Annotated in this window: 61 protein-coding genes and 3 pseudogenes (1 of these 64 only partly in view); 54 read left to right on the top strand and 10 right to left on the bottom strand. The window is 55.0% G+C overall.

All coding sequences use genetic code 11. The annotated features are described in order from the left end of the window. The 19 genes and pseudogenes from modA to HGBM_RS05420 form a co-directional block, all read left to right on the top strand. Positions 1–500 carry the 3' portion of a molybdate ABC transporter substrate-binding protein gene (gene modA, locus HGBM_RS05500; RefSeq protein ID WP_019120088.1) on the top strand. Its footprint begins 358 nt before the window's first position, so 500 of the gene's 858 nt are visible here — the last part of the coding sequence; the start codon falls outside the window, past its left edge; the stop codon is at positions 498–500. Positions 501–527: 27 nt separating this feature from the next. Then, positions 528–1,223: a molybdate ABC transporter permease subunit gene (gene modB, locus HGBM_RS05495; protein ID WP_019120087.1), complete on the top strand. Its 696-nt coding sequence runs from the start codon at positions 528–530 to the stop codon at positions 1,221–1,223. A gap of 6 nt (positions 1,224–1,229) precedes the next feature. Further along, complete coding sequence (locus tag HGBM_RS05490) at positions 1,230–1,886, top strand: ATP-binding cassette domain-containing protein (protein ID WP_019120086.1); 657 nt, start codon at positions 1,230–1,232, stop codon at positions 1,884–1,886. A gap of 147 nt (positions 1,887–2,033) precedes the next feature. After that, positions 2,034–2,927: a phosphoenolpyruvate mutase gene (gene aepX / locus HGBM_RS05485; protein WP_019120085.1), complete on the top strand. Its 894-nt coding sequence runs from the start codon at positions 2,034–2,036 to the stop codon at positions 2,925–2,927. A 3-nt stretch (positions 2,928–2,930) separates the two neighbouring features. Continuing rightward, complete coding sequence (gene aepY / locus HGBM_RS05480; protein WP_019120084.1) at positions 2,931–4,067, top strand: phosphonopyruvate decarboxylase; 1,137 nt, start codon at positions 2,931–2,933, stop codon at positions 4,065–4,067. A gap of 20 nt (positions 4,068–4,087) precedes the next feature. Then, entirely contained in the window at positions 4,088–5,218 is a 1,131-nt protein-coding gene (locus tag HGBM_RS05475; protein WP_019120083.1) for a 2-aminoethylphosphonate aminotransferase, read from the top strand. Then, positions 5,215–5,499 carry a hypothetical protein gene (locus HGBM_RS05470; RefSeq protein WP_019120082.1) on the top strand — a complete coding sequence of 95 codons (285 nt, stop codon included), beginning with the start codon at positions 5,215–5,217 and terminating at the stop codon, positions 5,497–5,499. The genes HGBM_RS05475 and HGBM_RS05470 overlap by 4 nt, the downstream gene beginning before the upstream one ends. After that, on the top strand, positions 5,496–6,272 hold the full coding sequence (locus HGBM_RS05465; protein ID WP_019120081.1) for a YheC/YheD family protein: 777 nt from the start codon (positions 5,496–5,498) through the stop codon (positions 6,270–6,272). Before HGBM_RS05470 ends, HGBM_RS05465 begins: the two co-directional genes overlap by 4 nt. Continuing rightward, positions 6,269–6,529 (top strand): hypothetical protein, encoded by a 261-nt coding sequence (locus HGBM_RS05460; protein WP_019120080.1) that lies wholly within the window; start codon positions 6,269–6,271, stop codon positions 6,527–6,529. The genes HGBM_RS05465 and HGBM_RS05460 overlap by 4 nt, the downstream gene beginning before the upstream one ends. Positions 6,530–6,649: 120 nt before the next feature. Then, positions 6,650–7,457: pseudogene (locus tag HGBM_RS26665) on the top strand (TrmB family transcriptional regulator). Then, complete coding sequence (locus HGBM_RS32415) at positions 7,403–7,636, top strand: AzlD domain-containing protein (protein WP_147512811.1); 234 nt, start codon at positions 7,403–7,405, stop codon at positions 7,634–7,636. Before HGBM_RS26665 ends, HGBM_RS32415 begins: the two are co-directional and overlap by 55 nt. Positions 7,637–7,934: 298 nt before the next feature. Continuing rightward, positions 7,935–8,162 carry an IS200/IS605 family accessory protein TnpB-related protein gene (locus HGBM_RS28790; RefSeq protein ID WP_019120079.1) on the top strand — a complete coding sequence of 76 codons (228 nt, stop codon included), beginning with the start codon at positions 7,935–7,937 and terminating at the stop codon, positions 8,160–8,162. Next, on the top strand, positions 8,134–8,289 hold the full coding sequence (locus HGBM_RS32410) for a zinc ribbon domain-containing protein (protein ID WP_081590115.1): 156 nt from the start codon (positions 8,134–8,136) through the stop codon (positions 8,287–8,289). Before HGBM_RS28790 ends, HGBM_RS32410 begins: the two co-directional genes overlap by 29 nt. A 242-nt stretch (positions 8,290–8,531) precedes the next feature. Then, complete coding sequence (locus HGBM_RS05445) at positions 8,532–10,820, top strand: DEAD/DEAH box helicase (RefSeq protein ID WP_019120078.1); 2,289 nt, start codon at positions 8,532–8,534, stop codon at positions 10,818–10,820. Then, a complete protein-coding gene (locus tag HGBM_RS05440; RefSeq protein ID WP_019120077.1) occupies positions 10,810–12,081 on the top strand; it encodes a ribonuclease H-like domain-containing protein in 1,272 nt (423 codons plus the stop codon). The genes HGBM_RS05445 and HGBM_RS05440 overlap by 11 nt, the downstream gene beginning before the upstream one ends. 59 nt (positions 12,082–12,140) lie before the next feature. Continuing rightward, positions 12,141–12,395, top strand: a pseudogene (locus HGBM_RS05435) (aldo/keto reductase); the annotation flags it as partial. A 186-nt stretch (positions 12,396–12,581) separates the two neighbouring features. Further along, a complete protein-coding gene (locus tag HGBM_RS05430) occupies positions 12,582–14,345 on the top strand; it encodes a SulP family inorganic anion transporter (RefSeq protein WP_019120075.1) in 1,764 nt (587 codons plus the stop codon). A gap of 19 nt (positions 14,346–14,364) precedes the next feature. Next, positions 14,365–14,712 (top strand): ArsR/SmtB family transcription factor, encoded by a 348-nt coding sequence (locus HGBM_RS05425; RefSeq protein WP_019120074.1) that lies wholly within the window; start codon positions 14,365–14,367, stop codon positions 14,710–14,712. Positions 14,713–14,800: 88 nt separating this feature from the next. Further along, complete coding sequence (locus tag HGBM_RS05420) at positions 14,801–16,126, top strand: AAA family ATPase (RefSeq protein WP_019120073.1); 1,326 nt, start codon at positions 14,801–14,803, stop codon at positions 16,124–16,126. A gap of 34 nt (positions 16,127–16,160) precedes the next feature. Here the strand turns inward: HGBM_RS05420 and HGBM_RS31045 are convergent, their stop codons facing one another. After that, entirely contained in the window at positions 16,161–16,334 is a 174-nt protein-coding gene (locus HGBM_RS31045) for a hypothetical protein (protein WP_019120072.1), read from the bottom strand. Between the two features lie 104 nt (positions 16,335–16,438). On the opposite strand from HGBM_RS31045, the gene cymR reads away from it, so the two are divergent. The 15 genes and pseudogenes from cymR to HGBM_RS05335 all read left to right on the top strand — a co-directional run bounded on the left by cymR (position 16,439) and on the right by HGBM_RS05335 (position 31,282). Next, entirely contained in the window at positions 16,439–16,858 is a 420-nt protein-coding gene (gene cymR / locus HGBM_RS05410) for a cysteine metabolism transcriptional regulator CymR (protein WP_019120071.1), read from the top strand. A 16-nt stretch (positions 16,859–16,874) separates the two neighbouring features. Then, positions 16,875–18,023, top strand: a complete 1,149-nt coding sequence (locus HGBM_RS05405) for a cysteine desulfurase family protein (protein WP_019120070.1) — start codon at positions 16,875–16,877, stop codon at positions 18,021–18,023. Positions 18,024–18,236: 213 nt separating this feature from the next. Then, entirely contained in the window at positions 18,237–20,495 is a 2,259-nt protein-coding gene (gene recD2 / locus HGBM_RS05400; RefSeq protein WP_019120069.1) for an SF1B family DNA helicase RecD2, read from the top strand. Between the two features lie 84 nt (positions 20,496–20,579). Further along, on the top strand, positions 20,580–21,077 hold the full coding sequence (locus tag HGBM_RS05395) for a PRC-barrel domain-containing protein (RefSeq protein ID WP_019120068.1): 498 nt from the start codon (positions 20,580–20,582) through the stop codon (positions 21,075–21,077). 24 nt (positions 21,078–21,101) lie between these two features. Further along, entirely contained in the window at positions 21,102–21,302 is a 201-nt protein-coding gene (locus HGBM_RS05390) for a hypothetical protein (RefSeq protein WP_019120067.1), read from the top strand. A 31-nt stretch (positions 21,303–21,333) separates the two neighbouring features. Further along, entirely contained in the window at positions 21,334–21,516 is a 183-nt protein-coding gene (locus HGBM_RS05385) for a hypothetical protein (RefSeq protein ID WP_019120066.1), read from the top strand. 115 nt (positions 21,517–21,631) lie between these two features. Beyond that, positions 21,632–22,696: an AI-2E family transporter gene (locus tag HGBM_RS05380; protein ID WP_019120065.1), complete on the top strand. Its 1,065-nt coding sequence runs from the start codon at positions 21,632–21,634 to the stop codon at positions 22,694–22,696. A gap of 334 nt (positions 22,697–23,030) precedes the next feature. Further along, positions 23,031–25,676, top strand: a complete 2,646-nt coding sequence (alaS, locus tag HGBM_RS05375; protein ID WP_019120064.1) for an alanine--tRNA ligase — start codon at positions 23,031–23,033, stop codon at positions 25,674–25,676. 171 nt (positions 25,677–25,847) lie between these two features. Further along, a complete protein-coding gene (locus HGBM_RS05370; RefSeq protein ID WP_026074229.1) occupies positions 25,848–26,111 on the top strand; it encodes an IreB family regulatory phosphoprotein in 264 nt (87 codons plus the stop codon). Between the two features lie 5 nt (positions 26,112–26,116). Further along, positions 26,117–26,530, top strand: coding sequence for a Holliday junction resolvase RuvX (gene ruvX, locus HGBM_RS05365; protein WP_019120062.1), 414 nt, complete (start codon positions 26,117–26,119; stop codon positions 26,528–26,530). Between the two features lie 5 nt (positions 26,531–26,535). Beyond that, complete coding sequence (locus HGBM_RS05360) at positions 26,536–26,826, top strand: DUF1292 domain-containing protein (RefSeq protein WP_019120061.1); 291 nt, start codon at positions 26,536–26,538, stop codon at positions 26,824–26,826. Between the two features lie 358 nt (positions 26,827–27,184). Continuing rightward, positions 27,185–28,300, top strand: a complete 1,116-nt coding sequence (mltG, locus tag HGBM_RS05355; RefSeq protein WP_019120060.1) for an endolytic transglycosylase MltG — start codon at positions 27,185–27,187, stop codon at positions 28,298–28,300. Positions 28,301–28,361: 61 nt separating this feature from the next. Further along, positions 28,362–29,039, top strand: coding sequence for an O-methyltransferase (locus tag HGBM_RS05350; protein ID WP_019120059.1), 678 nt, complete (start codon positions 28,362–28,364; stop codon positions 29,037–29,039). A 17-nt stretch (positions 29,040–29,056) separates the two neighbouring features. Beyond that, positions 29,057–29,403 (top strand): annotated as a pseudogene (locus tag HGBM_RS29365) (zeta toxin family protein). 85 nt (positions 29,404–29,488) lie between these two features. Beyond that, complete coding sequence (locus HGBM_RS05335; RefSeq protein ID WP_019120058.1) at positions 29,489–31,282, top strand: peptidoglycan D,D-transpeptidase FtsI family protein; 1,794 nt, start codon at positions 29,489–29,491, stop codon at positions 31,280–31,282. On the opposite strand, the gene HGBM_RS05330 is transcribed toward HGBM_RS05335, so the two are convergent. Further along, positions 31,242–31,721, bottom strand: a complete 480-nt coding sequence (locus HGBM_RS05330) for a Mov34/MPN/PAD-1 family protein (protein ID WP_019120057.1) — start codon at positions 31,719–31,721, stop codon at positions 31,242–31,244. The two genes, HGBM_RS05335 and HGBM_RS05330, sit on opposite strands and share 41 nt — an antisense overlap. Positions 31,722–31,923: 202 nt before the next feature. Here HGBM_RS05330 and HGBM_RS26650 point away from each other — a divergent pair, with 202 nt between their 5' ends. From HGBM_RS26650 to sigK, 16 genes are all read left to right on the top strand, one after another. After that, complete coding sequence (locus HGBM_RS26650) at positions 31,924–34,518, top strand: FtsK/SpoIIIE domain-containing protein (protein WP_019120056.1); 2,595 nt, start codon at positions 31,924–31,926, stop codon at positions 34,516–34,518. A 134-nt stretch (positions 34,519–34,652) separates the two neighbouring features. After that, positions 34,653–34,922 (top strand): WXG100 family type VII secretion target, encoded by a 270-nt coding sequence (locus HGBM_RS05320; RefSeq protein WP_019120055.1) that lies wholly within the window; start codon positions 34,653–34,655, stop codon positions 34,920–34,922. 87 nt (positions 34,923–35,009) lie between these two features. Beyond that, positions 35,010–35,924 (top strand): serine/threonine-protein kinase, encoded by a 915-nt coding sequence (locus HGBM_RS26645; RefSeq protein WP_035286447.1) that lies wholly within the window; start codon positions 35,010–35,012, stop codon positions 35,922–35,924. Beyond that, entirely contained in the window at positions 35,921–36,907 is a 987-nt protein-coding gene (locus tag HGBM_RS28780; RefSeq protein WP_147512810.1) for a cell envelope integrity TolA family protein, read from the top strand. Before HGBM_RS26645 ends, HGBM_RS28780 begins: the two co-directional genes overlap by 4 nt. A 10-nt stretch (positions 36,908–36,917) precedes the next feature. After that, entirely contained in the window at positions 36,918–37,337 is a 420-nt protein-coding gene (locus tag HGBM_RS05310) for an SseB family protein (RefSeq protein WP_019120053.1), read from the top strand. Between the two features lie 27 nt (positions 37,338–37,364). Next, on the top strand, positions 37,365–38,429 hold the full coding sequence (locus HGBM_RS05305; RefSeq protein WP_019120052.1) for a WXG100 family type VII secretion target: 1,065 nt from the start codon (positions 37,365–37,367) through the stop codon (positions 38,427–38,429). 10 nt (positions 38,430–38,439) lie between these two features. Continuing rightward, positions 38,440–38,811, top strand: a complete 372-nt coding sequence (locus HGBM_RS05300) for a hypothetical protein (protein ID WP_019120051.1) — start codon at positions 38,440–38,442, stop codon at positions 38,809–38,811. Further along, the gene (locus tag HGBM_RS05295; RefSeq protein WP_019120050.1) at positions 38,811–39,365 is read left to right on the top strand and encodes a 3'-5' exonuclease; all 555 of its coding nucleotides are present in this window, start codon (positions 38,811–38,813) and stop codon (positions 39,363–39,365) included. The genes HGBM_RS05300 and HGBM_RS05295 overlap by 1 nt, the downstream gene beginning before the upstream one ends. Positions 39,366–39,592: 227 nt before the next feature. Next, complete coding sequence (locus HGBM_RS05290; protein ID WP_019120049.1) at positions 39,593–41,137, top strand: spore germination protein; 1,545 nt, start codon at positions 39,593–39,595, stop codon at positions 41,135–41,137. Continuing rightward, on the top strand, positions 41,134–42,297 hold the full coding sequence (locus HGBM_RS05285) for a GerAB/ArcD/ProY family transporter (protein WP_019120048.1): 1,164 nt from the start codon (positions 41,134–41,136) through the stop codon (positions 42,295–42,297). Before HGBM_RS05290 ends, HGBM_RS05285 begins: the two co-directional genes overlap by 4 nt. Further along, on the top strand, positions 42,294–43,445 hold the full coding sequence (locus HGBM_RS05280) for a Ger(x)C family spore germination protein (protein ID WP_019120047.1): 1,152 nt from the start codon (positions 42,294–42,296) through the stop codon (positions 43,443–43,445). The genes HGBM_RS05285 and HGBM_RS05280 overlap by 4 nt, the downstream gene beginning before the upstream one ends. Before the next feature lie 224 nt (positions 43,446–43,669). Next, a complete protein-coding gene (locus HGBM_RS05275) occupies positions 43,670–45,106 on the top strand; it encodes a sodium:solute symporter family protein (protein WP_019120046.1) in 1,437 nt (478 codons plus the stop codon). A gap of 195 nt (positions 45,107–45,301) precedes the next feature. Further along, entirely contained in the window at positions 45,302–45,727 is a 426-nt protein-coding gene (locus HGBM_RS05270; protein WP_019120045.1) for an SRPBCC family protein, read from the top strand. A gap of 3 nt (positions 45,728–45,730) precedes the next feature. Further along, positions 45,731–46,132: an ArsR/SmtB family transcription factor gene (locus tag HGBM_RS26635; protein ID WP_019120044.1), complete on the top strand. Its 402-nt coding sequence runs from the start codon at positions 45,731–45,733 to the stop codon at positions 46,130–46,132. A gap of 152 nt (positions 46,133–46,284) precedes the next feature. Continuing rightward, positions 46,285–46,893: an alpha/beta fold hydrolase gene (locus tag HGBM_RS05260; protein ID WP_019120043.1), complete on the top strand. Its 609-nt coding sequence runs from the start codon at positions 46,285–46,287 to the stop codon at positions 46,891–46,893. 309 nt (positions 46,894–47,202) lie between these two features. Further along, a complete protein-coding gene (gene sigK / locus HGBM_RS05255) occupies positions 47,203–47,898 on the top strand; it encodes an RNA polymerase sporulation sigma factor SigK (RefSeq protein ID WP_390620954.1) in 696 nt (231 codons plus the stop codon). Positions 47,899–48,043: 145 nt separating this feature from the next. Here the strand turns inward: sigK and HGBM_RS05250 are convergent, their stop codons facing one another. Together HGBM_RS05250 and HGBM_RS26630 are read right to left on the bottom strand one after the other, a co-directional pair. Then, positions 48,044–48,328, bottom strand: coding sequence for a DUF4183 domain-containing protein (locus tag HGBM_RS05250; protein ID WP_019120041.1), 285 nt, complete (start codon positions 48,326–48,328; stop codon positions 48,044–48,046). Between the two features lie 86 nt (positions 48,329–48,414). Further along, entirely contained in the window at positions 48,415–48,915 is a 501-nt protein-coding gene (locus HGBM_RS26630; protein ID WP_051029601.1) for a DUF4183 domain-containing protein, read from the bottom strand. A gap of 387 nt (positions 48,916–49,302) precedes the next feature. Here HGBM_RS26630 and HGBM_RS05240 point away from each other — a divergent pair, with 387 nt between their 5' ends. Then, positions 49,303–49,782, top strand: coding sequence for a DinB family protein (locus tag HGBM_RS05240; protein WP_019120040.1), 480 nt, complete (start codon positions 49,303–49,305; stop codon positions 49,780–49,782). A 13-nt stretch (positions 49,783–49,795) separates the two neighbouring features. On the opposite strand, the gene mutM is transcribed toward HGBM_RS05240, so the two are convergent. Next, entirely contained in the window at positions 49,796–50,605 is an 810-nt protein-coding gene (mutM, locus tag HGBM_RS05235; protein WP_019120039.1) for a bifunctional DNA-formamidopyrimidine glycosylase/DNA-(apurinic or apyrimidinic site) lyase, read from the bottom strand. Positions 50,606–50,778: 173 nt separating this feature from the next. On the opposite strand from mutM, the gene HGBM_RS05225 reads away from it, so the two are divergent. Further along, positions 50,779–51,522: an EcsC family protein gene (locus HGBM_RS05225; protein WP_019120037.1), complete on the top strand. Its 744-nt coding sequence runs from the start codon at positions 50,779–50,781 to the stop codon at positions 51,520–51,522. 43 nt (positions 51,523–51,565) lie between these two features. Here HGBM_RS05225 and HGBM_RS30225 read toward each other — a convergent pair whose 3' ends face one another. Beyond that, entirely contained in the window at positions 51,566–51,715 is a 150-nt protein-coding gene (locus HGBM_RS30225) for a hypothetical protein (protein ID WP_019120036.1), read from the bottom strand. Positions 51,716–52,093: 378 nt separating this feature from the next. Here HGBM_RS30225 and HGBM_RS05210 point away from each other — a divergent pair, with 378 nt between their 5' ends. Together HGBM_RS05210 and HGBM_RS05205 are read left to right on the top strand one after the other, a co-directional pair. Next, on the top strand, positions 52,094–52,426 hold the full coding sequence (locus HGBM_RS05210) for a hypothetical protein (protein ID WP_019120034.1): 333 nt from the start codon (positions 52,094–52,096) through the stop codon (positions 52,424–52,426). A 275-nt stretch (positions 52,427–52,701) separates the two neighbouring features. After that, positions 52,702–53,673, top strand: coding sequence for a metal ABC transporter substrate-binding protein (locus tag HGBM_RS05205; RefSeq protein WP_019120033.1), 972 nt, complete (start codon positions 52,702–52,704; stop codon positions 53,671–53,673). A gap of 75 nt (positions 53,674–53,748) precedes the next feature. Here the strand turns inward: HGBM_RS05205 and HGBM_RS29360 are convergent, their stop codons facing one another. The 4 genes from HGBM_RS29360 to HGBM_RS05195 form a co-directional block, all read right to left on the bottom strand. After that, complete coding sequence (locus HGBM_RS29360) at positions 53,749–54,072, bottom strand: hypothetical protein (protein ID WP_081590087.1); 324 nt, start codon at positions 54,070–54,072, stop codon at positions 53,749–53,751. A 42-nt stretch (positions 54,073–54,114) separates the two neighbouring features. Then, positions 54,115–54,549, bottom strand: coding sequence for a hypothetical protein (locus HGBM_RS29355; protein ID WP_081590086.1), 435 nt, complete (start codon positions 54,547–54,549; stop codon positions 54,115–54,117). A 399-nt stretch (positions 54,550–54,948) separates the two neighbouring features. Continuing rightward, a complete protein-coding gene (locus HGBM_RS29350; RefSeq protein ID WP_245552893.1) occupies positions 54,949–55,401 on the bottom strand; it encodes a Gmad2 immunoglobulin-like domain-containing protein in 453 nt (150 codons plus the stop codon). A gap of 168 nt (positions 55,402–55,569) precedes the next feature. After that, entirely contained in the window at positions 55,570–56,997 is a 1,428-nt protein-coding gene (locus tag HGBM_RS05195; protein ID WP_019120031.1) for an amino acid permease, read from the bottom strand. Positions 56,998–57,045: the final 48 nt, after the last annotated feature.

Here is a 57,045-nt window from a genome sequence, read left to right as displayed (position 1 = left end):
ACAAGCTTCAGGAGAAGAATCTGATCAAGCAGGACACACGTATCGATTTCGCCAAAAACCAATTGGTGCTGGTGGCCAATAAGAGCAGTTCTCTGCAGCTTGACTCTTTTGAGCAGATCGCACCGGACAAGGTCGAGCATTTTGCGATTGGCGAGCCGGAGAGCGTCCCGGCGGGCAGGTATGCGAAAGAAGTGTTGGAACATCTGAAGCTTTGGGATTCGCTGCAAAGCAAGCTGGTGTTTGCCAACGATGTGCGCCAGGTCCTGACTTACGTCGAGTCCGGCAACGCGGATCTGGGCGCTGTCTACGCGAGTGACGCGGTCATCGCCAAGCAGGTAAAGGTATTGGCGACGGCCGACTCCAACTGGCATAAGCCGATTGTCTATCCGGGCGCCGTGGTCGCCAGCGCGGCCCATCCTGTCGAGGCGAAGGCGTTTTTAGACTATTTGCAGGGCGACAAGGGCAAAGAGGTATTGGAAAAATATGGATTTACCCAGTAAGGGTGCGGTGTACAGGAGGTGGAAACTGTGCCAGATGCAAATTGGACTCCGCTATTGCTGTCACTCAAGGTAGCCGGCATTTCCACCTTTGTTGTCTTTCTTGCGGGGGTGCTGATTGCCAGGCTGCTTTCGCGGAAGAACTTCTTCGGCAAAAGCTTTCTGGAGTCGCTGCTGCTGCTGCCGCTGGTCCTGCCTCCGACCGTCGTCGGTTTTGGCCTCTTGATCACTTTCGGGAAAAACGGAATCATCGGCAAATGGCTTTTGCAGTGGTTTGACGTACAGGTTGTCTTTTCCCTTACCGGTGCCGTCATCGCCTCGATCGTCGTCTCCTTTCCGCTCATGTACCAAAGCGCGGTCGCAGCCTTCAGCGGAATCGACAGCCGGCTGGAAAACGCCGCGCGGACGATGGGGGCATCGGAGTGGAGGGTGTTCTGGACAGTCTCGTTCCCGTTGGCCTGGACGGGCCTGCTCTCCGGCCTCGTCCTTTCGTTTGCCCGTGCGCTGGGTGAGTTTGGAGCGACGCTGATGTTGGCCGGTTACATCCCGGGGAAGACAGACACGCTTCCGGTGGCGATCTACTTTGCTGTCGAGGCGGGACAGATGGACAAAGCCTCGTTTTGGGTCGTGATCATCGTAGCGCTTGGGCTGAGTACCACGATGTGGCTGAACTGGTGGAGCAAACGAAACATCAATCGCTATGCAAATCAGAAAGAGGCGGGGTGATGTGGCATGTTTTCAATCCATATAAACAAACAATTGGCCCACTTTCCCCTTGAGATCTCATTTGAGGCAGACCGGGAGATCATCGTCTTGTTCGGGCCATCCGGTTCCGGCAAGACGACCGTCTTGAATTGCATCGCGGGCCTTAGCCACCCCGATTCCGGCAACATAACGCTTAACGGCGTCTGCTTCTTTGATGGAAAAACGAAGCCGGTTGCCCCGCGCCGGCGCAACATCGGCTATCTGTTTCAAGATTACGCCTTGTTTCCCCATATGACGGTGGAAAAAAACATTCGCTACGGAATGAAGGCCGGCTCCTTGGCCCATGTGGATCAACTGGTGGCGGTGCTGGGCATTGGGCATCTGCTCGGCAAATACCCCCAGCAGATATCCGGCGGGGAGAAGCAGCGAGTGGCGCTGGCTCGCGCCTTGGCGACAGAGCCGCAGATGCTGCTGCTGGATGAGCCGCTGTCGGCGCTGGATCGAAAGACGCGCCTGCAATGTCAGGAGGAATTGCTGCGGCTGCATCGGGATTGGAACATCCCGTACGTGATCGTCACGCACGATCTGGAAGAGGCCAAGAAGCTGGGCGACGCCATCTACTTTATCGAACGCGGGCAGATCGTCGACAAATTGATCAAGAAGCCGATGATCGCCAAATCATAGATTTTTGACATGGTCAAGGTTAACCCCGAAGCGGGGTTAGCCTTTTTTTGTGTACAAATGGAGAAAAACAGGCTGTTGCCGCAGGTTTTCTTCCCCGCTTTTTCATAAGTTATTGTACATTTTGACTTCAGAAGAAAGGATGCTTCTATGAAAAAAACCGCAAAGTTAAGGCAGTTGATTCAGTCGAAAAACCTGGAGTTCTTAATGGAAGCACACAACGGCCTGTCTGCGAAAATTGTCGAAGAGGCTGGCTTTAAAGGGATTTGGGCCAGCGGATTAACCGTTTCGGCAAGTCTGGGAGTACGGGACAACAACGAGGCTTCCTGGACGCAGGTACTGGATGTTTTGGAATTTATGAGCGACGCCTCAAGCCTGCCGATCCTCCTGGACGGGGATACCGGGTACGGAAACTTCAACAACGCAAGGCGATTGGTGAAAAAATTGGAGCAGCGAAATATTGCAGGGGTATGCATTGAAGATAAGCTGTTTCCCAAGACCAACTCATTCATCAATGGCAGGGCCCAACCCCTTGCAGAGATCGACGAGTTTTGCGGCAAGATCAAAGCGATGAAAGACGTGCAAAATGACGATGATTTCGCGGTCATTGCGAGGGTGGAAGCCTTTATTGCCGGCTGGGATCTGGCGGAAGCGCTGCGGCGGGCAGAGGCATATCGGCAAGCCGGCGCAGATGCTGTCCTGATCCACAGCAAGCGGGCAGATGCGGCAGAGATTGAAGCGTTCATGGCGGAATGGGGCGGCAGGCACCCGGTCGTGATCGTCCCGACCAAATACTTCGCCACTCCCACCAGACGCTTTGCGGAGCTGGGGATTAGCCTGGTCATCTGGGCGAACCACAATCTGCGGGCATCCATTCAGGCGATGCAAACCATTTCCCGCCAGATTTTTCTCCAGGAGAGCATCAAAGAGGCAGAGGGCAGCGTGGCACCCTTGGATGAGGTATTCCGGCTGCAGCAGGCGGACGAACTTCAAGCCGCCGAAAAGAAGTATCTCCCTTCCCAAAAATCGATTCGGGGGGATTGATTCATGCTGGAGACAAACGAATTCGGAACGGAACTGCAGAACCTGGGGTTTGCCTTTTTCAGCGGCGTCCCGTGCTCTCTGCTGAAAAATCTGATCAACTACGCGATCAATGAATGCGAATACGTTGCCGCGGCAAACGAAGGAGATGCCGTGGCGATTGCGGCCGGCGCTTTTTTGGGAGGAACAAAACCGGTTGTCCTGATGCAAAATTCAGGCTTGACGAACGCCGTGTCCCCCTTGGTCTCGCTCAACTACCCTTTTCAGATTCCGGTGCTGGGCTTTGTCAGCCTGCGGGGGGAACCTGGAGTACCTGATGAACCGCAGCACGAACTGATGGGTCAGATCACGACACAATTGCTGGATTTAATGAAGGTGAGATGGCTGTACCTGTCTGCCGACTTGGAGGAAGCCAAGCGGCAGCTGCGGCAAGCAAACCAGTGCATCGAAGGCAACCAGCCGTTTTTCTTCGTCGTCAGAAAAGGGGTCTTTACCGCAGAGCCCCTGCAAAGACAACCAACGCCAACCCGGTTCAATCGAAGCAAAACGCTCAAAAACAGGGCGGATCAGCTGCCGACCCGCCGCGAAGCCCTCGCCGTCATTCACTCATTGAAAGGGAGCCGCACCGTACTGCTCGCTACGACCGGAAAAACCGGCCGGGAGTTGTACGAGATCGAAGACGCCGACAATCATCTGTACATGGTCGGCTCGATGGGCTGTGTCAGTTCGCTTGGGCTGGGATTGGCCCTGACCCGGAGGGATTTGGATATCGTCGTCATCGATGGAGACGGTTCGCTGCTGATGCGCATGGGGAGCCTGGCGACAAACGGCTATTACGGCTCTCCCAACATGCTGCATATCCTGCTCGACAACAACGCCCACGATTCGACCGGCGGCCAGAGAACGGTATCCAACCACACTGATTTCGCGGCGATTGCCGCCGCGTGCAGTTACGAAACATCGGCTTATGTCCACAGCCTGGAAGAACTGGGAGCCGCGATCAAAGAATGGAAGCAGAGGCGAGGATTGACGTTTCTCCACATGCGGATTGCGGCAGGCTCGAGCGAACAGCTCGGCCGTCCCAAGACAAAGCCTGCCGAAGTAAAAGAGCGCTTGCAGAGGTTTGTTCAAAAACCATCCTAACTTGCGGAAGGGGAGTCCTTATGCAGGGGATAAAGCGAAACATTTTACTGAATCCGGGCCCTGCGACGACGACCGACACGGTGAAATACGCACAGGTCGTGCCTGACATATGTCCCCGTGAAAGCGAATTTGGCAATTTGATGGAATACGTATCTGTGGAACTTGCCCGGCTGGTGGCGGACCCCGCGGAGTACACGACCGTCCTGTTCGGCGGCTCCGGTACGGCAGCGGTTGAAGCGATGCTGACCTCTGCCGTGGCCGAGGATGCGGTGATCATCGTAAACAACGGTGCCTACGGCAAGCGGATGTGCGAGATTGCAGAAGTGTACGGCCTGCATTTTCTGGAATTCAAGAGCCCTGCTGACGATGCGATTGACTTGGCTGCGCTGGAGTCCATGATCGAAACCGCTCCGCGAAGAATAGCCCAGCTCGCTGTGGTTCACCACGAGACGACGACCGGCCTGCTGAACGACATCGCTTTGATTGGCGAGATCTGCCGCAGGCACCGGATTGAGATGCTGGTCGACGCGATGAGCTCGTATGCAGCCGTCCCGATTGACATGAAGCAGATGAATGCCAGTTTTCTCGCGGCAAGCTCCAATAAAAACCTGCAGGGGATGGCAGGCATCTCATTTGTCATCGCCGAGCGGGGCAAATTGGAGGCGATGCGGCAGAGGAAACCGAGAAATTACTACCTGAATGTATACGCGCAATACAAGTTCTTTTCGACGACCCGGCAGATGCGCTTCACCCCGCCTGTGCAGACCTTGTATGCGCTCAAGCAGGCGATAGATGAATTGAAGCTGGAGGGGGTAAGCGGACGGTACGAAAGGTACAGCAAATCGTGGGAAACCCTGACAGACGGGCTTGCCCGGCTGGGGCTTGCCACGATCGTGCCAAAGCAGCATCACTCCAAAATCCTGACTTCCGTCCTCGAACCGGACTGCGGGGGATACGACTTCAACGATATGCACGACTATTTGTACAGCCGCGGGTTTACGATCTACCCCGGGAAAATCGAGGGGACAAAAACCTTCAGAATCGCCAATATCGGCGATATTACCTACAAGGATATAGAAGCGTTTTTGCAATTGCTGGAGGAGTACCTCAGGCAGAACGGTCATACCTGCGGCAAGGGGGACGACCGGTGAGCAAGGGGAAGATGCTGCACGTCGAAACTGCGCTGCGAAGATCGACACTTTGCGGGCACTCCCAGGAAATGCTGCTGTCCCATGTTGAACGGGTCGCGCTGCTGTCAGCGGAGAGGCTGAGCCGTTCCTTCCCGAAACACCGGATTTACGGAGTGGGGCGATGTCCCATTTTCGCAAGCTGGGGGACAAAGACATGTACGACCGCATCAAGGCGTACAAAAGAGGATCAAATGCCGGAAGCCCCGGCTAAAAGCACTTTGGTGGGGATGGATACAGAATGAATAAATGGGAGAAATATCTGTTTCTTCACGGAGAGAAACAAATCCGTTCCATGCTGCCGCAGACGCGGTTGATGACGGCGGATCACCTGCAGGAGCTGCTCCAAAAGCACGGTTCCATCATTCTCAAGCCGATCGACGGAAGCGGCGGGAGAGGGATCCTGCTCGTAACATCCGCCGAAAATGACCGCTCTCTCGTCCAGATTACCTTGACCAGGCAGACGGCAGCCAACCACGAGCTCTTTTCTGTCCTCGCGAATGAAATCATGCGGGACTATATTCCCTATCTGAACGAAATAGATATCCGTCAGCTGCTTGCTGCAAGTTATATCATTCAGCAGCGGATTCCCCTCGTTGAGGCAGAGGATCGCCCCTTTGACATCAGAGTGATGGTGCAGCGGAAAAACGATTCTCCGTGGACTGTGACGGGCAAATTGGCGAAGTGGGCCGGCAGCGGTTATGCCATAACGAACGTGAATCTCGGCGCTGCGATTCTCCCCGTGGAAACGGTACTCGAGCGCTCACCCTTGCGCAAGCATTCGCAAAAAGCACTGTTGTCCCATTTGGATGAAGCCGCACTGCTGGTTGCCCGGCGGTTTCAACAGCGGTTTCCGGGCATTCGCGAACTCGGCTTGGACATGTGCTTTGATCCGCAGGGGAATCCGTGGATCATCGAAGTCAATTTCAAACCTCATGACTACCTGTTTCTCGCCCTGGAAGATCAATCGATGTACCAGGCGATCCAGGAATACAGAGGAAAGGAGGGAGAGAATTGAATCTTGATGAGATCATGAACCGGATCAAAAGCGTGCCAAAAGAGAAATGGACTGACGAAGAGACATTGAAAGAGCTGATCAGTCTGACAGCCAAAGAATCGGGAAAATCGTATTCGGCAGAGGAGATTGACCAGCTGATCGGCATGTTCAAAAACATGCTGCAGGATGGATCGCAAGCGACACTGATATCGCTTCTGTTGCGACATGGGGTGAGCAAGAGCCAGATTGACGAGTTGAGGGAAAAGTTTCAATCATAGCCGTTGTTGAGCTTTCGCGTCTTGCTGTCCGGTTTCACATTTCGCGTGCAGAGCCATATTGACAAATGATGAAGATGGAATATAGTAGGTGGTATACTAACTACGTAAAAGGACCTGGCTATGGAGAACATTTACAAGGAACTGCAAAAACTGGGGTTTTCCCAATATGAGTGCAAGGCCTATGTCGGTTTGTTGAAACATTCTCCCGTCACCGGGTATGAGATCAGCAAGCGCACCGGGGTGCCCAGGTCGATGATCTACGAAGTGCTGGGAAAGCTGCTGGACAAGGGAGCCGTCTATACGGTTCCATCCGAACCCGTGAAGTATTCGCCGGTCCCTGCCGCAGAGTTGATTGACCGTTTGCGGAAAAGCTTTGCGCGGTCGTTCGACTTTTTGGAAAAGAACCTGACCGCATTGGAGGGGGAACGCGAGGCGGACGTAATCTGGCACATTCGCAGCGATGAGCAGGTGCTGGCTGAAATGCATGAGCTGATCGACAGCGCCCGGAGGAGCTTTGGCTGTCGGTATGGGAACAGCAGGTTCCGTCCATACAAGAGGCGGTCGACAGGCGCATCCGGGAAGGCATCCACGTCTTCTCCGTTCTGTTTGGCGCTCCCGAAACGCAGCTGGGCTTCACCTGCCATCACAACTACATGACGCCAGATGTCGTAAGGGACCGGATGGGCGGCTGCTTGACGATTGCCGCCCGTGATGGAGAAGAAGTGTTGATCGCCAATTTCTCGCAGAAGACCACGGCCTGGGCGGTGAAGACGCAGGATCCTGCCTGGTCTTGGTGGCGACAGAGTACATCAGGCATGACATCATGATCTCGGAAGTCACCCGGAAGTTCGGCCCGGAAAAGCTGGATGTCCTGTGGAGAAATCAGCGCGATTTGTACCATGTTGTGACGGGAAAACGGTTGAAATAATCAACGCCGTTTTTTCTTTCTGCCCTATTGTAGTCGTTAGCTTCATAACATCTATCATCGCCAATCTTACGAGCAACAGATCCAATAACCTGCGGCTGGTCGCGGCACTGCCGGCGTTTTTGACGGCCGTGCTGACCCGCAGCCTGATGGGTACGGTCATCGTCGGCACCTGTCGATGATGCTCCTGCGCTGGCTGGTGTAAAAAAAGCTGCGATTGAAGCGGACACACCTACCGTGTTCGCTTTTTTGCCTTCCATAAGGAACATACGTTTGGTATACTGTTCCTAGGGGGTGAATTCTTGGCAACTGTAACGTATCTCATTCAACTCAAACAACCAACACGAAAGAAAAAACAGCAATGGTTGCAAAGATCTACTCGCCGGTTATTGAAACCAAAATCGTTCATACCTACTTCCCTTACTTTCAAAAGTATGGGTCAAAAAGAAAGACGATGGATGACGGATTATAATTGCAAACTTGCAAAAGGATATCGTTGATTTTGCCTTGCAATTCCCGTATCCTGTCGTGATGATGGAAAAATTGGAAAACATCCGGAAAACAGCCCAAACGATAAACCGCTCTGATCGCACGATTCATTCATGGGCCTTTTATCAGCTACAACAGTTTATCGCAGAGCGAGCGACGAAGATGGGTATTCCGGTTTTGTTTGTGAACCCTGCTTATACCAAGCCAGCGTTGTTATAAGTGCGGGCATGTTGAAAAAGCCAATCGCAAGAAAGATATCTTCCATTGTCAGTCCTGCGGTTATAAAACGAACGCCGATTATAACGCGGGATGTAATATTGCGGTAAGCACAAGCTTGGCGGTGTAGAAAGAATCATTTTCGATAGACCAAGTGCCTGTACTCGCAAAGTCGGTGCAGGAGGATCGTGTGGCACGACCTTGGGCTTCCATGATGAAGACAGGCCGGAAACGGAACAACGGGTGATGTCGATGGATATCCCTCTGTCTGAGTGAGTAGCCTCCGCACTTCCTCTTGGAAGCTCATCATTTTCATGATGAGAGGATGTCACACTCCGAACGTCCATTCGTATAATGGAGGAATAGAGGGTGATGAAGATGAAAAAGAAACTGGCGCTGACTGACATACTGGAGCAATTCCGACAGGATGAGCGCTTCAGAGACAATATTGTGCACTGGACGACCATTCCTCCCCGCGAAGCCAGATGCGTGCCCTTCCCGGCCGATCTTGATCAGCGGATTTGCGATACTTTGTCTCGCCGGGGGATCACGTCGCTGTATACGCATCAGGCGTCTGCCTATGAGAAGGTCCAGGCAGGCCGCCATATTGTAGCCGTCACTCCCACGGCGTCGGGGAAGAGCATGTGCTACCACCTGCCGGTCCTGCAAAGGCTGTCGGAAGATCCGCAGGCTCGGGCGCTGTACCTGTTTCCCACCAAGGCGCTGGCCCAGGACCAAAAAAGCGAGCTGCACGAGCTGATCGGGGAAACGGGCCTTGCGATCAAGTTGGAGACCTACGACGGGGATACCCCGGCCAATATCAGGCAGTCCATTCGCAAGGCAGGAAACATCGTCATTACCAATCCCGATATGCTTCACTCGGCCATTCTTCCTCATCACACCAAATGGGTCTCTTTTTTCGAACACCTCGCTTTCATCGTCATTGACGAATTGCATACATACAGGGGCGTATTCGGCAGCCACGTAGCCAACGTAATCCGCCGCCTGAAGCGGATCTGCGCCTTTTACGGGAGCCGGCCGCAGTTTATCTGCACCTCGGCGACGATCGCCAACCCCAAGGAGCTGGCGCAGCAGTTGACGGAAGAGAGAGTGGAGCTGATCGACAACAACGGCGCCCCGTCCGGCACGAAGCATTTCCTCTTCTACAATCCGCCGGTCGTCAACAGGCAGCTCAACATCCGCCGCAGCGCCACGCTGGAAGCCCGCGACATTGCGGCTTCCTTTCTGACGAACAACATCCAGACGATCCTGTTCGCCCGCAGCCGCGTCCGCGTCGAAATCCTGCTCAAATACCTGCAGGAGCTGATCAGATCCAAGCTGGGCCCGAAAACGATTCAGGGGTACCGGGGAGGCTACCTGCCGACCCAGCGGCGTGCGATCGAACGGGGACTGCGCCAGGGGGAGATCCTGGGCGTCGTCAGCACCAATGCGCTGGAGCTCGGCGTCGATATCGGTCAGCTACAGGCGTGTGTGATGACCGGATATCCCGGCTCTGTCGCCAGCACGTGGCAGCAGGCGGGACGCGCGGGCAGACGCCAGGGCGAATCCGCAGTCGTGCTGGTCGGAGGCTCCACGCCGCTCGACCAGTACGTCATCTCCCATCCCGAATACTTCTTCGACCGCAGTCCGGAGACGGCGCGCATCAATCCGGACAACCTGGTCATCCTGGTCGATCACATCAAATGCGCCGCCTATGAACTTCCCTTTTCCGAAGGGGACCGCTTCGGCCGCGCCGAGATCACCGAAATCCTGGAATTTTTGACCGAGGAGCAGATTCTGCATCACTCGCGGGGAAAATGGTTCTGGATGAACGATTCCTTTCCCGCCCACAACGTCAGTCTGCGCTCCGCCTCACAGGAAAACGTGGTCATCATCGATATCAGCGAGCGGGGGAATGAACGGGTGATCGGCGAAATGGACCGGTTCAGCTCCCTGACGCTGCTGCACGAAGAGGCGATCTATCTCCATCAGGGGGTACAGTACCAGGTAGAGCGGCTGGACTACGACGAAAAGAAGGCATACGTGCGGGAAGTGCAGGTCAATTACTACACGGACGCCAACCTGGCCGTTTCGCTCAAGGTGCTGGACGAGCAGGAGGCGCGCCGGCTGTGGCAGACGGAGTGCGGCTGGGGAGAAGTATCGGTCCATGCGATGGCGACGATTTTCAAGAAAATCAGGTTTGAGACCCACGAAAACATCGGGTCGGGGCCGATTCATCTCCCCGAGGAGGAACTCCACACGAACGCAGCCTGGATCAGCTTCCCTGAAAGCCTGTTGGCCGCGATCGGCAGGGAGGATGTAGAACGCGGGCTGATCGGTTTGGCCCACGTTCTGCAGCACGTCGCGCCGCTGTTCGTCATGTGCGATCCCCAGGACCTGCACGTGGTGGCCCAGCGCAAAGCGGTCCATTCCGGGCAGCCGACCATTTTTCTCTACGATCGCTACCCTGGCGGAATCGGCCTGAGCGACCAGGTGTACAAGGAGATGGAGACCATCCTGGACCAGGCGGAAGGAGTGCTTTACTCCTGTCCGTGCAGCTCCGGCTGTCCCTCCTGCATCGGCGGGGCGGAAGAGGGAGGAAAAACGCTGGCCCTGTCCCTGCTGCGGGTCGCCCGAGGGGGGAGTGCGCATGTCTCTTAAAGCAAAGCTGAACCGGATGAGAGGCCATCTTGCCATCGAGACCCCGAAAGCAGCCGACCTGCCCGCGGCAAATATTCCCCACCTGGAGAGATGGCGGGAGCTTGACGCCGCACCGCACGGATCTGCCGACGACTACGTGATCATCCGCGAACGCCGTTATCCGCTCGACTACCAGCACGGCAGCTACCGCTTCCGCGAGCTTGCCGACATCATTCGCGCCTGGGAGGAGGCGGGCAGAAGCAGCCACCCGCTATCCGCTGTCGGCAGGCGGGCGGGCGATCTGCTCTTTTTCGACACGGAAACCACCGGACTGCACGGCGGGGTCGGCAACACCATCTTTTTGCTGGGGTACAGCCGCGTCGAAGGCCAGGAGGTCGTCGTAAGGCAGCATTTTCTGGCTGCTCCCCACGCGGAGGCGGTCCTGTACCAATCCTTTCTGGAGAAGGCCCGGGAGGCTACGCATCTCGTTACCTTTAACGGAAAATCATTCGACTGGCCGCAGGTGAAGACACGTCATACGCTTCTTCGAGACCTGGTGCCAGGCCTGCCTGCGTTTGGCCATTTCGATCTCTTGCATCCGGCGAGGCGCTTGTGGAAGCGCGAACTGCCCTCCTGCCGGTTGTCCGTCATCGAGCAGACAAAACTGGGAGTGGCGCGACAGGATGACGTACCGGGCTACCTGGCGCCCATCCAGTACTTCGATTACCTCTCCGCGGGGGATCCCCACCTGATCGAGGGGGTGCTGCGCCACAATGAAACAGATGTCCTGTCGCTCATCACCCTGTACATCCACCTGTCCAGTTTGCTGCTGGAACGAGAGGGAGAAGCGGCGACCGAAGCGGAGCGGCTGGAGATCGCCCGCTGGTGCGAAGCGATCGGCGAGCTGGAGCACGCGGCGAAGGGGTATCAAACCGTCGCTGAGAGCAGCTCCGCCCTTCGCGGCCATGCAAAGCTGGCTCTGGGCCGCCTGTACAAGAAACAGCGCAAATGGCGGCAGGCGCTGGCGGTGTGGGAGTCGTACATGCAGGAAAACAGCCATGTGCCGCAGGAGATTTACATCGAGGCGGCCAAGCTGTGTGAACACCAGCTGAAAGACGACGAAAAAGCGCTTGCCTACACCCTCAAGGCCTTCGATTTGTGGAAGAAAAGAGGGACAATCCTGCGCAGAAAGTCGCAGGCAGAGCGGGAAGCTTTTGAAAAGCGGATTGTCCGGCTGGAAAACAGGATGAAGATGCTCGCAAAGAAGGATTGCCAATTTTGAAACACACTTTTGATGACCCATTGACTGCTTTGTGTCGGAAGGGAGCGATAATCCTTTACATGCCCCACTTTCAGGGAGAGGCGTTTGTGCAAAACCTGGAAAGGGTGGAACAAGTAAGGAGGATCGCTGAGGCGAAACAAGCGGAAGTGGCACACGTCGTGCTCGCCTGGTATCTAACGCGAGATTCGATCGACGCCCTGATTCCGGGGGCAAAGCGAGCAGAGCAGGTGCTCAGCAACCTGAAGACGCTGGATGTGCGCTTGACAGAGGAAGAGGTACAGGAGATAGACCGCATTTTCGCGGATCGCAAATAAACAGAGGGCGCGGATATGTCCGCGCCCTCTTTGCCGCTTTTTCCCGCAAGTCTGTCCGCCCCGCTTCCCGCTTGTCTCCATTCAGGGGAACAAGCGAAATCTGCTTTGACTCCTCACAACATGAATGTTATATATTATGTATATTCAAAAATTCAAATATACAAATATTGAAAAGAAGGGATTTTTGTGAGGCGGTTTTTTTCAGGCAGATTTGACGGGTATTCCATTCAAGACTTTCGCGGAGACCTCCTTTCAGGAATTATCGTCGGGGTGATTGCGATTCCTCTCGGCATGGCGTTCGCCATCGCTTCCGGGGTAAAACCGGAATACGGCATTTACACGACGATTATTGCCGGGATCTGCATTTCCCTCTTCGGCGGGTCATCCTTTCAGATTGGGGGTCCAACGGGAGCCTTTATCCCCGTCCTCTTGGGGATCGTCATGACATATGGATACGAAAACCTGCTGGTTGCTGGCTTTTTGGCCGGCGTTATGCTATTTCTAATGGGAGTGTGCAAACTGGGTTCCTTGATTAAATACATACCGCGTCCCGTTACCGTCGGGTTTACCGCGGGGATTGCCGTCATTATCTTTTCAGGGCAGATCGCCAACTTTTTGGGTTTGACGGGGATTCAAAAGCATGAGGATTTCTTGTCCAATATGAAAGAAATCTTTGTTCATTTTGATACGCTGAACTATTACAGCATCGCTACAGCTGCGCTGTGCCTGGCCTTGCTCTTGCTCGCTCCCCGGTACTTGCCGAAAATTCCCGGTTCGCTTATCGGCCTGATCATTTCGAGTATGGCGGCAGCGTTTCTCTTTCCCGATAAAGTCGCTACCATCGGTTCGACATTCGGTCCGATTCCCAGCACTTTGCCCAGCTTGCACCTGCCTGACATTACGTGGGGGAACATACTGTACCTGCTGCAGCCTGCCTTTGTCATTGCGATGCTTGGCGGGATTGAATCCCTGCTCTCGGCGGTTGTTGCCGACGGGATGAGCGGGAGGCGGCACGACAGCAACCGGGAGCTGATCGGGCAAGGGATCGCGAATATGGCGGCGCCGCTGTTCGGCGGAATACCGGCAACCGGAGCGATTGCCCGAACGGCAACGAACATCAGATCCGGGGCCAGATCTCCCCTGTCGGGCGTGATTCACGGCGTATTCGTCCTGGTCGTGCTGCTGCTGTTGGCCCCGTATGCTTCGGCGATTCCGCTGGCGAGCATGGCGCCCATTTTAATGGTCGTCGCCTGGAATATGAGCGAGAGAAGGGAGTTTATCCGGGTGCTGAAGACGAGGACGGGCGATTCTCTCATCCTCTTGATCACCTTTCTCTTGACCGTGTTGACGAATCTGACCATCGCCGTTGAAGCGGGGCTGTTGTTGGCGGCGATCCTCTTCGTCAAGCGAATGAGTGATATACTGACAGTGACAAAGGTCCTGCCCAACCCGGCAAACAAGCATAAAAAAGTCCAGGCGGATATCGTAAAAGCCGGGCGCGACTGCCCGCAGATCAGCATCTACACGGTGGAAGGCCCGCTTTTTTTCGGAGCGGGGCAGCTGCTGGAGAGTTCCATCGCGGGTACGATTCATCACCGCCCCCATACCCTGATTTTACGGATGGGGAAAGTTCAGTACATAGACACGACGGGCGAAGCACATCTGTCAAGGATTGTTCGAACCGTGCAAAGCCGCGGGGGAACGATCCTTGTCTCAGGCATCCAAGCCCAACCGCTTGAAGTGCTCCGACGGACAGGCTTGTACGAAGGGATTGGCAGCGGGCACTTCTTTGGCCACACCGGAGATGCGATCAATTTTGCCCTCTCGCGGGTTGACGCAAACCAATGTCTTGGCTGCAGACAATACGCTTTCGAGGAATGTGTGCGGCTGTCTGAACCAATTGATAGGCCTGCAGCACAAGGACAACAGCTTCCTGCTCACTACCAATGAAATGAAAGGAGGAGGATTCATGGATTTGGAGCTGCAAAAGTTTAAGGCGGATTTTTTCAAGGCGCTTGCCCATCCCCTGCGGATCAGGATTCTGGAGTTGTTGGCCGAGGGCAGCAAGAATGTGAATGAACTGCAAACAATCATTGGCGTGGAAGGCTCTGCCGTTTCCCAGCAATTGAGCGTGCTGCGCTCGAAAAACATCGTGTATGGAATCAAGGAAGGCAATCGCGTGCTGTATTCGCTGCGCGATCCGATGATTGTGGATTTGCTGCAAATCGCACGGCAAATCTTCAACAATCACCTGATAAATGCCATATCCATGCTCGATAAATTCAACGACGACAAGGCGAAGGAGTCAGACGGGTAATTCCCGGACGCAGAACATGGCGATCACAACCGGGAATATGCTATAATCAATGAATTAAGAACCAATCGGAATGGAAGGAATTCAGACAATGGACTTGTTTTCATATGCCTTTGAAGAGCAGCAGTCGGGTAAGATGAAGCCCCTTGCCGCACGGCTGCGCCCGCGCAGCGTGGACGAGGTGCTGGGACAATCGCATATTTTGGCGCCGGGGAAGCTGCTTCGCCGGGCGATCGAGGCAGATCAGGTATCGTCGCTGATTTTCTACGGGCCGCCGGGGACCGGCAAAACCACGTTGGCCAAAGTGATCTCGCGGACGACCAAGTCCCACTTTTCCGAGCTGAATGCGGTCACCGCGGGTGTGGCTGACATCCGCCGGATCGTCGAAGAGGCGAAGGAGCGGCTGGTGATGAGCAACCAGCGGACTACCTTGTTTATCGACGAGATCCACCGCTTCAACAAGGCCCAGCAGGATGCGCTGCTGCCATATGTCGAAGAAGGGACGATCATCCTGATCGGAGCGACGACGGAAAATCCGTTCTTTGAGGTGAATGCGGCGCTCTTGTCTCGTTCACAGATCTTTCCGCTTTATCCGCTGAGCGAGAGCGAGCTGCGCCAAGTGGTGGAGCGCGCCCTCACCGATGATGAACAAGGGCTGGGCGAACTTGCGGTAAAGCTGGAGCCGGAAGCGGAGCAGCACCTGATCCGCTACGCCGAAGGAGACGCCCGCCGGCTGCTGAACGCTCTGGAACTGGCCGTGATGACCACGCCGCCCGGGCCGGACGGGACGATAACGGTAACGCTTGACGTAGCAGTGGAATCGATCCAGCGCCGGGCGGTTCGCTACGATAAAAGCGGGGACAATCACTACGACACCATTTCCGCCTTTATCAAGTCCATCCGCGGCTCGGATCCGGATGCCGCGCTGTATTGGCTGGCGCGGATGATCGACGCGGGCGAAGATCCGCGGTTTATCGCCCGCCGCCTGGTGATTTTGGCCTCCGAGGACATCGGCAATGCCGACCCGCAGGCGATTACGGTGGCGCTCTCCTGCCAGCAGGCCCTGGAGCTCGTCGGCATGCCGGAGGGACGCATCCCGCTCGCCCAGGCAGCCACTTACCTGGCGACAGCGCCCAAGAGCAATGCGGCCTATCTGGGGATCAACGAGGCGCTGTCGCAGATTCAGGCAGACGGCCATAAACCGGTCCCCCTTCACCTGCGGGACCGCAGCTACAAAGGGGCAGCCCGGCTTGGACACGGGGAGGGGTACAAGTATCCGCACGATTTTCCAGGCGGTTACGTTCCCCAGCAGTACATGCCGGACGGAGTGTCGCACACCTTTTACCGTCCCAAGCCGATTGGCTACGAAAGAGAGATATTGGAACGGCAAGAAGCCCGGAAGCGAAGCCGCTCCTGATGCAATAAGGCCGAGAGGACCGGCAGGTTGCCTGCTATGTGCGGACGTCGCCTCCCGGCTTGTCCGGCAAATCGCCGTTTTCATTCGGCTGTTTGCTGTTTTCACTGGCACCAAAGCGTGCTTTGTGAGCCAGTCTGCCCGCCGGTTGATCATACAATTGGTCTGAGGGATGATTTCGTCCTCGCTCTGAGCGCTTGTTTGTCGCCATGAGACTCACCTCCTGCCTGCTAGTGTTTCCGCCTTGTGGAAGACTCATGCTGGAGAGGTGCCAAACAGCAAACAGTCAAAAAGATTCAAAGAGGAGTTGTTTACTTGAAGATCTCGACCAAAGGACGTTACGGACTCACGATTATGATGGAATTGGCAACTCGCTATGGCGAGGGGCCTGTCTCCCTGAAAAGCATTGCCCAACGCCACGACCTGTCCGAACACTACCTGGAGCAATTGATTTCGCCGCTGCGCAACTCCGGGTTGGTCAAAAGCATCCGCGGCGCATACGGCGGCTACATCTTGTCCAAACCGCCGCAGGAGATCACCTCCGGCGACATCATCCGCGTTTTGGAAGGGCCGATCAGTCCGGTTGAATTCACCGAAGAGGAGGATCCTGCCAAACGGTATCTCTGGCTGCGCATCCGCGACAGCATCTCCTCCGTCCTGGAATCGATTACCTTGTACGATTTGATTACCTATAAAGATGAAGGGCGTTCGGACAGCTACATGTTTTATATTTGAATCGAAGGTGAAGAACATGAGTTCACGAGTGTATTTGGACAACGCCGCCACGACACCTGTTCACCCGCAGGTCAAAGAGGCGATGCAACCCTATTGGAGCGACATTTTCGGGAATCCCTCCAGCATTCACAGCTTTGGCCGGGAAGCGCGGAAGGCCGTCGAACAAGCCCGCGAGGAACTGGCCGGTTTTATCGGTGCGTCTGCCGGGGAGATCGTCTTTACCGGCAGCGGCACCGAGGCAGACAACATGGCCGTGATCGGCGGGGCGCTGGCCAATCAAGCACGCGGCAAGCATCTGATCACCTCGCAGGTGGAACACCACGCCGTGCTTCACGCCTTTCAATACCTGGAAGAGCTCGGCTTCGAGGTTACCTATCTGCCGGTGGATCAAACCGGCATGGTCCGGGTGGAGGAGCTTGCCCGGGCGATTCGTCCAGATACCATCCTGGCATCGATCATGTACGGCAACAACGAGGTAGGAACGATCCAGCCGATCGAGGAAATCGGGCAGTTCCTGCGAGAGCAAGGAATTCTCTTCCACACCGATGCCGTTCAGGCATTTGGTTCGCTGCCGATCAACGTGCGCGAGCTGCCAGTGGATATGCTGTCTGTGTCGGCACATAAAGTAAACGGCCCCAAAGGCGTCGGCGCCCTCTGGTTGAAACCGGAAGTCAACCTCAGTTCCCGCTTGGTAGGCGGGGCGCAGGAACGGGGGCGCAGGGCAGGCACGGAAAACGTGGCGGGGATCGTCGGCTTTGGCGAGGCGGTAAAAATCCTGCGCGCCGATATAACGCAGCGGGGCGCCAAGTATCTGGAGCTTCGCGAGACGATGATTCGCGTCTGGCGCGAGTCAGAGATATCCTTTCGCGTCAACGGACATCCGGAGCGATTTTTGCCCCATGTGCTAAACGTCAGCTTTCCCGGGACGGATACGGAAACCATGCTGCTCAGCCTCGACTTGGCGGGGATCGCGGCATCCAGCGGTTCGGCCTGCACCGCGGGTTCGCTGGAACTGTCCCACGTGCTCTTGTCGATGTGCATCGGAGACGAACAGGCCAGGTCGGCGATTCGCTTCAGCTTTGGCATCGACAATACCCCGGAAGAAGTAGAACGGGCAGCTGCCAAGACTGCGGACATAGTCAAGCGGCTGACCCGCCCGCAGTAAAAAAGCTTCTAAAGAAGCCCCTGCGAAGAAGCTGGTTCTTCTTTAGCGGATGCTTTTCATGCAGGATAAGGATGTCATCTCAAGAAGTTATACATTCTGATCCTGTAAAAATGTTGCTGCACCCGTTAAAACAGCTTACAATTGAACCAAACGGAAAGCGAAAATCCACTTCATACAAAAAAAGTGGATTTTTCTGTGTGAGGAGGCGGCGACTTGCAACAGACGCTCCCGCTGTTTACGGAGAAATACATTCGCGGACAGCTCCTGCATGAGATTTTTTACAACGAAGAAAATTGGTACGGTGTGATCCGTTTTAAGATAGAAGAGACGAATGAGCCGGTCAAGGAGACGGAGGTTGTCGTCGTCGGCAATTTTCCGCGGCTTCATGAAGAAGAAATTTACACTTTTTACGGGGAATGGAAAAACCATCCCAAGTTTGGCATGCAGTACGCCGTTCAGCGATATGAGCGGGAAACTCCCAAGACCAAGGCGGGAGTGGAGAAGTACCTGTCGAGCGGTTTGTTCAGCGGGGTCGGCAAAAAGCTGGCCAAGCGAATCGTTGAACACCTTGGCGTGGACGCGCTGGGCATCATCGCCGAGGCGCCGGAGAGGCTGGAGGAGGTCCCCGGCTTGTCGAAGGAGCGGGCAAAGCAGATTTACCAGTCGATCCTGGAACACCGTTCCCTGGAGCGGACGATGGTGTTTTTGTACGAATTTGGCATCGGGGTCCACCTCGCCCTGCGGATTTACCAGACCTACAAACTGGAGACGATGGATGTCCTGACCGAGACGCCCTACAAGCTGATCGAGGATGTCCAGGGCATCGGATTTAAACGGGCAGACGAGATTGCCCGGGCCACAGGAATCTCCGCCGCTTCGCCGGAGCGGGTCAAGGCGGCCGCCCTGCACGTGCTGCAGGAGTCCGCTTACGGTGAGGGGCATGCCTATTTGCCGCTGGCAGAATTGGTTTCGCGAACGCTGAAGCTGCTTGCCGAGTGCGGCGGGCACAGTTTTGCCGAGGACGACATCCAGCTCGCCATTCAGTACATGTTTGAGGAGCAAAAGCTCGTTTGGGACGAAGATCGGGTGTACCTTCCATCCTTATTTTTCGCCGAGATCGGTTTGGCCAAGCGCTTGCGCTATTTTGCCGAGCGGGAGGATTTTTCCGGATTTCCCGCTTCCGAGTTTTTAAAAGCGCTTGGCAAGGTAGAGGAAGAGCTTGGCATTACCTATGCCGCGACGCAGCGGGAAGCGGTGGAGAAGGCGATTGCCAGCGGACTGATGCTGCTCACCGGCGGGCCGGGTACCGGAAAGACAACGGTGATTCGCGGAATTTGCCATGTGTTTGCCCAATTACACGGCATTTCGCTTGATCCCAATCACTACGATCCCCACGAGAACCCGTTTCCCATCTTGTTGGTGGCGCCTACGGGCCGGGCGGCCAAAAGGATGTCCGAGACGACAGGGCTGCCGGCGATGACGATCCACCGTCTCTTGGGATGGCGGGGGGAAGGGTTTGAACACGATGCGGAGCATCCGGTCCGCGGCAAGCTGCTGATCGTCGACGAGATGTCGATGGTAGATATCTGGCTGGCCAACCAGCTCATTCGCGCCTTGCCGGACGAGATGCAGATCGTCATGGTGGGCGACCCGGATCAGCTGCCGTCGGTCGGGCCGGGCAATGTGCTGAAAGACCTGATCGACTCCGGCCTGATTCCGCTGGTCGAACTAAAGGATATTTACCGCCAGGCGGAGGAATCGTCCATCATCCGCCTGGCGCATGACGTAAGGCAAGGGATTGTGCCGGCCGATTTTACGGCTCCGTTGCCCGATCGCCGATTTTTCACAAGTTCGCCACAAGATGTTGCCCTGATTGTGAAACAAATTTGTCTGGGGGCCGTAAAAAAAGGGTATACCGCCAAAGATGTACAAGTTCTGGCCCCGATGTACAAGGGCACGGCGGGCGTCAACCAATTGAATGAAGAACTGCAGGAACTGTTTAACCCCAAACAGGATCAGAAGCGGGAAGTTCGGTTTGGCGAGACGGTGTTTCGTGTCGGAGACAAGGTGCTGCAGTTGGCCAACAATCCCGAGGAACAGGTGTACAACGGTGATATTGGCACGGTTGCAGCCATTTTCCATCCAAACGAAAACGAGGAGCGGGAAGAACTGCTGGTCGTCAGTTTTGACGGGCGCGAAGTGACTTACAAACGGTCCCAGTACCACCAGCTGACCCTTGCCTACTGTTGTTCGATCCATAAATCGCAAGGAAGCGAATTTCCCATCGTCATTTTGCCGTTTGTGCGAAATTACTTCCGCATGCTCCGGCGCAAGCTGGTCTATACCGGGATTACCCGCAGCAAGTCGTTTCTGATGATGTGCGGGGATCCCGAAGCGTTCCGGATGGCTGTTGAAAATGACGATGAAGGTGCCAGATATTCACATCTGCAGAAGCGGCTTTGCCAGACGTAAGGCTTCAGGCGAAGCTGGAACAGTTTCATCAGCATGTGAATGGCCCGTCCGCTCATACTAAAAAGGCGGAAGGGGGTGTCCCTTGTGCGAAGAGCATTGGATCTCCTGGGAATGCCGGTCATCTGTTTGGAAACGGGTGAACAAATCGGCACGGTCCAGGATATTCTCTGCGATTCTCACCTGCATATGCTTGGTGTCGTGCTGCAGCTGCAAAGCTTGTTTCAGCCAGGGACGTACATTCCCGCCAATCATATCTACGCGGTGGGGGACGACTATCTGACCGTTTTGGACAGCGGGGCGATCACTCCTCTTGAGCAGCTCGTCAGACAGGATACGGTTCGGTTCTTCACAGGCAAGCAGAAGCTGAAAGGAAAAACCGTGTTGACTTCCCAGGGAGACAGCCTGGGGACGATAGAAGATGTTTATTTTTCCCATGACTTGGCAAGACTAGTTGGATGCGAGCTGTCGGAAGGATGGATTACCGACCTGACCGAGGGACGTAAGCGGCTGCCGGTGACGCCGTCACTCATGGTAGGCAAAGAGTCGCTGATACTCGATCATCCGACCGATATCCTGTCGTGAAGGGCCCTAAGGAGGATATGGAAGATGAAAGTGATCTGCCCAAATTGCGGATCGAAAGACATCGGGAAGATTGGTACCAGTCAGTATTACTGCTGGAATTGTTTTGTTGAGCTGAGTGTGAACGGCGAGCAGATTTCCTCCATTTACCAGGTGGAAGAAGACGGGTCGCTCCATTCGCTCAACGATCTGTTCCTCGATGATCAATCGGTCCAGGCTCAGTTGTAAGGAGAACAGTTTTTGAGGAGGGAGTTTTCGCATGTTTGGACGTGGATTGCTCGGAAAGATATTGACCGGTGGACTGCTCGTTGCAATTGGCTACTTGTTGATGCCGAGACAGAAACGGAAACAGCAAAACCTGCTGAACTTTGGGCGCAATACTCTCTCCCGCCGAAACCTGCGGCGCATGGGCCGCGGTCTCATGCGCCAGTTTGCCCGTTAACCCCAGCATCACCCGTTTGCCCCCGCCTTTTTGCGGGGGTTTTTCAGTTTGCTTACATGATCCCTACCTGGATGTACAACATAATACTGTGACCAATGGCCAGTGGGAGGGGAAGATGGAGAATCTGGGTCGAGGGCGTTTCTTTTCTGTTGCCGTCGGATTGATCGTTCTGCTGGTGATCGTGAACCTGCTTTGGTGGATAAGACCGCTTTTATCTCATTTATACGACTTGGCAAAAGAGATACTTGTTCCCTTTCTCGTCGGGCTGATCATCGCTTACCTGCTGCACCCGATCGTATCGCTTTTGGAACGGCGCAAAGTACCGCGTCTGATTGCGGTGCTCCTCATTTACGTCTTGTTTGTCCTGACCGTCGTCATCGCGCTGCTCAACGCGCTGCCGGTGTTTGCCGGCCAGTTGGCGGAGCTGGCTGACGATCTTCCGCGGCTGACCAACTGGTACCACATGTGGATGAATGAATGGGAGGCACACAAGTACTTCCTCCCCGACAGCGTGCAGAGCGGGGTGGACCGGGTCATCATCCAGTCAAAAGAGCGAATGGCGCAGGGGATCAGCGATCTGGTGAACAACGCCAGGCAGACGCTCGCCAAATTGCTCGGATACGCTGTGGTGCCGTTCATCGCTTTTTACATGTTAAAAGACATGGAAGCGATCCAGCGGGCATTGCTCCTGATTATTCCCCGATCCTATCGGAAGCGGACGCTGACGATCGTCAGGGAGGTAAATGATTCCTTGGGCAAATACGTCCACGGTCAGCTGGTCGTGGCCTTGGTCGTGGGGATTTCCGCCTACATCGGCTACTGGCTGATCGGCATGCCCTACCCGTTTGTCCTGGCGTTCATCGTCAGCCTGGCCAACGTCATCCCGTACATCGGCCCGTTGATCGGAGCCGCCCCCGCGCTGGTCGTGGCGCTGACGATCTCAACGCAAAAGATGATCCTGGTACTGGTCGTCAACTTGATCATCCAGGTGGCGGAGGGCAATATCCTTTCGCCCAATATCGTCGGGCGTTCGCTTCACCTGCATCCGCTCCTGATCATCTTTGCGCTGCTCGCAGGCGAGGCGCTTGGCGGATTGGTCGGCATGGTATTGGCTGTCCCCTTGATGGCCGTGCTCAAGGTCGTCATCAACCGGATCGCCCTGATGTCGCACGAAAGTTGACATCGGGCGGACCATTTTTTTATAATACAAAATAAGTTCACACAGCGAAATCGATGAGGGAAAGAGTAGGTTAATGCCCGTCTACAGAGAGGGTGCCACGCGGTTGAGAGGGCGCCTAGACCAAAGCGTAACTGAAAGCTACTCCCAAGACCGGACAAATTCCGGCGGCTGACTCCGTTGACAGTCATGAAGGCGACAAACCGGTCTTTCTGATGTGCGTTTGAAAAAACGGACGGTTTGTAAGCAGGGTGGTACCGCGAGAAATACAGCTCTCGTCCCTGAGTGGACGAGGGTTTTTTATTTTCCCTTTACACCGACAAGGAGGAGATTCCTGATGAAAAAATGGACAGGCAATCAGATTCGCCAGATGTACTTGGACTTTTTCGTAAGCAAGGGTCACCGGATTGAGCCCAGCGCGTCGCTGATCCCCTATGATGATCCGTCGCTTTTATGGATCAACAGCGGCGTGGCGACGCTGAAAAAATACTTTGACGGACGCATCATCCCCGACAACCCGCGAATCGTCAATTCGCAGAAGGCGATTCGCACCAACGACATCGAAAACGTCGGCCGTACAGCCCGCCACCATACGTTTTTTGAAATGCTGGGGAACTTCTCGATCGGCGATTACTTCAAAGAAGAAGCGATCGAGTGGGCGTGGGAATTCCTGACCAGCCCGGAGTGGATCGGGTTCGATCCGGAGAAGCTGTCTGTTACGATCCACCCCGAAGACGACGAGGCATATGAGATCTGGCACAAGAAAATCGGGCTGCCGGAAAACAGAATTATCCGCCTGGAAGCCAATTTCTGGGACATCGGAGAAGGTCCCTGCGGTCCCAACTCGGAGATTTTCTACGACCGCGGCGAGCGGTACGGCAACGATCCCAGCGATCCCGAGCTGTACCCGGGCGGGGAGAACGAGCGCTACCTGGAAGTCTGGAACCTCGTCTTTTCCCAGTTTAATCACAACCCGGACGGTTCCTACACGCCGCTGCCGAAAAAGAACATCGATACCGGGATGGGGCTGGAGCGGATGGCCTCGGTCATCCAGGACGTAGACAACAACTACGAGACCGACCTGCTCTTCCCGTTGATCGAGGCGACAAGCGAGATCAGCGGAGTGAAGTACAAGGCCAATCCGGAGACGGACGTGGCGCTGAAAGTGATCGCCGACCATGCCCGCACGGTCGTGTTCGCGATCGGCGACGGCGCACTGCCTTCCAACGAAGGCCGGGGCTATGTGATTCGCCGCCTGCTGCGGCGCGCTGTCCGCATGGGCAAGCTGCTCGGGATCGAGAAGCCTTTCCTCTACCGCCTGACAGAGGTAGTGGGCAAGATGATGGGCGAGCACTATCACGAAGTGGTGGAAAAACGCGAATTTATCGCGAAGGTGATCCGGGCGGAGGAAGAGCGTTTCCATGAGACGCTCAACGAAGGGCTGGCGATTCTCGAACAGTTCGTGAAAGCAGCCAAGGAGAACGGCGAGACGATGCTCTCCGGAGAGAACACGTTTAAACTGTACGATACCTATGGGTTCCCGGTCGATCTGACAGAAGACTTCGCCCTGGAACACGGGCTCGGCGTTGACCGCGAGGGATTTGAACGGGCAATGGAGGAACAGCGCGAGCGGGCCCGGGCTGCGCGCCAGGAAGTGGACAGCATGCAGATTCAAGGCGGGCCGCTGAGCGATTTGACGGTTAAGAGCGAATTTGTTGGTTATACTGATTTGGTAGCAAATACCAAGGTTGTCGCTATTATTCACAACAACCAGTTAGTGGATGAGGTTGAAGAAGGCGAGACATGCCTGGTCGTTTTGGACCGCACTCCGTTCTATGCCGAGAGCGGCGGACAGATCAACGACGAGGGATGGATTCAATCCGACATGGTCAAAGCCCGCGTCACCGACGTGCAAAAAGGGCCGATGGGGCAGCACATTCAAAACGTGTCGATAGAAGCCGGCACGCTGAAAAAAGGCGATCAAGTGACGGCGACCGTCAACCGCGAGGCGCGGGGCGACATCGTGAAAAACCATACAGCGACCCATCTCTTGCATCAGGCCTTAAAAGATGTCCTGGGTCAGCACGTCAACCAGGCCGGTTCATTGGTGGCGCCGGAGCGCCTGCGGTTTGACTTTACGCACATCAGCGCGATCTCGCCGGAAGAGCTGGCTCGGATCGAGGCGATCGTCAATGAAAAAATCTGGGCGGGCATCGACGTCACCATCATGCACAAACCGATCGCGGAAGCGAAAGCGATGGGAGCCATGGCGCTGTTCGGAGAGAAGTACGGCGATATCGTCCGCGTCGTGCAGGTGGGCGATTACAGCCTGGAGCTGTGCGGCGGCTGCCATGTGAAGAATACCGCGGAAATCGGCCTGTTCAAGATCGTCAGCGAGGCCGGCATCGGAGCGGGCACCCGCCGGATCGAAGCTGTCACCGGCCGCGGGGCTTTCCACTACCTCAACGGGCAGCTTGCCACGCTGCGGGACGTAGCCCAGATCGTCAAGGCGCCGCAGCTGCACGAGACCCCGGGACGGGTAGAGGGACTGACCCAGCAGTTGAAAGAGGTGCAGCGGGAGAACGAATCGCTGCGGGCCAAATTGGGCAACATCGAAGCGGCCTCGCTCGCCGATCAGGTCAAGCAAGTGGGCGGAGTCAACGTCCTGGCGGCCCGCGTGTCAGCGACCGATATGGACAACCTGCGCGGCATGGTTGACGAGTTGAAGCACAAGTTGGGCTCCGCTGTGATCGTACTGGGTGCCGTCCAGGAAGACAAGGTCAACCTCGTCGCCGGTGTGACGGCAGATTTGCTCGAACAGGGCTTCCATGCCGGCAAGCTCGTCAAGGAAGTGGCTGCCCGCTGCGGCGGCGGAGGCGGCGGCCGTCCCGACATGGCTCAGGCCGGCGGGAAGGACCCGGCGAAGCTGGGTGACGCGCTTGCTGCCGTCGCCAGCTTGGTAGAGGGCCAGAAAACAACCTGAAAATACTTTGCCGCTGCCAAGCCCGGGTGCAGAGTCGGCAAGGTTGAAACTGCCATGTGGAAAATATTTTGCAGACAAGGATTTGCCAAACGGTGAGGCGAATAGTGTATAGTAAAGAGTAACACGTTGGAAAAGGACCCCCTTTTCTTACTGAAAAACGAGGTGTTGGTTATGAGTTCCATGGACAATACCATGAAATTTACGGTACCCAAGGAAACGAGCGAGGCGGAAGTCAGAGAGACGTTGACCGAGGTGTATCGCGCCCTTCAGGAAAAGGGATACAATCCAATTACGCAAATTGTCGGATACCTGCTTTCCGGCGATCCGGCCTTTATTCCTCGCCACAACAACGCACGCAGCTTGATCGGGAAAATCGAGCGTGACAAATTGATCGAAGAGCTGGTAAGGGTATACCTTTCCCAGCAGCGGTCATAGCGGATATGCGCATTCTCGGACTAGACCTGGGCGAACGCACAATCGGCGTTGCCGTCAGCGATGAAATGGGCTGGACAGCACAGGGAGTAGAGACCATCCGCCGGCAATCCGCTGAAAAGGATTACGCCCGGTTGAACGAGTTGATTTTACAGTATCAGGTGGGGGAGATCGTCATCGGCCTCCCCAAAAATATGAATGGGACGATCGGTCCGCGCGGCGAGCAGTGTCAGGCGTTTGCCAGCGCTTTGGCAAAGCGGACCTCCCTGCCTGTCCACCTTTGGGACGAACGCCTGACGACGATGGCGGCGGAAAAAATGCTGATCTCCGCCGACGTCAGCAGGCAAAAGCGGAAGAAAGTAATTGACAAAATGGCAGCCACCCTGATCCTGCAGGGATACCTGGACGCGAAATCGAGGTGAAACAGATGAGTGAAGAATGGGAAGGCGGATTTGAGGTCGGTGAGATCATCGCCTTGACAGAAGAGGGCAGCGAAGATGTTACCCGCGATTTTCGCATCATGTACATCTTCGACATCGAGGAGCGCACCTACCTGGTACTGGTTCCGGTCGACCAGGAAGAGGAAGAAGAGTACGAGGTTCACTTCCTGCGCTACGACGGAACCGATATGCTGCAGGCAATCGAAGACGACGAGGAATGGGAACAGGTGGAAGCCACGTTTGAGACCCTGATTGCGGAATTGGAGCAAGAAGACTAATCCATTGCGGATTAGTCTTTTTTTGTTTTGCGTCGGCTTGGCAAACCTTACAATCTTGTAAGGGAGTTGAAAGGAAAATCGATAGGAGGATCAGGGACGGCCCATTTACAATACTCGTAGAAGGAAATGACGGTATTTTTTACCCGGCGTAAGGAATCTGAGCGCCTGCTTTGCCGGCATCCGGCGGTGGAGCGTGTTCAATGTTGCCGGCGCTGCGCCGCTTGTACGAGCGCTTGTCACTATGCTTTCCCGTTAAGTTCAGGCAAAGCGATGCCGGCGTATTTTCTCCGATGAAAATGATGCAAGAGTCAGGGACTTTCGGTATAATGAAGAGCGATGTTTACAGAGGGGGATTCCGGTGGAACAGAACAGAGAGAAACGGGCTGCCGAGGAGTGGTCTGCCCTTCCCGCATCCCGGCGGAGAAGGCGGGGGGGCGGCCTGTTGCGGGGATTTTTGCTGCTGCTTGTGCTGCTCGTACTGGCAGCGGGAGCAGGAGCCTATTTTGTATACGCTCAATTGCAGCCGATCGACGCGAACGGGAGCGAGACCGTCAAAGTGGTGGAAATTCCCGCCGGTTCTTCGGTGCGCGTGATCGGGCAAATTTTGCAAGATCAAGGTTTGATCAAAAACGGATGGGCCTTTAGCTACTACGCCCGGTACAAGGGGATCAGCAGCCAATTGCAGGCGGGGAAATACCAATTCCGCACGGGAATGACATTGGACGAGATCTTACAGGATATGGCAGAGGGCAAGGTTGTCAAGGACAGCATCCGGTTCACGATTCCCGAAGGCTGGAGCGTCGAGCAGATCGCAGCCGCTCTGGAGAAGGACGGGCTGGTCAAGAAGGAAGCGTTTTTGAAGGAAGTAAATGAAGGCGATTTTTCCGCGTTTTCCTTCGTGTCCGCCATTCCGGCCAAAGCGGAGCGAAAATACCGGCTGGAGGGGTATTTGTTCCCTGAGACCTACGAGGTGGAAAAAGGGGCGACAGCCCACGATATCATCGTGAAGATGCTGCAGCAGTTTGAGCGCGAGTTGAAGCCGGAGTGGCTGGAAGCGCTGAAAAAACGAAACATCAGTTTGGATGATGCCTTGATCCTGGCCTCCATCGTCGAGCGGGAAGTCACCGTAGACAAGGAGCGTCCGATCGTCGCCGGGGTATTTTTCAACCGGCTGCGGGACGGCTGGCCGCTGCAGGCGGACGCGACCGTTCAGTTTGCGCTGGGAAAACAGCGGGATCTGATTACGTACGCCGACTTGAAGGTGGAGAGTCCGTACAATACGTACCTGCACAAGGGACTGCCGCCGGGACCGATCGCCAACCCGGGCCGGGCCTCGATTGAAGCGGTCGTCAAACCGGCTTCGCACGATTACTTTTTTTACGTAACGAAAAAGGACGGCTCGTCCGAGCACTACTTCTCCCGAACGCTCAAGGAGCACGATGCCCGGGATGCACAGAGCCGCAGCAACAAATGAGGTGCGAGGGCGGCGCGAATCCGTTCCGTGAAGCCATTTTGGTACGACGAGGTGTTGTGAAGTGATCGTAAATCCAGCCGTTGAGGCGTATTTGACCGGTCTGGTCCCCGAACGCTCCGCGCTGCTTCAGCGTTTGGAGCGGGAAGCGGCGGAGGAAGGAATTCCGATCATCCTCTTGCCATCGGCCCAGTTGATCCGGCTGCTGCTTTTGACCCATAGGCCCAAGCGGATCCTCGAGGTGGGGACGGCTATCGGCTACTCGGCGATTTGGCTGGCCGAAGCCGCCGGGCAGGCAGAGGTTGTCACCATCGAACAGGATGAGGCTAGGGCAGCACGCGCGCAGGCCAATTTTGCCGAAGCAGGACTCGGCGACCGGATCAAGCTCATCGTGGGTGATGCGACAAAGGGGCTTCGGGACCCGGAAGCGGGACCGTTCGACTGCCTGTTCATTGATGCGGCGAAGGGGCAGTACCAGGCTTTTCTCGACCTCTACCTGCCGCACATTACGGCGGGCGGCCTGGTCATCTGCGACAACGTCCTCTTTCGCGGTCTGGTGGTCGACCCGGAGGCGGCCGGCAAACGGCAGCGTCCGCTGGTCGACAAGCTGATTCGGTTTAATCAGTACCTGGCAAACCATCCCCTGTTGGAGACATCGTTTGTCCCGGTTGGAGATGGCATCGCGATCAGTCGGAGGCGAACTGACGCGAAAGCTGGCCTGAAAGTGAAATCATGGGAATGAGGAAGGAGAATGACCGCATGGGTCAGCCACTGCTGATAGGGGTTGCCGGAGGAAGCGGTTCCGGCAAAACCACTGTCGCAAAGGAATTGTACAAGCAGTTTGAGCATGAGAGCGTCCTGATGATCGAGCAGGATTCCTACTATAAAGATCAGAGCCACTTGACCATGGAAGAGCGGGCCAAGACCAACTACTGCGTTCTGTCGTCACGCAGTATTTGAACGTTGTCCGGCCCATGCATCTGCAGTTTATCGAACCGACGAAGCGCTATGCCGATGTAATCGTGCCGGAAGGCGGCTACAACCGCGTCGCACTCGACCTGTTATCGACAAAAATCCGCGATATTTTGCTGCAAAAAGGGCTTTAGTCGGCCGGAGGAAAATTCCTCCGGTTTTTTTGTTTTTTCTCCCTGTTCCAGGAAATAATAGGAAAAACGGCGGGGAGGGAAAAGCGTGTATCTGCTGCAATTGGTCAAACGCAGAAGTTTCTTGATCCTGCTGCTGCTCACCGTGTCTTGGGGCGGGCTGATCGCCCGGCTCTGGTGGCTTCAGCTTGGCTTTGTCCACCACTATTCGGCCCGCGACATCGATCTGATCAAGAACGCGGTGAGACAACGGCAGCAAACCATCATTCTCGACAGCGGGCGAGGCGAGATACGGGACAGGAACGGCTATCCTTTTACCGGAGGCAAAACGCTGACGCTTGTCCTCTTTCCGCTGGCCCGCACCGGCATGACCGACGCTTCTGCCACGCGAAAGCTGGCCTCGCTGATCGATTGGCCCCAGGCAAAGCTGGATGAGGCGATCCGGAAGGTAAAAGACCCTCTTGCCCTGCGGGACGAACGGGGCAAACTGGTCGCCTTGTCCACGCGGCAGGCGGAAGAGATCAACAAACTGCAGCTGCCGGGCGTACTGGCTTTGCCCGTTGTGGAACGCTACCGTCCCGATGTGACAGCCAAACAGGTGATCGGTTTTGTCGGTCAGAACCCCGAGTTGGTCAAACAACTGTACCCATCCGAACTGAGGTCGGGAAAGATGAGTCTGGACAGCGGGATTGGCGCCTCCGGGCTGGAGCGGAGCTTCGAACGGTTTCTGCAGCAGATAGAGCCTGTCCGCCTGTCTTACTTTCTCGATGGCACAGGACGTCCGCTGCGGGGATTGGACATGCGCTTCAAACAAAGCGAGAACAGCTACTACCCGCTGTCGCTGACCACCACGCTGGATGCCAAGATCCAAGCCAAGCTGGAACAGGCAGCAGACCGGGCGGGACTGAAACAGGGGTCAATCGTGGTCCTGGACGCCGGATCGGGGGATGTGGTCGCGATGGTCAGCCGTCCGGTGTACGATCAGTCAAAGGTTGACATCGCCGCAGGGGATTGGCAAAACAGGGCGGTCAAACAGCTGCCCCCCGGTTCTGTCTTTAAAATCGTGGTCGCAGCGGCAGCGCTGGAGGAAGGGGTGGCAGCGCCGACGGAAAAATTTCAGTGCACGGGAGAGTACGGCAAGTACGGTTTTTCCTGCTGGAACAAGGAAGGCCATGGGTCAATCACGATGGAGGAGGCATTCGCCCAGTCCTGCAACATCGCGTTTGCCGAGATCGCCAAGCGGCTGGGCGGGGCTAAAATAGAGGAGTACGCCCGGCGATTGGGCCTGACGGTGCCGGTGGGCTGGACGACAAATGAGCTGTACCAGCTGAAAAACTTCCGCCAGATCGACGCGGAGGAGTCCGGGACGGTCTTTGCACCTGGTGCCCCCCGCGAGGATGAAGGCGCGCTGATCCAGACAGCGATCGGTCAGCGGGATGTCAGGCTCACCCCCCTTCAGGCGGCCAACCTGATGGTAACCATCCTGCGCGGCGGACAGCCCGGACAAGTACGCCTGGTCCGGGATATTACCTATCAAAACGGCGTCACCTTTCACCATTTCTCCGCACAGCCGCTTGCCGGGCAGGGGATTAGCCGGATTACCGCATGGAAATTGCGGCGCTTTCTGGAACAGGTTGTACAAAGGGGAACAGGCAAGTCGCTTGGCAGCCTGCCTTGGAAAACAGCGGGAAAGAGCGGCACGGCCCAAGTGACCGTACAGGGGCAGCAGCGCGATCACCAGTGGTTTGTCGGTTATGCGCCGGTTGACAAGCCGCGTTACGCGATCGCCGTGGTGGCCGAAAATCAGCCGACAAGAGGCGCTCATCAAGGGACAGCCGTGTTTAGTTCAGTTGTCGAGACCCTTGCTTCCCTACGAGAATAACCTTGTCTACTTCCCGCAGCCTGCCTCCGTAGATATAGCCCTTGACCCTGATTCCCCGCCTGTGCATGCCGACGATCAGCATGATTGGCGAAGGGGACTGGTACGTTTCCTGGTAGGTTTTTAATGCGAACGTCTTTCGATCTCCCTGGCTGGGCGCCAGGCGCTTCACCGTATGGCTGTGCCAATCTCCGATGTAGCGCAGGCGCCCGGCGCTCCGCAGCTTCAGCTTGGCAGTCAGGTTCCGCAGGTGGTTTTCGTCGAAAACGACGGTCTTCCGCTCTTTTATCGCGCGCGGTCCTGGTTCGCTGGCATACGATACGACCCAATCCTCGTTCAGTTTGTATCCCATCAATATTCCGCCTGTTTCCACGCTGGGATTCTTGGTTACCGCCTGTTCGATCTGCTGCCAGGCTCTTTCGGTGACGTACAGTGTGGTCATGACATTCCCCCCTTACATTGCCGTGGGTCAGTAACACTACATCGTATGAAGGAGGGCGGCATGAGGAACCTTTTGCCGTGATTTTTCCAACAGGAAGGGCAGAGTGAGTCAAAACCTTCAGAACTGTCAGGTTTTATGTTCGTGTATTATGGGTGAAAAATCCATATATATACTTTTTAGTATCAATATAGGGGGGAGTTTTTTGAAATTCACGCTTGGCAAAAAATTCGTCAGCGCTTTTGTCATCATCGCTCTGTTATTGGGAGCAGTCGGTCTTACCTGTCTTTACTTCTTGCAGAAGGTGGATCACTCTTATACAGATGTACTTGTCAGGCGGGAGCATATCTTGACAAACCTAAACAACACAAGCGACGGGACCGTTCAGATGATGAACAGTGTCCGCAGTTATTTGGCGGGGGCGAACAAACAGGATGCGATAAAGTTTGAGGGCTCCTATCAGCAGGTAGAGGTGCTGCTCGGCGAGACGGTGCCCCACCTGGTGATCGTGATCGACGAGTTTGCCCAACTCAAAAAGGATCAGCCCGAGTTTATGAACGAGCTGATCTCAATAGCCACCATCGGCCGGACGCTGGGCGTTCACCTCATCCTGGCGACGCAGAAGCCGGGCGGGGTGGTCGACGACAAGATCTGGAGCAACTCGCGCTTCCGAATCTGTCTGCGTGTCCAGGATGACGCCGACAGCCGGGAGATGCTGAAAATTCCCGACGCCGCCTGGATTACTACACCGGGGCGAGGCTATCTGCAGGTGGGCAGCAACGAGGAATTCGAATTGGTCCAGTACGCCTGGAGCGGGGCGCCTTATCAACCGGACGAATCAGCCGAGGTTCATCAGGTGGATATCGTCGAAGTGGCACTGAACGGCCAGAGAAGAAAGAAGCGAATCGCCGGCCTGGAGCAGCGGCTGGCCAAACAATCGCACAGCCAAAAACAGCTGCAAGTCTTGATGGCGTACCTGAAAGAGACAGCCAGGCAGGAGGGCCTCGTGCGGCTCCCGGGACCGTGGCTGCCGCCGCTGCCGGAGCAGCTTTTCCTGGAGGATATCCGCGGCGCAAGCGGATGGAACGGGTGCGAATGGGAGCCAGCCGATACCTGGCTGCAGCCGGTTGTCGGTCTGGCGGATGATCTCGCCGGCCAAAGGCAGGAGCCGCTTATGCTTCCGCTCGAAGAAGGGCATCTGCCCGTGTACGGCATGCCTGGAACCGGAAAGACCACGTTTGTCCAGACCCTGTTGGTGTCGCTCGCCTTGCAGCATTCGCCAGAGGATGTGCACTTCTATATCCTCGACTTCGGCCGGATGCTGCGGGATTTGGCCCGGCTTCCCCATGTTGGCGCCGTCATCCTGGACGAAGAGAGCGACAAGGTAAAACGCCTCTTTCGCTTTCTCTTGCAGGAGCTGGATGCGAGAAGGGAACGCATCGCGAGTGCCGGTGCCAAAACCTTGACCGCCTACCGCCGGGCGACGGGCGAAGCGGTTCCGGCTATCGTCGTCTGCATCGATGGCTACCTCAATTTCCGCAACTCGTTTGAAACCGAAAACAGTCAATTGGAGCAATTGCTGCGCGAAGGCGGAAGCGTCGGCATCTATTTTGTCGTCACCGCCAATCGGATTACCGACATATTCGATCGGGTGCGGAGCAGCTTTGCCCTGGGCGTCTCCTTCGAATTGGCCGACCCGAGCGATTACTACTTTGCAGTGGGAAGGCCGGCCAAACCGCCTGTCAACCTGCCGGAGGGGCGGGCGCTGATCAAAGGATGTGTGCCGCCATTGGAGTTTCAAACTGCCCTGCCGACAAAAGGAGCGGATGAGACGCAAAGGACAAACGAACTGCGCGATCTGGTCAGGCGCATGGACGAAGCGTGGCTCGGCGTTAGGCCAAAGGAGATCAGGTCGTTGCCGGAGACGGTCCTGCTGGAAGAATTGCTTCGGCAGCCGCGCACAGGCAGCGGGGAACAGGCGGGACGAAGGCTGAAGGTACCGGTCGGCATAGACGCTGACGACTTGACCCTGTTTGAGATCGACTTGGCGGAAGGACCTTATTTTCTCGTCGGCAGTCCGATCGAGGGCGGCAAGACATCTTTTTTGCTGACCTGGCTCCTCGCGCTCAGCTATCAACTTTCGCCCCGGCAGCTGGAGGTGTACGCGATCGATTTTCGCGGCAGTGAAAAAGGGCTCTCGGCTGTCCGCGACCTGCCGCATGTGCGTGGATATGCTGGTGACGAGACAGAGCTGGCCGGTGTGCTTCAGCAGTTGAGCGAGCAAATCAGCCAGCGGGCCAAGACCGGACCGGCAAAGGTTCACAGTTCGGATGATCCGGCGATTTTTCTCGTCATCGACGATGCAGATCTGTTCTACAAGCGGGTCAGCGATTTTCAGTTGAAGGATCAGTTGACAGCGATCCTGCGCCAGGGCAGGAACAGGAATTTTTACGCTGCCATCTCCGGGGTCCCGGCGGATTTTCCCTTCAGCAGCAACGACTGGCTGGCGGAAGTCAAAGGGGCGCAGACGGGATTTTTGTTCGGAACACTGGACGGAAACGATCTCGCTTTCTTAAAAATCCCCTCGTCTGAGGCGAACGCGTATCCGGGTGCCGCCTACCACAAGGTGCTGCCGCCGGGACAAGGGTACTTTGCCAAACGGCGATACGTCAGAATCAAGGCCGCCCTTCCCTTTTCGGCCGAGCTGACTTCAGCTGTCTGGTCAAAAAGTCTGACGGCAAGGTGGGTCACTTCTAGTCAAAAAGAAGTGCAGATCGCACCGGATGCCAGTCCTGGATAGACTTAATATGCCATTTTTATCAGTATATTGTGTTTATTTTATAAAATTTGAATAAAATCAATTGTCAGGAAAGAGATGCCAATTGTAAAATTTTGTGTGAAGGTAAAATGATGCTCTTTGTGGGAGGTTGTCTCATGGCGAGGATACTGATTACGCCCGATCAGGTAGATGCGGTCGCAAACGAATTCAGGCAGGGGAGAGAACAGAGCCAGCAGATCATCGATCGTCTCAACCAACAGGTCAACAATATGGAAGGTCAGTGGGACGGGATGACAAAGCAGCGTTTCTTTCAGGAGTTCCAAGAAGCCAATAAGCAGATGTCCAACTTTTTGCAGCTGCTGGAAAGCATTTCCCAAGAATTGACGCAGATCGCTGCCAGATTCCGTCAAGCGGACGAATCGTAAAGAGCGGAAAAGGACTAGGAGAACAGCCTAGTCCTTTTCCGTACGAGGCGATTGACCCCACTCATCCTATTCCAGGAGGTGCTACCGATGTCATTTCAACCCCAGGTCGGAGAAGAAATCACGATCGGCGGCTTGGCCTATACATTTGGTGAACATCCGATGGCACCGCATGTTCCCTATGGGCAAGAGGGGCGGCAGGGAGTCGTATACCAGCTTATCCCCAAAATCGAAACCAGCACCGGTTGGAAAGCGCTGAAGGTCTTCCGCAGCAATTTTCGCGATCCGCAGGTGGTGTACCTGTCGGAGCGTCTGGGACAGTACGCCAAACTGCCCGGCCTGCTCGTGTGTGAGCGAGCTGTGATTACCCCGCAGGAAAACGGTCCGCTGCTGTCCCATCACCATGACCTGATATACGCCGTCGTGATGCCGTGGATCGAAGGTCCTACCTGGATGGATGTCATTCTCGAACAGCGGGATTTGGGCAGACGGGAAAGCTTGCTGCTCGCCCGTTCCCTGGCCAAAGTGTCGTCCGCCATGGAGCAGCGGGGACTGGCTCACTGCGATCTGTCCGGACCCAATATCATCCTGCCGAGACTGGTGAAAAACAGCATCGAGGACGGCTTTTCCTACGTGGAACTGGTCGATGTCGAGCAGATGCACGCACCGAACCTGGAGCGGCCGGACGTCGTGCCAGGTGGGTCGCCGGGATACGCCAGCCCCCGCATGTCCCATTCGGCCGGCCAGTGGAGCCATTACTCCGACAGGTTCGCCGGTGCAGTTCTGCTGGCGGAAATGCTGGGGTGGTGCGATCAGACCGTCCGCGAAAGCGCCTGGGGCGAAAGCTATTTCATGCCTGAGGAGATGCAGGAGCCCTGTGAACGGTTCGACATCCTGGTCGAATCCATCCGGCGGCATTGGGGCAGGGAGACAGCCGGATTGCTACGAGCGTATGGGAGAGCCAGGCGCTCAACCAGTGTCCTTCGTTTGGCGAATGGCTCTTGATGCTAATGAATGCCGACGAGACGCGCGAGGCGGTCCAGAGCAATCCGTGGAAAGCTCTTCCGGCGAAGGAGGTAGAGGCTTTGCCGCCGGCGGATTTCGGCCGCGGGGCAGATGCTGACGGGGAGGTTGACCCCGAGTCGCTTCAGCTGTACAACAGGCAGATCGAGCAGGCCAGACAGCTCGAGAACAAGGGGAATTTGGAGGCCGCACTGGACGTGTACCGCAGCGTGCAGGCCAAACTTCCCGCCAACAACAGCCTGGCCCAGGATCTTGTGATGATCACAAATGAGCTGGAAGCCCGGATCGAGGCGAGAAATTTGTTGGCACAGGAGGAATGGTACTCCGGGCCGACAGAACATCAGCAAGAGCGCACTGGATTTTTCAAGCGAAAGGTGCTGATTGCGGCAGTATCGGCAGTATTGGTGCTGGGCGGCGGGGGACTGGTCTGGTCGCAAATCGCAGCGAGTAAACAGGAGCAGGCCCGGCAGGCTCAGTTGGCCGCACAGCAAGAGGCCGAGGAAGCGGCGAGACGAAAGGCGCTCGAGGAAGAGCAGGCGAGAATGCTGGCAGAGCAAACGGCCCGGCAGCAGGCGGAAGAAGAGAAAAAACAGGCGGAGCTGGCTGCTCGGCAGCAAGCGGAGGAGGAACAGGCGAAGCAGGCAGCAGCCGAGCTCGAGGCGAAACAAAAAGCGGAGCAGGCGGCAAGGCAGAAGGCGCAGCAGGCGGCCCGGCAAAGGGCGCAGCAAACAGCCCAGCGAACAGCTCAGCAGCAGGCTCAGCTCGCAGCGAAGCAAAAGGCGGAGCAGGAAACGAAGAAACAGGCGGAGCTGGCTGCCAAACAAAAAGCGGAGCAGGAAGCGAAGAAACAGGCGGAGCTTGCCGCGAAACAAAAAGCGGAGCAGGAGGCGAAGAAGAAGGCGGAGGAAGTGAAGAAAAACGAGGACTGGTATGAGCCGAATTGGCGGGATACAGGAGACAAGTAGGGGGAGACGGATGAAAACTTTGGATGACCTTTTCCTTGAGGCCAAGCGGGATCCGGCAAAAAGGGGAGCGTTTTACCGGGCTTTTCTTCAGTCCGAGCTGATTGTACTGGGCAGGATTTCGGGGGATTTTGCAGTGGATGAAGACGGAAACCAGGTCGCGACGGATCATTCCACTATTCATCTGGACCAGTTTGAAGTGGAGGGAGAAATGGTCCTGCCCGTGTTTACCAGGGCGGATCACCTGGAAAACCTGGTCCGCGAGACTCGCGAAATCCTGTTGCTGGACGCAAAAGATTTGCTGCAGATGATTGATCCCGAAGTGAAAGTGGTGCTCAATCCGGGATCGGCATACGCAAAAGAACTGATCCCACAGGAACGGGCGGCCCTGCTTGACGGCAGCATTTTCGCAGGGTTATTGCACGGAACGTAAAAACGGTTAAGTGAAGGTGATGCAGGTGTGCGCATCCTCTTGACACCTGAGCAGCTCTATCAGGTAGCCAAAGAGTTCGAACAGGCCAATGCCAACGGGCAACAGATTATTGCCGGTTTAAATCAATCCATTCTCCGCCTCGAAGCCCAGTGGCACGGCGCGAGGCAAATGCAGTTTTACACGAATCACCAGCAGGCCCGCCTGCAAATGGAGGCGTTCCTCCAGCTTTTGCAAAGCGTTTCCATTCAGCTGTCGGAGATCGCCCAGCGCTTTCAGCAGGCGGATCAACAGACCGACCAATTGCAGCTGACGGCGGCCGCTGCGGAAAAGAAATCGGAAGATTCTATACTCGATCAGATCGGCGATGCCATCGGGGACGGGATCGGCATTGTCGGAAGCTTCCTCGGCGGCGTGGGGGGAGCGGTTGTCGATGCGGTGGAAGGGATCGTCGATGCCGTCAGCCATCCCATTGACACGATTGAAAACATCGCCGATGCCGTCTCCCATCCAATCGATACGGGAAAAGCGATCTGGGATGCGATCGCCCAATCGTGGGAAGACGATGTGGTAAACGGCAATGCCAACAGCCGTGCCCACTGGTTTGGCAATGCCGTCGGACAGATCGGTCTGGCGATAGTGGGGACCAAAGGCGTGGATAAGGCCGTCAAACTGCTGAAGGGCACAAAGGTAAAGGTTTTCAAAGTTCCGCAAGGGCTGACCAGCAAGCAGTTCAACCGGGCGTCAACCCTGATCCGCGAGCAAACCGGATCGATCAGCGATGAGGTCGTCGTGCAGGGAAGCCGGGCCAAGGGGACGGCCAGGCCGGATTCGGATATCGACTTTGCAATCAAGGTGTCTCCGGAAAAATTCGACCAGGTGATCAAGGAATGGTTCAAGACGCCCAATCCGGGTTCCGCCAAGGAGAAGACGATGCTGCATGCCATCGAGACAGGCAAGATACAGGCCGGTGAAGCCGGGCTTCGCGGTCTGCGGAAGCAGTTGGAAAAGGAACTGGGCATGGACGTGGATATCTCTATAATAAAAAAAGGAGGGCCTTTCGACAACGGTCCAACTATCCCACTCCCCAAATGAGGTGTTGATGATGTACAGTGAGATGGACTTGTATTGCAAATTGTTCGTCGAGACGCAGTTGGACAGGGCGGCCCTCGTCCGGTTCGTCGCCCAAACCGTCACAGGCACGGAGAACCGCTCAACCATCGTTTCCCCCTGGGGCGAAGTTGACGTGAGGAACAATGATGACTACAACGAGGACAGGGCGGCTGACCCGCACGACGGCTTTCTCTTTTACCGCTACTACCTCGATATCGAACCGGTAGAGGACGCTGACCCCGGGGAGTATATCCTAAGCATCGCCCAATTGCTTGAGGCCCTGTGGAAGTCGGGCGCGAAGGCGGTAGCTGCCTGTGACTTTGAGGAAGAACTACCGAGAAAAGGCGGAATGGCGGGCGAGTGATGAGAAATTATATTCTCTTTGACCTGGAGGCGACCTGTTGGGAGAAGCCGGATCAAAAACAAAGTGAAATCATCGAGATCGGTGCTGTCAAGCTGGATGCTTCCTTGCAGCAGACCGGTACATTTTCCCGGTTTGTAAGGCCGACTGTTCATCCCGCCTTGTCGGAATTCTGCACAGCGCTCACCTCCATTACCCAAAAGGAAGTGGATGCCGCCGATCCTTTTGCACAGGCAATGGAGGCGTTTGAGCAGTGGATCGTCTCCTCATCCCGGGATGTTCTGCTCATCTCCTGGGGTTTTTACGATAAGCGACAGATTCAAAGAGAATGCGCCGCCAAGCAATACAGCGGCACAATCCTGCAGCTGCTGGCCGGACATGTCAGCTTGAAGCATCAATTTGCCGAGGTGAGGCAGATTGCGCCCTGCCCCATGACCAAGGCGCTGGAGCTGCTGCAGCTGCCTCTTATAGGGGTGCATCACCGGGCGCTTGACGATGCGCAAAACATCGCCAGGATATTTCGGTCGATCTTTCCCGAGCTCACTTTGCTCACGTAACAACTGCAGCGAGGGATCTCGACCGGTAGAGACTGGCTCCGACTGGTATGAAGCGGCAGGAGGCCAGGCCCGACCACCAGACAGCCTTGATCGCGATAAAAACCGTATCCGGAAGGGTGCGGTTTTTTTGTGTCTGCCCGCCGCTGTCCGGTCTTGTCGGCGCGAGTTTTTTTATTTGGATTGGGTAAACTATCCAAAGCGCGTTTTGGGAAAAGGGGGTCATTCGGATGAGCAGGTTTTGGCAGGCCTGGAAGCGGAGAAAACAGATGCTCCGTGACCAGGCATTGCACCAGCGTTCTAAAAAGAGTATGGACAAAATACCGGATATCCCTGTCTCACCTGAATTGGAAGCGAACGTTACGACGATACAACGTTTGTTGGGCTCAAGCGATGACCTCTTGGCCAGGCATTTTGTCATCGGTCCACAGGAGACCGGCAAAAAGGCAGTGCTGGTGTATTTCGACACCTTGGTAGACAAAAAGGTGATCGACGAGTTCATTCTGGAATACCTGGGTTCGCCTTTGGATGACCGCGAAAGGCCGGCCATTCACACGTTGGAATCTGTGCGGGGAATGCAAAAACTGCTGGAATACCTGCTCGCCGGCATGACCATTTTGCTGATCGAAGGAAAAACGGAAGCGATTGTCTGCGGCACTTTTCATTATGCCAAGCGAGGCATCGAAGAACCGCAGTCAGAGGCGCTTGTTCGCGGGTCGCGGGAGGGCTTTAACGAGTCGCTCTCGGACGGCGTCTCGCTCATTCGCAAACGGCTGAAGGATCCGGCTCTGCGGGTGCGGTTGATCCAGGTCGGGGAGCGGACGAGGACGCCGGTAAACGTCCTGTTTATCGAAGATTTGGCCCCGGAAGATGTGGTAAGGGAGATTGTCAATCGGATAAAAGGAATTCAAATCGACGGCATCCTGGAGAGCGGTTACATCGAACAGATGATCCAGGACAGCACCTGGTCGCCTTTTCCGCAGATTCAAGCCACCGAACGGCCCGACAAGGTGGTGGCCCATTTGCTGGAAGGAAAAGTGGCGATCTTGACCGAGGGGACACCGTTTGCGCTGATCGCGCCAGCTATATTTACCCAGTTTTACCAAAGTGCAGAGGATTACTACGAACGATTCCTGATTAGTTCGATGATTCGCCTGATCCGCATGATGAGCCTGTTTGTTGCGCTGCTTCTGCCGTCGCTCTACATCGCCTTCAGCTCCTTTCATCCGGAGATGATCCCGTCCCGGCTGGTGATCGCGATGGCGGCGGGGCGCTCTACGGTTCCGTTTCCTTCCGTCATCGAAGCGTTCCTGATGGAGATCACGATGGAGATTTTGCGCGAGGCCAGCATCCGCCTGCCGGGACCGATCGGCCCGACGATCGGCATCGTCGGGGCGCTTGTCGTCGGGCAGGCGGCGGTGCAGGCAGGTCTGGTCAGCCCGATCATGGTGATCATCGTCGCCCTGACGACGATTGGTTCGTTTGCCACACCCAGCTACAGCGCGGCGATCTCCATTCGGATGCTGCGCTTTCCGCTGATGATACTGGCCGGGGCGTTTGGCTTGTACGGGATCATGACGTTTCTCATCATCATCTTCATCCACCTGTCTGCGCTGAAATCGTTTGGCATCCCGTACATGACGCCGATCAGTCCGGTCTATTTGAAAAGCATGCGGGACTTCATCTTTCGCGCCCCCTTTTTTTGGATGAAGGAGCGGCCGGAAATGTTCAATCCGCCGGATCCTTCCCGCCAGAACTGGGGGGAAGATAAATGAGCCGGAATCAATCATCATCGACGGATAAGACGATGTCCACCTGGCAGCTCGCTTCGCTGATCACCAGTACGCTGATCGGCGTCGGTGTCTTGACGCTGCCGCGAACATCTACGGAGCGGTTGGCTGAACAGGGGTGGATGGCCCCGCTGGCAGGCGGGGGTATCGCCCTGGCGGCTACCCTATTGATTGCCTGGTTAAGCCGGCGATATCCAGGGTTGACATTTATCCAGTACAGCGAAGTGATCTGGGGTTCGCGAAAGAGCAGATGGCTGGGCAAACTGATCAGCTTGCCGTGGGTGCTGCTCTATCTCGCCCACCTGTACATCGGCACCGCGATCACCTCCCGCTTGTTCGGCGAAGTAGTGGTGACCGCGGTTCTGCGCGAGACCCCCATCGAGGCGATCATCATTACGATGTTTTGTCTGGCGCTCTTTCTCTGCCTTCACGATGTAGAGGTGGTCTCCCGGGTAAATGAACTTCTCTTCCTGTTGATTCTCTTTCCCGTCCTGATTATCGGGCTGCTGTCCTTTCAAAAAGCAGATTGGAATCAGATTTTGCCGCTGTTTTCCGCTTCGTTTCCAGACGTATTCAAAGGGGCGGTGGAAACAGCTTTTACCTATCAGGGTTACGAGGTCATGCTGATCTTCTTTGCCTTTGCCCAGCCCGTGGCCCGGAAGTCTCAGGCCGGTTTCATCGGAATCGCGGTGGCGATTGGCGTCTACACGCTGATAACAATGTCGGGGATTGCCGTATTCGGCGTAGACGAGATGCAGAAGCTGACCTGGCCCACGCTGGAGATTGTCAAGACAACCCAGATGCCCGGACTGGTGCTCGAGCGCCTGGAGTCGGCCTTTTTAGGCGTATGGGTGGCCGCCGTCTTCACCACGATCAGCAATACCTACTATGCCTTTAATCTGGGCTTGCGGCAGTTTTTTGGCAGGGGCATGGTCTTTCAGCGAATCATGTCCCTGCTATTGATGTTCCCCTTGTTTTACCTTGCGCTGATCCCGCAAAATATCGTACAAATCTTTCGGGTCTCCCGCATGTCCGGTTATATTGGCCTTGTTGTCGGGTTGGGTTTGCCGCTGTTATACCTGGCTGTATCGCTTATGAGACGGCAGGGAAACCGTGTCAAGGAAAAAGGGAAGGTGGCGAGATGAGCAAAGCCAGATGTTGGATAGCGCTGCTTCTCGCGCTATCCCTGCTGCTCGGCGGCTGCTGGGACCGCCGGGAGTTGGAGGAGCGGACATCCGTGCTGGGTATGGGGATAGATCTTGCGAAAGGGAAACCGAACCTGTTAAAAGTCACCGTACAGATTCCCATTCCGATCAAGATCGCCGGGAGCGGCGGGCAGACTGGCGGCAAAGGCGGAGGATCGCCGGTCAGAGTGATGAGCTCTACCGGCCATACGGTGCTGGAGGCGATCAGCAACCTGCAAAAGCGGCTGAACCAGAAAATTTTCATCGGCCATGCCCGCGTGGTGGCGGTCAGCGAAGAGGTCGCGCGAAGAGGATTGCGCGAGATAACCGACGGATTTCGCCGCGACCCGGAGATGCGGCGGCTGCTCTGGCCGATCGTGGTGAAAAAAGACGCAGCCCATCTGCTTAAAGTAAAACCCAAGCTGGAGCAAATCCCGATCGTTTACATCATGGACATGATCGAGAGCGGCACAAAAACAGGCTCGATTCCCGATCAAACGCTGGGGAATTTCTACATCCAGGATTCCAGCAGAACCATGCAGCCCTATCTGAACTACATGGTGACACACAATGATGAAATCATCTGGAAAGGGGTCGCGGTCTTTCGCGAGGACAAGATGGTCGGGGTGCTGCCGGAGCTTCAGACCTGGGTGCTCAATCAGCTCAGGGACAACAAGACGGGAGGCGACATCGTGATTGCCGTTCCCGGTAAAAAAGGAGCGTATATCACCGTTCGTCCCCATTTCGTCAGAACGAAGTTAAAGCTGGAACAGGCAGGAAACCAAACGGGCAGCCTGCAGGCGCGTTACGTATGCAGGCTGCAGTGTGATCTGCTGGAGGCGACCTTTCCGCTTGATTTCAAGGACAACGGCATCATTCACAAGTACGAGCAAATCATCAGGCAGGAAATGGAAAAGCGGGCAGCAAAGCTGATCAACATGCTGCAAAAGGACTTCAAAAGCGACATTTTAAAGCTGGGGCTCGCGATCCACGGCCATCACTACCGGGACTACTGGGTGAGCCACAACTGGGTTGAAGAGTTCCCCCGCTTTCCTATCAGCGTTCAGTATGATGTACACATCCGGCGCATCGGCATGAAAATGAAGTGAGTGAACAGTTTCGCTCTTGTTGTCATGTTGACAAAAATCGGATCGGAAGTTGTACGGCCAAATGATTGCTGACTGAAGATTGGCCTCGGTTTTTCTGCCGAGGCCAGCTTTTTTGTGCGGCTTCAAGCCTCCCTTTTTGGCTGGCGTGATTGTTGCTTTTGGTTTTACCATGCGGCGCTCCAGCATTATTTAAAGATAGAGGTTGAAAAAAAGGGGGAAATGAGATGAATCTAGCCGCCTGGACATGGGGCATCACTGTCGTACTGTGTCTTTTTTTTCTATTGTTATCGCTTCGTTTTAAAGAAAAGGCTGACACCAGTTTCGCTCATTTTGCGATTGCAGGCGGTACGCTTCCATTCGCGCTGATCCTGTTTACCGACATCGCGACGATAATGGGAGTGGGCAACTTTGTGGGACACTCGGCCAAAGGCTATGATATCGGTCTGGCCAACATTCCGTTCGTGGTCGGCGAACAGGGGGCAAAGATTGTCTTTGCTTTGGTGTTTGCCGGATTTGCCGCGAAGTTCACGTATAATACGATAGCCGAATTGATGCACGATCTTCTGCTGCGCGACAAGGTGTCGCGAGCGCTGATCGGAATCCTCACAGCCAGCATCATGATCGCGTGGATCGGCGGCCAGGCGAAAGGAATGGGGGATCTGTTCGCTGTCTTTACCGGCACCGATCCTTTGGCCATGATCATCGTTTTCTCCATCGTATTTATCATCTACACCACGGTTGGCGGCATTTATTCGGTAGTGTGGACGGAGCTGATTCAGGGGGGATTGATCCTCGCTCTCGCCGTATGGTTCTACTTCCAGGTTTTTGCCAAGGTGGACTTCAGCTATGCGACGCTGGCAGCCAAACTGAAAGAGGTCGGAGCGGGCAATCTCGTCGCGTTCAATCTTTCGTTTGGAGAAGTCGCCACGCTGTTTATTACGGGATGTTTCGGCGTGCTCGCCGCCCAAGTGTACTGGCAGCGCTGCTTTGCCGCCAAAGAACCGAAGTCCGCGACCCGTGCCATGTTATACAGCGGCATTGTGGCGATCGTCTTTACCTCCCTGACCACGGTTGCGGGCATGGTTGCCAAGGTGCAAAATTCCCACCTGGAAGCGAATCAAGCCCTGCCTTGGCTGATCATGGAGCAAATGACACAGGCGGCGGCGATCATCTTCTTTACGCTCGTGTTCCTTGCCGCCATTTCCAGTGCGGCTTCCCTGCTGCACTCCGCGGCCGTCGTCATCATCAACGACTTGGTGATTCCTAATACAACCGGCAAAACGGAGGCGCAATATGCGAAGTATACGCGCTGGTGCGTACTGCTTGTAGGCGTTTTTGCTGTCGCTGCCGCCCTGTGGGCCAATTCGATCCTCGGACTCTTTTCGATGGCGTATACGATGGCTGGCGGCGGAGTGATCCCGGTGCTGATCATCGGGCTGCTGTGGAAACGGCGCAGACAGGAGCCGTTTGAGATGGGCGTGCAAAACAGCGGCGTCTCTCCGTGGGGCGCTCGCGTCGGCTTGCTGTCGGGTGCGATCGGCTCCGTCGCCTTGGGAATTCTATGGGGCGTATTGATTTCTGCGGCGTTGACGATTCTGCTCTCATTGATGCTGCCGTCCGACCGCGACAGAGATGCATTTGGGAGCCCGAGCACGCTGTAAGGTGTTCCGATAACAAGGCAGGCCGTTGCTGTCCCGCATCCTCCTGAGCCCCCCAGGCCAAACTTGCCGGGTAATATGTTGCCTCCGCGTCCAGAATAGCTGATAACCGCACGAGCTTGACATGAAACCAAATGGTTGTATATAATGCAAAGCGAAACCAATTAGTTTCCTATTATGAACGATGGAGGTACTGTAATGGGTAACAATCAGCAAAATACGCTGCCTGACATCCGGCACACGGGTGTGTTCAACGCTCCGATCAGCAAGGTATGGGATGCCGTCGCGACCTCGGAAGGACTTTCTGCCTGGTTTATGCCCAATGATATGAAAGCGGAAGTCGGTTATGAGTTTCACCTAAATGCCGGCCAATTCGGCATGTCCCCTTGCAAGGTGACGGAAGTGGATCCGCCCCATCGCCTGTCTTTCACATGGGCGAAGGACTGGACCCTCACTTTCGAATTGAAAGATCTTGGCGGGAAAACGGAAGTGACGATCATCCATTCCGGCTGGGATGCCGACAAGGTTACCGAATTCGGGGCACCACACACGATTATCCGCGGCCGAATGGACGAAGGCTGGGCCGGACTTCACAAAAAGCTGGGTGCGTACGTCGAGGCTTAAAAAATGGCTGCTGCATCGCAAAAGCATGACGTTTTTCAAGCCATCGCCGATCCCACTCGCCGCGAGCTGCTGAGATTGCTTGGCGAGCAGGAGATGCCCGTCACTGTTATCAGCGGACATTTTCCGATGAGTCGAACCGCCGTATCCAAGCATCTGCGCATCCTGGCTGAAGCCGGGCTGGTCAAGGGAAGAAAAGTCGGCCGAGAGACGAGGTATTGCCTTGAGCCGGAGCCGCTGCGCGAATTGAATCAATGGCTCGCTTACTTTGAGCGATTCTGGGAAAACAAGATGGCCGCCCTCAAATACTTCGTCGAGTCCGACGGGTCAAAGGGCGATGGCTCCGTTTCCCGCCTGGAACTGGTAAAGGGCAATGTCGATCCCGGTTCCGCCGATTTATCTGAATAAGTACCATCGAAGGCTGCCGTCAAGCGAATACGGCAGCCTTTTTTTGCAGGGCGGAAGGAGCAGGGGAATACAGCAATCTGTAAGAAACGGATATCAAGGTGAGCTTATATAATGAAATGGATCGAACGATAACCGGAACAGGAGCTATCCAGATGAAAAAGCGAGTCGTATTCATTCACAGCGCAGGCCCCCAGGGGCATCGTCAAGGAAGCAGTGCTTTGATCGCCTATTTGCAAACGTCGCTTGGCCCTGATTACGAAGTGTCGCATCCGCAAATGCCCAATCCGGAAAATCCTGAGTATGTACTGTGGAGAAAACAGCTGGAGCGAGAATTCGCCGCGTTAGACAGGGAAGTGATTCTCGTCGGACATTCTTTGGGCGGTTCTGTTCTATTGAAATACCTTTCCGAGAATTCTTTTCATCAGCCCATTGCCGGGTTTTTCGGCATCGCAGCGCCCTTTTGGGGGAAGGACGAGGAGTGGCAGAGCGGCGATTTCGTGATGGAGGAAAATTTTCACATAAAATTGCCCGCAGTCTCACGGATGTTCTTCTACCACAGCCGCAACGATCAAATCGTTCCATATACACACCTTGGGCAGTATGCAGCAAAGCTTCCGCAGGCGACTGTCCGAACGCTGGATGGAATTGAGCATTTTTTTCACGAAGGATTGCCTCAACTTGTGAGCGATATAGAGCTTGTCGGATCGCGGAATTTGTCTCAGGGCCTGTTCAGCTGTCTTTGGCCACCTTTTATCAAATAAATAGCGGATATGACCTTGCACAATAGACGTTCCTCGCTGGGGGCGGCTCATATTGATTGGGAGAAATAGACTGCGGAGTTGTCAGCTCAAGGGGCGGTCCATTTCCTTTTTTAGCTACGACAGCATAGCTTCGATCAATAGACCGAACGCACTGACATTTGATAGCTTGTTTTGGCTCAGCCAAGGTAACATATGCCCCCTGAATATGTCCCGATTTCACAGGTACAGGCACACGTAGGCACCAGCCCACATAAGGATAGGAGTAGCAGGCATCCAAATTGAGGAGGTGCAGCCGTGTCCAGTATCTTTATGGTTTTATCGCTCTTGTTTAAAGAGCTGGTTACCTTTGTCGCCTATGTGAAAAACAACGCATTTCCCCAGCCTCTGTCCGAGGCGGACGAAGAGAAGTACCTCAAATTGATGGCCGTCGGCGATCCTCAAGCGCGCAACAAGCTGATTGAGCACAATCTGCGGCTGGTTGCCCATATTGTGAAAAAGTTCGAAAACACCGGGGAAGACAGTGAGGATCTCATATCCATCGGGACGATCGGGCTGATTAAAGCGATTGAAAGTTACCAGGTTGACAAGGGAACCAAGTTGGCCACATACGCTGCCAGATGCATTGAAAACGAAATCCTCATGCACCTGCGCAGCCTGAAAAAAACACGCAAGGACGTATCCCTGCACGATCCCATCGGGACTGACAAAGAAGGGAATGAAATTACCTTGATCGACGTGCTTGGCACGGAATCGGACGAAGTGGTGGACGCAGTCCAGTTGAAACTGGAGAGCCACAAAATCTATAAGCATATTCACATTCTCGACGATCGTGAAAAGGAAGTGATCATCGGCAGGTTTGGCCTGGACAAAGACAAGGAGAAGACCCAGCGGGAGATTGCCCGGGAATTGGGGATTTCCCGTTCGTACGTGTCCCGGATCGAAAAGCGGGCCTTGATGAAGCTGTTTCACGAGTTTTACCGGACCAAACAGACCCAGGGAAGGTAATCATCAACGACTGTTGGCTGTCCTCATTCCAGCGGTCTTCTCCCGGCTTCACAAGAGACAAAGTCCGAACAGGAGCCGCTTTTCTATACAAAATGCCGACTTACCAGAAGAATAAGGCTGTCGGCATTTTGGAAAAGGAATCAGGCTAGTTTACAACAAATTCAACGGTAACCGGGGTTCCCGGATCGAGTGTGTCCCCATCTGGAATGGTGATGGCAGCAGTGGTAACAGAAGAGGTGTCAGCCGTCTGAATCATACCGTTGATGTAGAGAGTGTAGTAGGCAAATGACGCTGGGAATGCGGCAGCTGTCGCCCCGGTGTCATCGGTGAAAGCTGTGGCGGCAATTGAAAATGTAGCACCTGTCCCTGTACCTGCTCCTGTCGTCGATACAAATCTCCTGCTGGCTATAAAGGGTTTCGTAATTGGCATGTTTGCATTCACCTCCTTTTACTATCTATATAGATTCAAAAATTTTGAAATGGTACAGGCAGATCAACCACATCATTCCAATCATTTTACGGACTAATTTCAACTGAAAATTGTATCGTTTCGATAATAATAGAGGTTCCGGAATAAATTTTGTCTCCCGAGGCACTCATGATCAATGCTTCGGGAGTCAATCCGTACATTCTTCCTTCTTGCATGATTCCGTTCACGTAGAGGTTGTAATAAGAGTATTGGCCGAGACCCGTAAATTCGGAGACGGTTTCTCCCGCATCATTTGTGAATTGCTCCGCAGCCAAAACCGCAGGGGACGTCAGCTCAATATCTTCGTCCGCAATATAAAAATATCGTTGAACTGACGGCACAATGCTGATCGTGCCAACGGTTCCAGGGGGACCTATAGGACCTTGAGGTCCAGGAGGGCCCTGCGGCCCCTCCGGTCCGATTGGCCCTTGGGGAGCAGTTACATACACGTCAGGCGGGCGACAGGTTACCCGAACAATTTTTTTCTTGACGATTTTCACTTTCTTCCGGCACTTTTTTCGTTGAGGATGGTGGCGGCGGTGACTCATTGAAAAAACACCTCCCTTTATCTTCCATATATGCTATGTTATATACTTGAAGGGAGTTGGACCTTTTTACTACGAGGTAATAGACTGTCATCTATTTTTCTTACAACAGGCTTGAATCACTTCCTTTCCACCTTCCTTGTTACCGATTAAGCCGGTTATTAGCGAACGAAGCAAGCGGTGGGCGCGCCTGCCAGATTATTTTGCGACGGCGTGCTTGCTGCCCGTCCTTTCATCGCGGCTTGGATGTAGGGACGATCATCACTGCTGCTTATCATTATTATCAGAAATGTGAATTGAAGGAAATGGATCAAGGGGGTATACTGACTTTGACCTCATGAGGCAGCCCCAAACGAATTGATGATCAAAATGACAAGGAGGAGTTGTGTTATGTCTCAAACCATCCTGAACACGGCCAGAACGGTCCGCCAGATCACACTGAACCAGATCCAAGCGATCCCCGAGGAATTGTTTGACGTTCAACCGCAAGCGTTCAACAATACGATCAGATGGAATGTCGGGCACATCATTGTTTCCGTGGAATTCTTTCTCTCTCTTGGCTTCCCGTTTAGCTCCGATCTTCCTGAGTCGTACAAGGGTTTTTTCAACACGGGCACAAAACCAGCGGACTGGACGGCTGCTCCTCCGGCGAAAGCGGAGCTGGTCCAATACTTATCGAAACAGCTTGATCAATTCTCTGCGGTATCACCCGAAATGCTGGATCAACCGCTGAAGTCGCCGATTCAAATGGGAGCCTTGCGATTCGAGACGGTCGGCGAGGTCTTCAACTTTGCCTTCGTCCATGAAGCGATGCATCTTTCGACGATTTCATCTCTGATGAAAGTCATTCAATCCCAGCCGTCTTCCTGACCGGAAAGATCCATCAGCGCTGACACCGTTCACAGTAGAACGTTTTTCTTCCCGAGATGTCTGTCCGCACGATCGTGCCGCCGCACCGGTAACACGGTTCGCCTGAGCGGTCGTATACCTTGCACATCTCGTTGAAGCCGCCGGTCAACGTGTCTCCCGCGTAAAGCGGTGACTCCATATACCCGCCGCGGGCAGTCGCCTCCGTCAAAACGCGGCGCGTTGACCGGAACAACTCCGACCAATCCCCCTCAGCGAGTTCCCGGCACGTCTGTGTTGGCCTGATTCCGGCGGCAAAACAGATTTCGTCCGAATAGCAATTGCCAATCCCGGCGATTTGTTTCTGGTCGATGAGCGCCGTTTTCAGTCTGCCGCCCTTGCCCTTGAAGCGATCGATGAACATCGCTTCCGTAAAGTTTTCGGCCAGTGGTTCCGGTCCCAATCCGGCCAGAGCAGCCATCGCCTCTTGCGGGGGCAGCAGATGGAGATACCCCAATCTCAGGCCGATAAAATACAACGTCTTTTCGCCAAACGAGAGTTCCACTTGCGTCGTCCGGTCCGGCTTATCCCGGTCGGTCCCGCAGTACATCCACCCGCCCAGCATGAGATGCAGCAGCAGCACCTTTCCGCTGGCGAGCGAGAACAGCAGATACTTGGCCCGGCGGTTGATCTGCGTGAGGCGGCTTCCGACTGCTTCTTCCTGAAATTGTTCGACGGACGTATTGATCGATTTCACGCGATGAATCGCCGCAGCTGTTATCGTTCGACCGACCAGCTGCTGTGTCAGGAGCTTTCTGTAATTTTCCATTTCAGGAAGTTCAGGCATGCTTTTCTTCCCCTTTCTGTCCCTCCGACTCACCCGGCCACAGGGCCGGGCCAGCGCGCTTTTTCTTATCCTTCCCTGACATGACCGCTGTAAACGCCTCACTATTGACAGGGGGGCAAAAGAAGCAGAAAATCGCGGTGAGGAGTATCTGAATCAGATGAAGGAGCCGCAGCATGGATCTATACGAAAAACAGGTCCGGTTGGAAATACAGCGTTGGAAACGGGAGCTTTTGCAGCCGGCCGGAATACTCGAACGGACCTCTAAAAAGGTACAGAATCGGATCAATGCAGTCATCCCGGAGAAGGTGCATCAGACGATTACGGCAGCGGTGAAAGCAATCGTCAAATCCACGTTGCTCGGGATAGAGTTGGTCCCTAAGGGGCAGCCGCAGCACGGTCTCTCTTTAAAGCAGCGGGATCAGAAGGCACGGGAGTTGATCTCCCGCTACAAAAAGATCGCCGCTGCCGAAGGGGCGGGTACCGGAGCCGGAGGCATTTTAGCGGGAATGGCCGACTTTCCCGCGCTGATCGCGATTAAAATGAAGTTCTTGTTTGAATTGGCTCATCTCTACGGATTCGACACCCGCGATTACCGCGAGCGGCTGTTTCTGCTCTACGTCTTCCAGCTTGCGTTCTCCAGTCAGGAGAAGCGCCCGGAGCTGCTTGAAACGATCGTTCATTGGAGGCGGCATGCCGAGACGCTCCCCCCCTCCGAGCGCTCCTTGAACCACATCGACTGGGAGCAGTTTCAGCGCGAATACCGTGACTCCATCGACTTTCGCAAAATGCTGCAGCTGCTGCCCGGCATCGGAGCAGTCGTCGGGGCGTGGGCCAACTACGGGCTTCTTGAAGATTTGGGTAAAACAGGAATGAACTGCTTTCGCATCCGTCATATTGACTGCCTGTACCAGGGATAAAGCGACAGCCCCTCCGTCTGCGAATGGAGGGGCTGTAAGCTTTTTACCCGTGCAAGTAGTCGGCGACCTGTTTTCCTATGTTGGCGATAAAGCTGCGTCCATCAGCGTTGTCATCCAGCTCTGTCGTCAAAACCGCGACATAAGCCCGCTTTGCCGCGGAATGAGGCGGCAAGCTTGCGTATGCTTTGCTCAAGCCGGTCTATCCTCATGACATCATCGCCTTTCAAGGAAGTTCCTGATTTTCACACACATAAGTGCTTTGGTTTCGAGCATTACTATAGGTACTATCATCCAGGTTGAGAAAGAGAAGGGAGTTAAGCAAGTTGCCTACGGTAATGACTGTATTGTTGCTAATAGCCGCGGCTGTGGTCGTTGCAAGCTTCATCCTTTCCCTCATGTACATTCGAAAGCAACAGCATCACGAATCGGATCAAGAGACGAACCGGACGATTCTCAGGCATCCTGTCATGGCTAATCCTATATTTCTTAGTTACATTCTGTTTCCGGTTGTGGTTGCCATTGGCGTTGTCGTGTATTTGTACTATTTTTATTAAATGAAGGGGCGACATGCATGGACAAGAGAAGGTACTACGTATCGGTTCAAGCGGGAACGGTTATGCTTAACCAGGGGGATGCCGCTTATGAATGGGAAATCGACGCCACCCCGGAAGAAGTCGACAAATTGATGGATCTGTTTGGGGCGAAGTGGGACAGCGACCATATCGCTTTTTGGCGAAACCACGTTCCCGGTTTGCCATACCACTTCGATTCCGCCAACGATCAGTATGATCAATACTTACGGGAGATCTACAACATGATCTACGAATTGGGCACACCGGAAACGAGGCAGACGATGGAAGCCAACCCCAGCCTCTTGCATTCCTATCGGCCGGAAAACGAGTAAGCCCTGCATTGGAATCACACGCGTACAAGCGCCGACAAGCAGCCTGCCGTCGGCTTTTTTGCTTTAAACCGACTCCATGTGTCCTTACCTATAGAACGAATTACCCCAGGTGGCAACGGTGTCACTGGCAAAAAAACAAATCGGAATGATTATGGTTTGTATTGACAACAGCCCATGGAGTAAGGTAGGCTATTATTGTTCTTAAATCATAATCATTCCGTTTTGTGAGAATGTACGGAAAATATGCATGGTTTTATACAGAGAGGGGAAGAGATATGAATCCATTCTGGAAGAAAACAGTCGCTGTCTTGGCTGCCGCCGGTTTTGCCTTGGCTGGCTGCGGTGCGGCAGACCAACCTGCCGCATCGGAGCAAACGCCAAAGCCGGGAGACAAACTGAAGGTCGTTGCCACGTTTTATCCTATGTATGAGTTTGCCCAAAAAGTCGCAGGAGATTACGCTGACGTAACCGCACTCGTGCCGCCTGGCGTCGAACCGCACGATTGGGAGCCCACGCCGAAAGACATCCAGACGATTGCCGACGCAGATGTCTTTATCTACAATGGCGGCGGCCTTGAGGGCTGGGTAGAGGATGCGCTCAACAGCACCAAAAACGAGAAGCTGAAGGTAGTGGAGACGACGCACGGGATCAGCTTGATGGAGGGAAGCGCGGAAGAAGAGGATGAAGCCCATGGCGACGGCCACGAACACGGTCACGAGCATGGCCTCGATCCCCATGTCTGGCTTGACCCCGTCCTGGCGCAACAACAGGTTCAGCAGATCGAAGCGGCCCTTGTCGAGGCCGATCCCGATCATCGGGAAGCGTACGAGAAAAACGCCGCCGCCTACATCAAAGAACTGGAAGAGCTGGATCAAGCGTTTCAAAAGATGGTCTCTTCTGCGAAGCGTAAAGAATTTGTCGTCCAGCACGCCGCCTTTGGCTACCTGGCCCGGCAGTACGGCTTGACCCAGGTTCCCATCTCCGGCTTGTCCCCGGAGGAAGATCCATCTCCGGCCCAATTGATCGAGATCGTCAAATTTGCCAAGGAACATAACGTAAACACGATCTTTTTCGAAACACTCGTCTCTCCCAAGGTGGCAGAAACCGTCGCCAAGGAGATTGGCGCCAAAACGGCCGTCTTAAATCCGCTCGAAGGGCTGACTGACGAAGAGAGGGCGCAAAACCTCGACTACATTGGCGTGATGCAGAAAAATTTGCAAGCATTGCAAGCGGCGTTAAACGAGTAAAAATAGCAGCCTGTTTCCGAAGAAACCGTCAGGACTTTCATCCTGACGGTTTTCTACATATCGAAAGAAAAGATATTACAAATTTTTTACAATCTTATAACCTGGTTTATCCCAAGCCCAACAGAGGAATTGGCTTATCGTCACATCAATTAATAAACTGGGAGAATTGGTTATGCCAGGGAAAATACTTGCGTTCAGAACAAAAGTTACGCTCGTGATCTCTTGTTTTGCCATCTTGCTGGCGGCAGTGCGATCGGGCTGGATTTCGGGAACGCCGGAGATTTTACCGAACTGCTGAAAAAACGGATCGACGGGGACCAATTTTACGCCGACGGAATGGAGGTTTCGGTGAATACCGGGGCGATTAAAAAGTTTGCCTACATGCCGACAGCCGATCATCGCTACCTGTTTGAAGTAGGTGTCAACCTGCAGGATAACTCCCTATTCCAAAATTTCAATTTTTTGGATGTATCGCAATCGATCATCAACAGATACAGCGTGGTGAAAGATATTACAGTCTACTCCCACGACGGCTATGCCCTTGGCAAGCAAGGGGAAGACGGCAAGGCATTGCGGGTGGGAAATCAACAGCTGCCCGTTTTGCAGGAAGCGTATGAGACGCAGCGGGTGGCAGAGCAGGAGCTTGCGGAAGGCGGAGAACACGTCACGTACCGCTTTGTACCGTACAAGGCGGATGAGAGTTCCCAAGACCTCAGCCGTTCGCGCGTGATCGAGATCGTCTACGACAACAACGAATTGGATCGGCTTTTGTCCCGCAACGATCAAGCATTTTGGTTGAAGCTGTTGATCGCTGCCGCTGCTGCCCTCGCGGTATCCTTCTTCATCGGCCGAATGCTGACCAGACCGATCGCGCAAATGGGCCGGCTGATCGACACCGCCGAACAGTACAATGGCGATGCCGCCTACTTCAATACACTTCTGACGGAATTCAGCGCGTCATTTGAACAGTTGTACGCGTCCATCAGCAGCACGGCTTCCGCCACTGAACAATTGACCGATTCCATCGGCAAGAGCACCCGGCAGGTGGAGGTTATTTCGGCCCAGTCGAGAGCCATTGTCGAAAAACAATCAGGAAATTGCCTCCGTCTCCAGCCAAAACGTAAGCTCGGCCGAGACGTTGCGGGAGATCGTCAACAAGTTTCACCTGTAGCCCCGTTGTTGAAGGCAAAAAACAAGCATGGCCCGCGCCGGGGCCATGCTTGTTTTCTTTCGCTTGGGCCATCGCCTGCGCAAAGTCCGGCGGCAGCCAGGTATTTAATTCGGCTGGCTCTCTTCGAGCACGATCGGCAAACCGTTCTGAGAGCTTCCGTCTTTTGCGCTTTTTTCAGACAAGAAAAGGATGAGCGTCGTATTGGGTTCTGCTTTCTGGGCGGTGACGGTAAATTCAAAGTCGCCCCACTCAGGCGCCCCCTTGGAGGCTGTGGCAGAACCGGATGCGAGTATGTTATGGCCATCCTCTACAGAATAGTTGACAACGCCTTCGGATACTTTGGCCTGCCCTTTCACCCGGTAGGTGTGATCCTGTACTTTTTCTACCGTTACTCCTTTGAAAACTTCATTTTCGTAGGTTTTGGCTGAACCTGGTTGGGCTGGCTGTTCTTGCGGATTGAGATTGTTCCCCGGTTCTTGGGCGACCGGCGGATTTGTCGGTTCGGTAGCGTCCGTAGGGGTTTGGCTTTGGCCTGTGCATCCTTGCAGCAAAAGCATGCCCGCTGCCAAAGATGCGATGAGCAAACGTTTCAATCATAGCCCTCCTATCGTACCTCCCTGCCGACAATGGCTGCAGGGATTCTTTAACCTTCAGTGTACAGCAAAACAAGCTTTTATGAAACCGCCCTTTGCCATAAATTTGCAGAAGCGGGCAGGGAGAAGCTGTCAGGATGCCGGGTTTTCGGGTTGATTTTGGTTCGGCTGCGCGACGACGTTTTCTCTGCTTCCGGCGGGGCGGTACATTTTTTTGATATAGTAGACACCGGTCAACAGGGCGAGCCAGAGCGGTCCGACGATCAGCGCAATCCGCGTGTCTGGGAAGTAAGCCATAATGATGACTACAAGTGCCAGGAAAGCGAGCGTCGCATACACGCTGTACGGATACCACGGCAATTTGTAGCTGAGCCGCTTGGCCTCGTCTGCGGACAAGCTCTTGCGGTAGCGAAGCTGGGTCACAAGAATGACAGCCCACGTCCAAATAGCGCCAAATGTGGAAATGCTGGTAATCCAGACAAAGACTTTTTCCGGCACCAGGTAGTTCAGCACCACACCGAACAGCAGGACAACTGCGGAGGCGAGGATTGCTTTACCCGGGACGCCTGATTTGGTCAGTTTGCTGTATCCCTTCGGCGCTTCGCCTTGCTCCGCCAGGTTGAACAGCATCCGGCCTGTGCTGAAAATCCCGCTGTTGCAGGAGGAGAGCGCCGCTGTCAGCACGACGAAGTTGATGATTCCCGCTGCCGCCGGTATGCCCATTCTCTCGAAGGTAAGCACAAAGGGGCTGCCGTTCGCGCCGATTTCGGTCCACGGGTAGATGGACATGATGACAAACAGGGCTCCGACGTAAAAGATTAGGATTCGCCAGAAGACGGTGTCGATCGCACGGGTCAGGTTTTTTTGCGGGTTTTTCACCTCACCGGCCGTCACGCCGATCATCTCGACACCGAGGTAGGCAAACATGACCATCTGCAGCGACATAAGAACGCCGCTGATGCCGCCTGCGAAGAAGCCCCCATTGGTCCACAGATTGTGGATGCCTGTGGCAATTCCGCCGTTTCCCCAGCCAAAGAGAATGATCCCGATGCCCATGGCGATCATCAGGACGATGGTGACAATCTTGATCATCGCAAACCAGAACTCCAGCTCACCGTACAGTCTGACCGTGATCAGGTTGACCGCGCTCATGATGGCCAAGGCAGCCAGAGCCCAAATCCAACGCGGAATCCCGGGGAACCAGAACTCCATGTAAATGCCGACTGCGGTGATTTCCGCCATACAGGTGCAGATCCATAAAAACCAGTAGTTCCAACCCGTCAAGTATCCGGCAAGCGGTCCGAGGTAGCGACGTGCATAGCGGCTGAACGACCCGGCAACGGGATTTTGCACGGCGACTTCGCCGAGGGCGCGCATGATGATAAAAATAGCCAAACCGCCGATGGCATATGCCAACAGGATCGCAGGCCCGGCCATCTTGATCGCGGTGGCGGAACCGAGAAACAAGCCGACGCCGATACAAGCGCCCAGCGACATCAGCGTGATATGGCGCTTCTCCAGGCTGCGGTTCAATTCGGTAGAGCTTTGCTCGTTTCGCATGAAAATCCCTCCGTGAGTGGGAATCAAATTGGTTATTCAATTAAATAG

Source organism: Brevibacillus massiliensis, assembly GCF_000311785.1.
In the GTDB taxonomy this organism is placed as follows: Bacteria; Bacillota; Bacilli; order Brevibacillales; family Brevibacillaceae; genus Brevibacillus_C; species Brevibacillus_C massiliensis.
The sequence above is the reverse complement of the archived record's forward strand: the minus strand, read 5'-3'. Positions and strand labels throughout refer to the sequence as shown.

What these genes read in the sequence shown, in the direction of transcription:
- HGBM_RS05225 (WP_019120037.1), top strand. Translation starts at nt 50,779, where the DNA reads ATGGATCTATACGAAAAACAGGTCCGGTTGGAAATACAGCGTTGGAAA.
- mutM (WP_019120039.1), bottom strand. Translation starts at nt 50,605, where the DNA reads ATGCCTGAACTTCCTGAAATGGAAAATTACAGAAAGCTCCTGACACAG.
- HGBM_RS29360 (WP_081590087.1), bottom strand. Translation starts at nt 54,072, where the DNA reads ATGATCGGCTGTCGGCATGTAGGCAAACTTTTTAATCGCCCCGGTATT.
- ruvX (WP_019120062.1), top strand. Translation starts at nt 26,117, where the DNA reads ATGCGCATTCTCGGACTAGACCTGGGCGAACGCACAATCGGCGTTGCC.
- HGBM_RS05330 (WP_019120057.1), bottom strand. Translation starts at nt 31,721, where the DNA reads ATGACCACACTGTACGTCACCGAAAGAGCCTGGCAGCAGATCGAACAG.
- HGBM_RS05290 (WP_019120049.1), top strand. Translation starts at nt 39,593, where the DNA reads ATGAGCAGGTTTTGGCAGGCCTGGAAGCGGAGAAAACAGATGCTCCGT.
- HGBM_RS05205 (WP_019120033.1), top strand. Translation starts at nt 52,702, where the DNA reads ATGAATCCATTCTGGAAGAAAACAGTCGCTGTCTTGGCTGCCGCCGGT.
- HGBM_RS05280 (WP_019120047.1), top strand. Translation starts at nt 42,294, where the DNA reads ATGAGCAAAGCCAGATGTTGGATAGCGCTGCTTCTCGCGCTATCCCTG.
- HGBM_RS05385 (WP_019120066.1), top strand. Translation starts at nt 21,334, where the DNA reads ATGTTTGGACGTGGATTGCTCGGAAAGATATTGACCGGTGGACTGCTC.
- HGBM_RS05475 (WP_019120083.1), top strand. Translation starts at nt 4,088, where the DNA reads ATGCAGGGGATAAAGCGAAACATTTTACTGAATCCGGGCCCTGCGACG.
- HGBM_RS05370 (WP_026074229.1), top strand. Translation starts at nt 25,848, where the DNA reads ATGAGTTCCATGGACAATACCATGAAATTTACGGTACCCAAGGAAACG.
- HGBM_RS05300 (WP_019120051.1), top strand. Translation starts at nt 38,440, where the DNA reads ATGTACAGTGAGATGGACTTGTATTGCAAATTGTTCGTCGAGACGCAG.
- HGBM_RS05405 (WP_019120070.1), top strand. Translation starts at nt 16,875, where the DNA reads ATGAGTTCACGAGTGTATTTGGACAACGCCGCCACGACACCTGTTCAC.
- HGBM_RS05440 (WP_019120077.1), top strand. Translation starts at nt 10,810, where the DNA reads ATGTCTCTTAAAGCAAAGCTGAACCGGATGAGAGGCCATCTTGCCATC.
- HGBM_RS05270 (WP_019120045.1), top strand. Translation starts at nt 45,302, where the DNA reads ATGGGTAACAATCAGCAAAATACGCTGCCTGACATCCGGCACACGGGT.
- HGBM_RS05390 (WP_019120067.1), top strand. Translation starts at nt 21,102, where the DNA reads ATGAAAGTGATCTGCCCAAATTGCGGATCGAAAGACATCGGGAAGATT.
- HGBM_RS05285 (WP_019120048.1), top strand. Translation starts at nt 41,134, where the DNA reads ATGAGCCGGAATCAATCATCATCGACGGATAAGACGATGTCCACCTGG.
- alaS (WP_019120064.1), top strand. Translation starts at nt 23,031, where the DNA reads ATGAAAAAATGGACAGGCAATCAGATTCGCCAGATGTACTTGGACTTT.
- sigK (WP_390620954.1), top strand. Translation starts at nt 47,203, where the DNA reads ATGGTTTTATCGCTCTTGTTTAAAGAGCTGGTTACCTTTGTCGCCTAT.
- HGBM_RS05420 (WP_019120073.1), top strand. Translation starts at nt 14,801, where the DNA reads ATGGACTTGTTTTCATATGCCTTTGAAGAGCAGCAGTCGGGTAAGATG.
- HGBM_RS31045 (WP_019120072.1), bottom strand. Translation starts at nt 16,334, where the DNA reads ATGGCGACAAACAAGCGCTCAGAGCGAGGACGAAATCATCCCTCAGAC.
- HGBM_RS05360 (WP_019120061.1), top strand. Translation starts at nt 26,536, where the DNA reads ATGAGTGAAGAATGGGAAGGCGGATTTGAGGTCGGTGAGATCATCGCC.
- HGBM_RS26645 (WP_035286447.1), top strand. Translation starts at nt 35,010, where the DNA reads ATGTCATTTCAACCCCAGGTCGGAGAAGAAATCACGATCGGCGGCTTG.
- HGBM_RS05380 (WP_019120065.1), top strand. Translation starts at nt 21,632, where the DNA reads ATGGAGAATCTGGGTCGAGGGCGTTTCTTTTCTGTTGCCGTCGGATTG.
- HGBM_RS29350 (WP_245552893.1), bottom strand. Translation starts at nt 55,401, where the DNA reads ATGCTTTTGCTGCAAGGATGCACAGGCCAAAGCCAAACCCCTACGGAC.
- HGBM_RS05310 (WP_019120053.1), top strand. Translation starts at nt 36,918, where the DNA reads ATGAAAACTTTGGATGACCTTTTCCTTGAGGCCAAGCGGGATCCGGCA.
- HGBM_RS26630 (WP_051029601.1), bottom strand. Translation starts at nt 48,915, where the DNA reads ATGAGTCACCGCCGCCACCATCCTCAACGAAAAAAGTGCCGGAAGAAA.
- HGBM_RS05275 (WP_019120046.1), top strand. Translation starts at nt 43,670, where the DNA reads ATGAATCTAGCCGCCTGGACATGGGGCATCACTGTCGTACTGTGTCTT.
- aepY (WP_019120084.1), top strand. Translation starts at nt 2,931, where the DNA reads ATGCTGGAGACAAACGAATTCGGAACGGAACTGCAGAACCTGGGGTTT.
- HGBM_RS05260 (WP_019120043.1), top strand. Translation starts at nt 46,285, where the DNA reads ATGAAAAAGCGAGTCGTATTCATTCACAGCGCAGGCCCCCAGGGGCAT.
- HGBM_RS05195 (WP_019120031.1), bottom strand. Translation starts at nt 56,997, where the DNA reads ATGCGAAACGAGCAAAGCTCTACCGAATTGAACCGCAGCCTGGAGAAG.
- HGBM_RS05490 (WP_019120086.1), top strand. Translation starts at nt 1,230, where the DNA reads ATGTTTTCAATCCATATAAACAAACAATTGGCCCACTTTCCCCTTGAG.
- HGBM_RS05295 (WP_019120050.1), top strand. Translation starts at nt 38,811, where the DNA reads ATGAGAAATTATATTCTCTTTGACCTGGAGGCGACCTGTTGGGAGAAG.
- HGBM_RS05210 (WP_019120034.1), top strand. Translation starts at nt 52,094, where the DNA reads ATGGACAAGAGAAGGTACTACGTATCGGTTCAAGCGGGAACGGTTATG.
- HGBM_RS05320 (WP_019120055.1), top strand. Translation starts at nt 34,653, where the DNA reads ATGGCGAGGATACTGATTACGCCCGATCAGGTAGATGCGGTCGCAAAC.
- HGBM_RS05425 (WP_019120074.1), top strand. Translation starts at nt 14,365, where the DNA reads ATGGATTTGGAGCTGCAAAAGTTTAAGGCGGATTTTTTCAAGGCGCTT.
- HGBM_RS05465 (WP_019120081.1), top strand. Translation starts at nt 5,496, where the DNA reads ATGAATAAATGGGAGAAATATCTGTTTCTTCACGGAGAGAAACAAATC.
- HGBM_RS05250 (WP_019120041.1), bottom strand. Translation starts at nt 48,328, where the DNA reads ATGCCAATTACGAAACCCTTTATAGCCAGCAGGAGATTTGTATCGACG.
- HGBM_RS26635 (WP_019120044.1), top strand. Translation starts at nt 45,731, where the DNA reads ATGGCTGCTGCATCGCAAAAGCATGACGTTTTTCAAGCCATCGCCGAT.
- HGBM_RS05240 (WP_019120040.1), top strand. Translation starts at nt 49,303, where the DNA reads ATGTCTCAAACCATCCTGAACACGGCCAGAACGGTCCGCCAGATCACA.
- aepX (WP_019120085.1), top strand. Translation starts at nt 2,034, where the DNA reads ATGAAAAAAACCGCAAAGTTAAGGCAGTTGATTCAGTCGAAAAACCTG.
- HGBM_RS05445 (WP_019120078.1), top strand. Translation starts at nt 8,532, where the DNA reads ATGAAGATGAAAAAGAAACTGGCGCTGACTGACATACTGGAGCAATTC.